This window comes from Geodermatophilus aquaeductus (genome assembly GCF_900182545.1).
Classification (GTDB): domain Bacteria; phylum Actinomycetota; class Actinomycetes; order Mycobacteriales; family Geodermatophilaceae; genus Geodermatophilus; species Geodermatophilus aquaeductus.
In genome coordinates this window covers 1-56,775 of record NZ_FXTJ01000006.1, presented here as the reverse complement: position 1 = coordinate 56,775, position 56,775 = coordinate 1, and the positions used below count along the sequence as shown (strand labels likewise).

General features: G+C 76.0%; 57 protein-coding genes (1 of these 57 only partly in view). 26 read left to right on the top strand and 31 right to left on the bottom strand.

The genetic code is table 11. From position 1 onward, the window contains the following. The 5 genes from FN207_RS15680 to FN207_RS15660 all read right to left on the bottom strand — a co-directional run. Positions 1-232 carry the 5' portion of an FUSC family protein gene (locus tag FN207_RS15680; RefSeq protein WP_185938363.1) on the bottom strand. It extends 950 nt beyond the left edge of the window, so only the first 232 of its 1,182 coding nucleotides appear in the window; it begins with the start codon at positions 230-232; its stop codon lies beyond the left edge, outside the window. 94 nt (positions 233-326) lie between these two features. Next, complete coding sequence (locus FN207_RS15675) at positions 327-824, bottom strand: PGPGW domain-containing protein (protein ID WP_185938362.1); 498 nt, start codon at positions 822-824, stop codon at positions 327-329. A 40-nt stretch (positions 825-864) separates the two neighbouring features. Continuing rightward, complete coding sequence (locus FN207_RS15670; RefSeq protein WP_110005947.1) at positions 865-1,410, bottom strand: hypothetical protein; 546 nt, start codon at positions 1,408-1,410, stop codon at positions 865-867. Between the two features lie 102 nt (positions 1,411-1,512). Beyond that, positions 1,513-1,782, bottom strand: coding sequence for a DUF2277 domain-containing protein (locus FN207_RS15665; protein WP_142459416.1), 270 nt, complete (start codon positions 1,780-1,782; stop codon positions 1,513-1,515). 65 nt (positions 1,783-1,847) lie between these two features. Continuing rightward, on the bottom strand, positions 1,848-2,474 hold the full coding sequence (locus tag FN207_RS15660; protein WP_142459415.1) for a hypothetical protein: 627 nt from the start codon (positions 2,472-2,474) through the stop codon (positions 1,848-1,850). A gap of 84 nt (positions 2,475-2,558) precedes the next feature. Here FN207_RS15660 and FN207_RS15655 point away from each other — a divergent pair, with 84 nt between their 5' ends. From FN207_RS15655 to eutC, 6 genes are all read left to right on the top strand, one after another. Beyond that, positions 2,559-2,954, top strand: coding sequence for a hypothetical protein (locus tag FN207_RS15655; RefSeq protein ID WP_142459414.1), 396 nt, complete (start codon positions 2,559-2,561; stop codon positions 2,952-2,954). A gap of 38 nt (positions 2,955-2,992) precedes the next feature. After that, positions 2,993-3,874 carry an SDR family NAD(P)-dependent oxidoreductase gene (locus tag FN207_RS15650; RefSeq protein ID WP_142459413.1) on the top strand — a complete coding sequence of 294 codons (882 nt, stop codon included), beginning with the start codon at positions 2,993-2,995 and terminating at the stop codon, positions 3,872-3,874. Positions 3,875-3,983: 109 nt separating this feature from the next. Continuing rightward, complete coding sequence (gene eat / locus FN207_RS15645; RefSeq protein WP_185938361.1) at positions 3,984-5,450, top strand: ethanolamine permease; 1,467 nt, start codon at positions 3,984-3,986, stop codon at positions 5,448-5,450. A 40-nt stretch (positions 5,451-5,490) separates the two neighbouring features. Then, on the top strand, positions 5,491-7,812 hold the full coding sequence (locus FN207_RS15640; protein WP_142459412.1) for a penicillin acylase family protein: 2,322 nt from the start codon (positions 5,491-5,493) through the stop codon (positions 7,810-7,812). Then, the gene (locus FN207_RS15635; RefSeq protein WP_142459411.1) at positions 7,809-9,224 is read left to right on the top strand and encodes an ethanolamine ammonia-lyase subunit EutB; all 1,416 of its coding nucleotides are present in this window, start codon (positions 7,809-7,811) and stop codon (positions 9,222-9,224) included. The genes FN207_RS15640 and FN207_RS15635 overlap by 4 nt, the downstream gene beginning before the upstream one ends. A 23-nt stretch (positions 9,225-9,247) precedes the next feature. Beyond that, positions 9,248-9,979 carry an ethanolamine ammonia-lyase subunit EutC gene (eutC, locus tag FN207_RS15630; RefSeq protein WP_142459410.1) on the top strand — a complete coding sequence of 244 codons (732 nt, stop codon included), beginning with the start codon at positions 9,248-9,250 and terminating at the stop codon, positions 9,977-9,979. Between the two features lie 3 nt (positions 9,980-9,982). On the opposite strand, the gene FN207_RS15625 is transcribed toward eutC, so the two are convergent. The 5 genes from FN207_RS15625 to FN207_RS15605 form a co-directional block, all read right to left on the bottom strand. Then, on the bottom strand, positions 9,983-10,381 hold the full coding sequence (locus FN207_RS15625) for a nuclear transport factor 2 family protein (RefSeq protein WP_142459409.1): 399 nt from the start codon (positions 10,379-10,381) through the stop codon (positions 9,983-9,985). A 26-nt stretch (positions 10,382-10,407) separates the two neighbouring features. Then, positions 10,408-10,800 (bottom strand): nuclear transport factor 2 family protein, encoded by a 393-nt coding sequence (locus FN207_RS15620; RefSeq protein WP_142459408.1) that lies wholly within the window; start codon positions 10,798-10,800, stop codon positions 10,408-10,410. 134 nt (positions 10,801-10,934) lie between these two features. After that, positions 10,935-12,233: a PP2C family protein-serine/threonine phosphatase gene (locus FN207_RS15615; RefSeq protein WP_142459407.1), complete on the bottom strand. Its 1,299-nt coding sequence runs from the start codon at positions 12,231-12,233 to the stop codon at positions 10,935-10,937. Between the two features lie 57 nt (positions 12,234-12,290). Beyond that, complete coding sequence (locus tag FN207_RS15610; protein WP_142459406.1) at positions 12,291-12,683, bottom strand: nuclear transport factor 2 family protein; 393 nt, start codon at positions 12,681-12,683, stop codon at positions 12,291-12,293. Between the two features lie 133 nt (positions 12,684-12,816). Continuing rightward, a complete protein-coding gene (locus FN207_RS15605) occupies positions 12,817-13,062 on the bottom strand; it encodes a hypothetical protein (protein WP_142459405.1) in 246 nt (81 codons plus the stop codon). 19 nt (positions 13,063-13,081) lie between these two features. Between FN207_RS15605 and FN207_RS15600 the strand changes: the two genes are divergently transcribed. The 5 genes from FN207_RS15600 to FN207_RS15580 all read left to right on the top strand — a co-directional run bounded on the left by FN207_RS15600 (position 13,082) and on the right by FN207_RS15580 (position 17,321). Next, entirely contained in the window at positions 13,082-13,726 is a 645-nt protein-coding gene (locus FN207_RS15600; protein WP_246066098.1) for a hypothetical protein, read from the top strand. Positions 13,727-13,798: 72 nt separating this feature from the next. Next, positions 13,799-14,122, top strand: coding sequence for a hypothetical protein (locus tag FN207_RS15595; RefSeq protein WP_142459404.1), 324 nt, complete (start codon positions 13,799-13,801; stop codon positions 14,120-14,122). 118 nt (positions 14,123-14,240) lie between these two features. Then, positions 14,241-15,410 (top strand): hypothetical protein, encoded by a 1,170-nt coding sequence (locus tag FN207_RS15590; RefSeq protein ID WP_142459403.1) that lies wholly within the window; start codon positions 14,241-14,243, stop codon positions 15,408-15,410. A gap of 43 nt (positions 15,411-15,453) precedes the next feature. Continuing rightward, the gene (locus FN207_RS15585; protein ID WP_221888229.1) at positions 15,454-16,674 is read left to right on the top strand and encodes a sensor histidine kinase; all 1,221 of its coding nucleotides are present in this window, start codon (positions 15,454-15,456) and stop codon (positions 16,672-16,674) included. Next, complete coding sequence (locus FN207_RS15580; protein WP_142459402.1) at positions 16,671-17,321, top strand: response regulator; 651 nt, start codon at positions 16,671-16,673, stop codon at positions 17,319-17,321. The genes FN207_RS15585 and FN207_RS15580 overlap by 4 nt, the downstream gene beginning before the upstream one ends. Positions 17,322-17,328: 7 nt before the next feature. Here the strand turns inward: FN207_RS15580 and cydC are convergent, their stop codons facing one another. The 3 genes from cydC to FN207_RS15565 are packed head-to-tail and all read right to left on the bottom strand — an operon-like array spanning position 17,329 to position 23,294. Continuing rightward, positions 17,329-20,706: a thiol reductant ABC exporter subunit CydC gene (gene cydC / locus FN207_RS15575; RefSeq protein WP_142459401.1), complete on the bottom strand. Its 3,378-nt coding sequence runs from the start codon at positions 20,704-20,706 to the stop codon at positions 17,329-17,331. 8 nt (positions 20,707-20,714) lie between these two features. Continuing rightward, positions 20,715-21,725, bottom strand: coding sequence for a cytochrome d ubiquinol oxidase subunit II (gene cydB, locus FN207_RS15570; RefSeq protein WP_142459400.1), 1,011 nt, complete (start codon positions 21,723-21,725; stop codon positions 20,715-20,717). Between the two features lie 12 nt (positions 21,726-21,737). After that, positions 21,738-23,294 (bottom strand): cytochrome ubiquinol oxidase subunit I, encoded by a 1,557-nt coding sequence (locus FN207_RS15565; protein ID WP_142459399.1) that lies wholly within the window; start codon positions 23,292-23,294, stop codon positions 21,738-21,740. Between the two features lie 171 nt (positions 23,295-23,465). On the opposite strand from FN207_RS15565, the gene FN207_RS15560 reads away from it, so the two are divergent. Continuing rightward, positions 23,466-23,831: a BlaI/MecI/CopY family transcriptional regulator gene (locus FN207_RS15560; RefSeq protein WP_142459398.1), complete on the top strand. Its 366-nt coding sequence runs from the start codon at positions 23,466-23,468 to the stop codon at positions 23,829-23,831. Between the two features lies 1 nt (position 23,832). After that, positions 23,833-24,762 carry a M56 family metallopeptidase gene (locus FN207_RS15555; protein WP_142459397.1) on the top strand — a complete coding sequence of 310 codons (930 nt, stop codon included), beginning with the start codon at positions 23,833-23,835 and terminating at the stop codon, positions 24,760-24,762. A gap of 45 nt (positions 24,763-24,807) precedes the next feature. Here the strand turns inward: FN207_RS15555 and FN207_RS15550 are convergent, their stop codons facing one another. The 6 genes from FN207_RS15550 to FN207_RS15525 all read right to left on the bottom strand — a co-directional run bounded on the left by FN207_RS15550 (position 24,808) and on the right by FN207_RS15525 (position 29,498). Continuing rightward, entirely contained in the window at positions 24,808-27,045 is a 2,238-nt protein-coding gene (locus tag FN207_RS15550) for a heavy metal translocating P-type ATPase (RefSeq protein WP_281282145.1), read from the bottom strand. Beyond that, entirely contained in the window at positions 27,042-27,926 is an 885-nt protein-coding gene (locus FN207_RS15545) for a hypothetical protein (RefSeq protein ID WP_142459396.1), read from the bottom strand. Before FN207_RS15545 ends, FN207_RS15550 begins: the two co-directional genes overlap by 4 nt. Positions 27,927-27,952: 26 nt before the next feature. Then, positions 27,953-28,162 carry a heavy-metal-associated domain-containing protein gene (locus tag FN207_RS15540; protein WP_142459395.1) on the bottom strand — a complete coding sequence of 70 codons (210 nt, stop codon included), beginning with the start codon at positions 28,160-28,162 and terminating at the stop codon, positions 27,953-27,955. A 25-nt stretch (positions 28,163-28,187) separates the two neighbouring features. Beyond that, positions 28,188-28,499, bottom strand: coding sequence for a metal-sensitive transcriptional regulator (locus tag FN207_RS15535; RefSeq protein ID WP_142459394.1), 312 nt, complete (start codon positions 28,497-28,499; stop codon positions 28,188-28,190). A gap of 32 nt (positions 28,500-28,531) precedes the next feature. Further along, a complete protein-coding gene (locus FN207_RS15530; RefSeq protein WP_246066097.1) occupies positions 28,532-28,903 on the bottom strand; it encodes a helix-turn-helix domain-containing protein in 372 nt (123 codons plus the stop codon). A 94-nt stretch (positions 28,904-28,997) separates the two neighbouring features. After that, the gene (locus FN207_RS15525) at positions 28,998-29,498 is read right to left on the bottom strand and encodes an Hsp20/alpha crystallin family protein (protein ID WP_142459393.1); all 501 of its coding nucleotides are present in this window, start codon (positions 29,496-29,498) and stop codon (positions 28,998-29,000) included. Between the two features lie 163 nt (positions 29,499-29,661). On the opposite strand from FN207_RS15525, the gene FN207_RS15520 reads away from it, so the two are divergent. Beyond that, entirely contained in the window at positions 29,662-30,123 is a 462-nt protein-coding gene (locus FN207_RS15520; RefSeq protein WP_142459392.1) for an STAS domain-containing protein, read from the top strand. Positions 30,124-30,126: 3 nt separating this feature from the next. Here the strand turns inward: FN207_RS15520 and FN207_RS15515 are convergent, their stop codons facing one another. Then, complete coding sequence (locus FN207_RS15515) at positions 30,127-30,921, bottom strand: class I SAM-dependent methyltransferase (protein ID WP_221888228.1); 795 nt, start codon at positions 30,919-30,921, stop codon at positions 30,127-30,129. 138 nt (positions 30,922-31,059) lie between these two features. Between FN207_RS15515 and FN207_RS15510 the strand changes: the two genes are divergently transcribed. Genes FN207_RS15510 through FN207_RS15500 form a run of 3 tightly spaced genes read left to right on the top strand, consistent with a single transcriptional unit; the run spans position 31,060 to position 33,330 of the window. Next, a complete protein-coding gene (locus FN207_RS15510) occupies positions 31,060-32,328 on the top strand; it encodes a YibE/F family protein (RefSeq protein ID WP_142459391.1) in 1,269 nt (422 codons plus the stop codon). Continuing rightward, positions 32,325-33,011 carry a class I SAM-dependent methyltransferase gene (locus tag FN207_RS15505; protein WP_246066095.1) on the top strand — a complete coding sequence of 229 codons (687 nt, stop codon included), beginning with the start codon at positions 32,325-32,327 and terminating at the stop codon, positions 33,009-33,011. Before FN207_RS15510 ends, FN207_RS15505 begins: the two co-directional genes overlap by 4 nt. Continuing rightward, positions 33,001-33,330: a TraR/DksA family transcriptional regulator gene (locus tag FN207_RS15500; protein WP_142459390.1), complete on the top strand. Its 330-nt coding sequence runs from the start codon at positions 33,001-33,003 to the stop codon at positions 33,328-33,330. Before FN207_RS15505 ends, FN207_RS15500 begins: the two co-directional genes overlap by 11 nt. Before the next feature lie 123 nt (positions 33,331-33,453). Here FN207_RS15500 and FN207_RS15495 read toward each other — a convergent pair whose 3' ends face one another. The 5 genes from FN207_RS15495 to FN207_RS15475 are packed head-to-tail and all read right to left on the bottom strand — an operon-like array spanning position 33,454 to position 38,350. Next, on the bottom strand, positions 33,454-34,389 hold the full coding sequence (locus FN207_RS15495) for a glycosyltransferase family 2 protein (RefSeq protein WP_142459389.1): 936 nt from the start codon (positions 34,387-34,389) through the stop codon (positions 33,454-33,456). Beyond that, a complete protein-coding gene (locus FN207_RS15490; protein WP_246066093.1) occupies positions 34,386-35,273 on the bottom strand; it encodes a glycosyltransferase family 2 protein in 888 nt (295 codons plus the stop codon). The genes FN207_RS15495 and FN207_RS15490 overlap by 4 nt, the downstream gene beginning before the upstream one ends. After that, the gene (locus FN207_RS15485; protein WP_246066092.1) at positions 35,270-36,304 is read right to left on the bottom strand and encodes a prenyltransferase; all 1,035 of its coding nucleotides are present in this window, start codon (positions 36,302-36,304) and stop codon (positions 35,270-35,272) included. Before FN207_RS15485 ends, FN207_RS15490 begins: the two co-directional genes overlap by 4 nt. A 37-nt stretch (positions 36,305-36,341) precedes the next feature. Beyond that, positions 36,342-37,103: a class I SAM-dependent methyltransferase gene (locus FN207_RS15480; RefSeq protein ID WP_142459387.1), complete on the bottom strand. Its 762-nt coding sequence runs from the start codon at positions 37,101-37,103 to the stop codon at positions 36,342-36,344. Then, positions 37,097-38,350: a glycosyltransferase family 4 protein gene (locus FN207_RS15475; protein ID WP_185938360.1), complete on the bottom strand. Its 1,254-nt coding sequence runs from the start codon at positions 38,348-38,350 to the stop codon at positions 37,097-37,099. Before FN207_RS15475 ends, FN207_RS15480 begins: the two co-directional genes overlap by 7 nt. 53 nt (positions 38,351-38,403) lie before the next feature. Here FN207_RS15475 and FN207_RS15470 point away from each other — a divergent pair, with 53 nt between their 5' ends. The 3 genes from FN207_RS15470 (at position 38,404) to FN207_RS15460 (ending at position 40,714) form a co-directional block, all read left to right on the top strand. Continuing rightward, a complete protein-coding gene (locus FN207_RS15470) occupies positions 38,404-38,697 on the top strand; it encodes a Dabb family protein (RefSeq protein WP_142459386.1) in 294 nt (97 codons plus the stop codon). 53 nt (positions 38,698-38,750) lie between these two features. Then, a complete protein-coding gene (locus FN207_RS15465) occupies positions 38,751-39,512 on the top strand; it encodes a hypothetical protein (protein ID WP_142459385.1) in 762 nt (253 codons plus the stop codon). Positions 39,513-39,607: 95 nt separating this feature from the next. After that, a complete protein-coding gene (locus FN207_RS15460) occupies positions 39,608-40,714 on the top strand; it encodes a DUF4192 domain-containing protein (protein ID WP_142459384.1) in 1,107 nt (368 codons plus the stop codon). A gap of 3 nt (positions 40,715-40,717) precedes the next feature. Here the strand turns inward: FN207_RS15460 and FN207_RS15455 are convergent, their stop codons facing one another. Beyond that, positions 40,718-42,811, bottom strand: a complete 2,094-nt coding sequence (locus tag FN207_RS15455) for an alpha/beta hydrolase family protein (protein ID WP_246066091.1) — start codon at positions 42,809-42,811, stop codon at positions 40,718-40,720. 169 nt (positions 42,812-42,980) lie between these two features. Beyond that, positions 42,981-43,688 (bottom strand): iron-dependent transcriptional repressor DtxR, encoded by a 708-nt coding sequence (locus tag FN207_RS15450; protein WP_142459383.1) that lies wholly within the window; start codon positions 43,686-43,688, stop codon positions 42,981-42,983. 179 nt (positions 43,689-43,867) lie between these two features. Here FN207_RS15450 and FN207_RS15445 point away from each other — a divergent pair, with 179 nt between their 5' ends. Continuing rightward, positions 43,868-45,049 (top strand): acetoin utilization protein AcuC, encoded by a 1,182-nt coding sequence (locus tag FN207_RS15445; protein WP_142459382.1) that lies wholly within the window; start codon positions 43,868-43,870, stop codon positions 45,047-45,049. Then, a complete protein-coding gene (locus tag FN207_RS15440; RefSeq protein WP_142459381.1) occupies positions 45,042-47,747 on the top strand; it encodes a bifunctional acetate--CoA ligase family protein/GNAT family N-acetyltransferase in 2,706 nt (901 codons plus the stop codon). Before FN207_RS15445 ends, FN207_RS15440 begins: the two co-directional genes overlap by 8 nt. A 9-nt stretch (positions 47,748-47,756) precedes the next feature. On the opposite strand, the gene FN207_RS15435 is transcribed toward FN207_RS15440, so the two are convergent. The 4 genes from FN207_RS15435 to dtd form a co-directional block, all read right to left on the bottom strand. Then, entirely contained in the window at positions 47,757-48,401 is a 645-nt protein-coding gene (locus FN207_RS15435; protein WP_142459380.1) for a dihydrofolate reductase family protein, read from the bottom strand. Positions 48,402-48,474: 73 nt separating this feature from the next. Beyond that, entirely contained in the window at positions 48,475-49,038 is a 564-nt protein-coding gene (locus FN207_RS15430) for a TIGR03086 family metal-binding protein (RefSeq protein ID WP_142459379.1), read from the bottom strand. Positions 49,039-49,148: 110 nt separating this feature from the next. Continuing rightward, complete coding sequence (sigB, locus tag FN207_RS15425) at positions 49,149-50,132, bottom strand: RNA polymerase sigma factor SigB (protein WP_142459378.1); 984 nt, start codon at positions 50,130-50,132, stop codon at positions 49,149-49,151. 242 nt (positions 50,133-50,374) lie between these two features. After that, complete coding sequence (dtd, locus tag FN207_RS15420; RefSeq protein ID WP_142459614.1) at positions 50,375-50,806, bottom strand: D-aminoacyl-tRNA deacylase; 432 nt, start codon at positions 50,804-50,806, stop codon at positions 50,375-50,377. Between the two features lie 165 nt (positions 50,807-50,971). Between dtd and FN207_RS15415 the strand changes: the two genes are divergently transcribed. The 4 genes from FN207_RS15415 (at position 50,972) to FN207_RS27325 (ending at position 56,619) form a co-directional block, all read left to right on the top strand. Continuing rightward, positions 50,972-51,940, top strand: coding sequence for a sensor histidine kinase (locus FN207_RS15415; protein ID WP_142459377.1), 969 nt, complete (start codon positions 50,972-50,974; stop codon positions 51,938-51,940). A 95-nt stretch (positions 51,941-52,035) separates the two neighbouring features. Next, positions 52,036-52,629 (top strand): DUF1269 domain-containing protein, encoded by a 594-nt coding sequence (locus tag FN207_RS15410; protein WP_142459376.1) that lies wholly within the window; start codon positions 52,036-52,038, stop codon positions 52,627-52,629. 83 nt (positions 52,630-52,712) lie between these two features. Then, positions 52,713-53,759: a polyphosphate kinase 2 family protein gene (locus FN207_RS15405; RefSeq protein WP_221888227.1), complete on the top strand. Its 1,047-nt coding sequence runs from the start codon at positions 52,713-52,715 to the stop codon at positions 53,757-53,759. A gap of 25 nt (positions 53,760-53,784) precedes the next feature. After that, a complete protein-coding gene (locus tag FN207_RS27325; RefSeq protein WP_221888226.1) occupies positions 53,785-56,619 on the top strand; it encodes a cation-translocating P-type ATPase in 2,835 nt (944 codons plus the stop codon). The last annotated feature ends 156 nt before the right edge of the window (positions 56,620-56,775 follow it).

Genomic DNA, 56,775 nt, shown 5'->3' with positions numbered 1-56,775 from the left:
CGCCGGAGGTGACGCTGGCAACGCGCTCCCAGCCGGTGGCCAGGGTCTCGTACAACGTGAGCTGCACGACCAGCAGCGCGGTCAGCGGGGCGAGGATCGGCGAGCTGGTGGTGTCCAGCCAGGTGGCGATCTGGAAGGCCACCACCGCGGCGAGCACCGTCTTGGCGGTGCGCAGACCGGGGGCGCGCCCGCGCCGCACCAGCCGCGCGGCCAGCGCACGCGGTCCGGCCACGGCTGCCAGTCTCCCCGGCACCCGGCCCCGGACGCGCGCCGGCCGCCGTCCGCGGGTGCGGACGGCGGCCGGGGGAGTGCCGATCTGCCGGGCCTCAGCCGAGGCCGAGTGCGGCGGTCGCGCGGTCGACCAGCTGGAAGTGGCCGACCGCCCAGAACGCCAGCCCGGCGGCCGCGAGCCCGCCCACGGTGATCGCCAGCGAGCTGACCGGGTGCTGCTTCGCGTGCCGCCAGGCGGCGACCGCCTTGCGGCGGAAGGCGGCGAAGAACCGCCGCGCCCACCCGAACTCCGTGGACCAGACCCACAGCCCGACCAGGACCGGCGGGATGGTGAGCGGCCCCGGCAGCACCGTGAGGGCCACGCCGAGCACCACGAACAGCAGTCCGACGACGAAGACGCCGACCCGGTACGCCAGGTGCAGGGGCGGGTTCTGCCGGATGCGGTCGCGCCACGAACCGGGCTCGACCGGTGCCGGCTTCCCGAGCCCGTCCGTGCAGTCGGGACACCGGGTGGCGCCTCCGGGAGCGCCGGCGTGCTGGTCGCACACCGTGTTGCCGGTGAACGTCGTACTGCGGGTGTCGGTGCGGGACACGGTTCCCCCAGGGGAGCTCGGTGCGGGCGGTGCGGGGAGCTCAGCGACGGGAGACGCCCTTGATGACCTCGCTGGCCCGCTGCTGCTCACCGGCGTAGGAGCTGACGACGACGAGCGCGCCGGTCAGGGCCGGGATGACCCACTGCAGCGAGTCGAGCTGCTCCTGGGCGGCGGCGATCTCGGCCTTGGTGCGCTTGGTGGGCTTCGTGCCCGACCGCGACGAGGGGTTGGCCGCGCCGCTGCCGGTGCCGTTGACGACCTGACCCAGCGAGCGGCTGTAGGCGGTGACGCCGAGCGCGGCGGCGGTGAGCAGCGTCTTGAGCGCGGACATGCCCGCCACGCCCTCCTGCTGGGCGACCCGGCCGCGGTTGCCGATGAGCTGGCCGACGCTGCCCACGAGGTGGGCGCCGATCGCCACGGCGTTGACCGGCGTCCACCGGTTCCAGCCGACGTTGGCGACCTTGCCGGTGTCCTTGCCGGCCTCGCCGGCGGCGGGGTTCAGGGCGACGGCGTTGGCGAGCGTGCCGCCGAACCAGGCGGACAGGCCGAGGTCGTGCAGGGCGCGGGACACGGTGTTGCGGGCCATCGGGGACTCTCCTGGGGGAAGTGGACGGGAGTCCGCCCCCTACCCGCTGGATCCCCCGCCATGCCCACCGACGGCAAGTGGATCGCGCGCAACGGGCCGCCGTCAGCGGGCGAAGCGCAGCGCCGACCGGGCCTTCGCCTTCTCCGCCTCGACGGCGCGGTCCTTCGGCGGTGCCGTCGTGACGAGCGCGTCGAGCAGCCGGGCGGAGGCGGCGGCCACCTCGGCGACGGCGCGGTCGAAGGCCTCGGCGTTGGCCCGCGACGGGTGCGTGGCGCCGCTGATCTTGCGGACGTACTGCAGCGCCGCGGCCTGGACCTCGTCCTCGGTCGCCGGCGGCTCGAAGTTCGACAGCGGGCGGATGTTCCGGCACATGGGCGGCAGCGTAGGGCCGGGGGACGACGGTGGGGCCCCGTCCGCCACGGGGCCCCACCAGGTGCTCAGACGCCGAAGCCGGCGCGGTCGACCCTGCGGTGGTACCGGGTGCCGAGCTTGCCGCCGAGCAGGGCGCCGACCAGTGTGGCCACCAGGATCGCGGCCAGCGTGATGATCCCGGCGGTGGTCGCGGTGCCCTCGTCGACCGGGATGCGCGGCAGGTCCAGCTGCCGGAGGACGTTGTACTGCGCGCCGAGCACGGTGCCCGCCAGCGCCAGCAGGACGACGACGAGCAGGCCGACCAGCCAGACCGCCAGGCCCTGCCGGACGCCGTCGAAACGCGCCATCCGCCCGGCCACGTAGCCGCCGGCGAGGTAGGCGAGGAACAGCACGACCAGCACGGCGATCGCGCCGCCGAGCCCGATGCCGGCGGCCTGGTCCGTGGCCTCCCCGACGGTGTCGACGCCCTGGGCCAGCCCGAGGCCGACCCCGGCCGCCGAGACCAGCGCGACCAGGAGGACCGCCAGCCCGTTGGCCGACAGCCACCCGAAGAACGCGGCTCCCCACTTGATCCCGCCGAAGCGGGCGCGCTGGGCCGAGACGGCGTCGCGGTCGCGGCCGCGGGTGACGTGCGAGCCCTCCGTCGTCGCGGTCACGCCGGGGTCGTGCTGGGTACGGTCGCTGCTCGCCATGGGACCTCCTCGTCGCTGGAGTGCTGGTCACGGCGGTACCCACCCGCCGCGCGACCATGGCCGGGTCACCCGGGAGGAGGACACGTGACCGTCCTGCTCGTCGACGCCGCCAACGTCGTGGGCGCCCGCCCGGACGGCTGGTGGCGCGACCGCGCCGGGGCCACCACCCGGCTGCTGCACCGCCTGGCCGCGCCGCTCGAGGGCGACGACGTGCCCGAGGTCGACGAGGTCGTGGTCGTCGTCGAGGGTGCGGCGCGCGACGTGCCGGCCCCCGACGGCGTCCGGCTGGTGCGCGCCCCTCGCAGCGGCGACGACGCCCTGGCCGCCGAGGCGGCCGCCCTCGCCGCCGCCGGCCGGGCGGTGCTCGCGGTGACCGCCGACCGCGGACTGCGCGCCCGGCTGCCCGCGGGGACCGACGTGCGCGGGCCGGGCTGGCTGCTGGGTGTCCTCGATCGCATGGCGGGCAACCGACCGGGGTAGCCGGGGAGCGACCCCCGAGACCGAGGAGACCTCCCCGCATGCCGCAGACCGTGCTCATCACCGGTGCCTCCAGCGGCATCGGCCGCGCCACCGCCCGCCTGTTCGCCCAGCGCGGGGCGGTCCTCGTGCTGCTCGCGCGCGGCCGCGAGGCCCTGGAGGCGACCGCCGCCGAGGTCCGGGCGGAGGGCGCGGCCGACGTCGTCGTCTGCCCGGCCGACGTGCTCGACGAGGACGCGCTGCGCACCGCCGTCGAGGGGACCGTGCAGCGCTTCGGCAGCCTGGACGTCGTCGTGCACGCCGCGCAGGTGGTCGCCTACGGGCGCATCGAGGAGGTGCCCAGGGAGGTGTTCGAGCGGGTGGTCGACACCGCGCTGCACGGCACGGCCAACCTCGCCCGCGTGGTCCTGCCGCAGTTCCGCCGCCAGGGCGAGGGCCACCTGGTGATCGTGAGCTCCCTGCTGGCCTCGGTGACCACCCCGCTGATGGGCAGCTACATCACCGCCAAGTGGGGCCAGCTCGGCCTGATCCGGGTGCTGCAGCAGGAGACCCGCGACGTGCCGGGCATCCACGTCTCGGCGGTCGCGCCCGGCGGCGTGAACACCCCGATCTACTCGCAGGCCGGCAGCTACATCGGCCTCAAGGGCCGCCCGCCGATCCCGATCTACTCGCCGGAGCGGGTGGCCCGCTCGGTCGTCGCGCGCCTGGACCGGCCGCGGCGGCTGGTCCAGTCCGGCTTCGCCAACCCGGTCGTCATCCTCGGCTTCCGGCTGTTCCCGGCGGTGTACGACGCCCTGGTCGGGCCGCTGCTGCGGGTGTTCGCCCTCGCCGACGACCAGCGGACGCCGCCCACCGAGGGCAACGTCTTCGAGTCGAGGCCGGCCGGGAACGCCGAGAAGGGGCGCTGGCACGGCATCCCCTGAGTCGGCGGTGTGAACGGGCCGTTGCCGCTGGTGCAGGCCGTTGACCTGCGGCGCGGCACGGGACCAGGCTGGCCCTCCCGCCGTCGGCGGGCCGACCCCGGAGGCGCCCGTGACCGCCGACCCGACCGCCCGTTCCACACCGACCCGCTCGGCCCACGCAGGCGTGGAGGCCGAGCGGGCCGCGGAGGGGTACCTCGAGAAGCGCCGGCTGCGCACCGGGACGGCGGGCTGGCTGCTGCTCGCCGGCCTCGGCGTCTCCGCGGTCATCTCCGGTGACTACGCGGGGTGGAACTTCGGCCTGGCCGAGGGGGGCTTCGGCGGCCTGCTCATCGCCACCGTCCTCATGGCGGTCATGTACACGGCGATGGTGTTCGGGCTGGCCGAGCTCGGCTCCGCGCTGCCGACCGCGGGCGGCGGCTACACCTTCGCCCGGCGCGCGCTCGGCCCGTGGGGCGGCTACGCCACCGGCGTCGCCGTCCTCATCGAGTACGCCATCGCGCCGGCCGCGATCGCCACGTTCATCGGCGCGTACGTGGAGTCCCTCGGGCTGTTCGGCATCACCGACGGCTGGTGGGTCTACCTCGCGGTGTACGCGCTGTTCATCGGCATCCACCTCATGGGCGTCGGCGAGGCGCTCAAGGCGATGTTCGCCGTCACCGTGGTCGCCGTGGCCGGCCTGGTGGTCTTCCTCGTCGGCGCCGTTCCGCAGTTCGACTCCGGGAACCTGCTCGACATCGCGCCCACCGACGCCGCCGGCGCGTCGTCGTTCCTGCCCTACGGGCTGATCGGGGTCTGGGCGGCGTTCCCGTTCGCGATCTGGTTCTTCCTCGCCGTGGAGAGCGTGCCGCTGGCCGCCGAGGAGGCCCGCGACCCGGCCCGGTCGATGCCGCGCGGGATCGTCGCGGCGATGGGCGTGCTCGTCGTCCTCGCCGTCCTCATGCTCGTGTTCACCCCCGGCGCGGCCGGGTCCGCGGCCATCGCCGAGTCGGGCAACCCCCCGGTCGACGCGCTGGCCGGCGCCGGCGTCTCCGACGGCCTGACCCGGGTGGTCAACTACGCCGGCCTGTTCGGGCTGGTGGCCAGCTTCTTCTCGATCATCTACGCCTACTCCCGGCAGACCTTCGCGCTCTCCCGCGCCGGCTACCTGCCGCGCGCCCTGTCGGTGACCAACGCCCGCAAGGCGCCGGTGCTCGCGCTGCTCGTCCCCGGCGCGATCGGCTTCGCGCTCTCGCTGACCGGCCAGGGCGCGATGCTGCTCAACATGGCCGTCTTCGGGGCGACGGTGTCCTACGTGCTGATGATGGTCAGCCACATCGTGCTGCGCCGCCGCGAGCCCGACCTGCCGCGCCCGTACCGGACCCCGGGCGGGACCGCGACCACCGGGATCGCCCTGGTCCTCGCCGCGGCCGCGGTCGTGGCCACCTTCCTCGTCGACGTCACCGCCGCGCTGTGGACGCTCGCGGCCTACGTCGTCTTCCTCGCCTGGTTCGCCCTCTACAGCCGCCACCACCTCGTGGCCTCCGCGCCGGAGGAGGAGTTCGAACTGCTCGCCGCCGCCGAGGACGACGTCCGCTGAGACGGCGCACGCGCGCCCGACCCGACGCAGAGGAGTCCCCGTGGCCGAGCAGGAGTTCGTCGTCGAGGGTCTGCGCGAGGACGTCGAGATCCTCGTCGACGTCTGGGGCGTCCCGCACCTCTACGCCGGCTCGCGCGACGACGTCCACCTCGCGCAGGGGTTCAACGCCGCCCGCGACCGGCTCTGGCAGATCGACCTGTGGCGCCGCCGGGGCAACGGGCTGCTCAGCGAGGTCCTCGGCGAGGCCTTCGTCGAGCAGGACCGGGCCAACCGGCTGCTCCGCTACCGCGGCGACATGCGCGCCGAGTGGCTGGCCTACGGCACCGCGACGCGGGCGGTGGTCGCGGCCTTCACCCGCGGGGTGAACGCCTACGTCCGCTGGGTGCTCGACCACCCCGAGCACCTGCCGCCGGAGTTCCGGGTCCACGGGTACCTCCCGGCGGAGTGGGACCCGGAGGACGTCGTCCGGTTCCGCACCCACGGCCTCTTCTACAACGTCGAGCAGGAGCTGGCCCGGGCGCTGACCCTGCGCGACGCCGGCCGGGAGGTGGAGGAGGTCCGGCACGCCCGGGAGCCCGCCGACCCGCTCGTGCTCCCCGACGGCACCGACCTCGGGGTGCTCGCGGACGAGGTGCTGCGGGTCTACCGCCTGGCCTTCTCCCCGGTCGACCTCAGCGGCCGACCGGCACCGGGGGAGTGGCAGCACGCGTCGGCCGGCAGCAACAACTGGGTGGTGTCGGGCTCCCGGACGGCGACCGGCCGGCCGCTGCTGGCCAACGACCCGCACCGCGCGGTCGGACTGCCCTCGCTGCGCTACCTCGCCCACCTCGACGCCCCGGGCATGAGCGTCATCGGCGCGGGCGAGCCGGGGCTGCCGGGCATCTCCATCGGCCACAACGGCACCGTCGCGTTCGGGCTGACGATCTGGCCGGCCGACTCCGAGGACCTCTACGTCTACGAGCTCGACCCCGCCGACCCCGGCCGGTACCGCTACGGCGACGGGTGGGAGGCGTTCACCCGCGAGACCGACCGCATCGCCGTCGCCGGTTCCGACCCGGTCGACGTCGAGCTCGTGTACACGCGGCACGGGCCGGTCGTGCACACCGACCCGGAGCGCGGCTTCGCCGTCGCGGTGCGGGCGGTGTGGCTGCAGCCGGGGATGTCGCCCTACCTCGCCAGCGTCGAGTACCAGACCGCGGCCGACGCGGACGGCTTCGTCGAGGCGCTGTCGCGCTGGGGCGCGCCGGGGGTCAACCAGGTCTACGCCACCGTCGACGGCGACATCGGCTGGCAGGCGTGCGCACTCGTGCCGCGGCGGGTCGGCTGGGACGGATCGCTGCCGGTGCCCGGCGACGGCCGCTACGAGTGGGACGGGTTCGCGCTGGCCGAGGAGCTGCCCGGCGTCCGCAACCCCGACGCCGGCTGGTTCGCCACCGCCAACCAGGAGAACCTGCCCGCCGGCCACGACCCGGCGCTGGCGATCACCCACGACTGGTACTCCCCGGCGCGCTACGAGCGGCTCGCGGAGTGGCTGGCGCGCGACGACGCGGTGAGTGTCGAGGCGAGCCTGCGCATGCAGTGGGACGCGGTCAGCGTGCACGCCCTGCGGGTCTGCGCCGCTCTCGCGCCGGTCGACGGCGGGAAGGTGCGCGACCGCGACGTGCTGGACCGGCTGCGGTCCTGGGACGGCGAGGAGTCGGCCGGCTCGTTCGAGGCGCTGGTGTTCGAGGTGTGGCTGCGCCGGCACCTGCGGCCGTGGCTGCTCGAGGAGCTGCTCGACCGCGAGGGGGTCGAGGACCGCGCGACCGCCCGGCGGACGGTGCTGCGGGACGAGTCCATGGACTCCGACCTCCGGGGTGACCTGCGGATGCTCGCCGCGTACGGGGACGACGGCGACCGGCTCACCGCGGGAGTCGACGCGACCCTGCGCCCGGCACTGGAGGAGATCGAGGGGCTGCTGGGCCCCGACCGCTCGGGATGGTCGTGGGGCCGGTTGCACCACACCCGGCTGGTGAACACCGCGCTGGCCGCGGCCGACGGCGTGCCCGCGGAGTGGGTCCAGGTGGGGCCGGTGCCGCGGGCCGGCAGCGGTGACACGGTCGGGATGACCGGCTACGGTCCGGACTTCCGGCAGACGATGGGGTCGACCTTCCGCATGGTGCTCGACGTCGGGGAGTGGGACAGCAGCCGGGCGATCAACGCGCCCGGGCAGTCCGGGGACCCACGCTCGCCCCACTACGCGGACCTGTTCGAGCCGTGGGCGGCGGGCGGGAGTTTCCCGCTCGTCTACAGCCGGGAGGCGGTGGAGGCCCACCTCGGCATCCGGATCCGTCTGCGGGCAACGCGGGAGGATGCACCATGACCGTCCGCCGCACGACGCTCGGGGGCCACACCTACGAGTTCCCGACGCTCGTGGAACTCATGGCGAGGGCGACGCCGCTGCGCTCCGGTGACGTCCTCGCCGGGTGCGCCGCGGAGTCCGCCGCCGAGCGGGTCGCCGCCCAGACGGTGCTCGCCGACCTGCCGCTGGCCACCTTCCTCGACGAGCAGGTGGTCGGCTACGACGAGGACGACGTCACCCGGCTGGTGCTCGACACCCACGACGCGGCCGCCTTCGCGCCGGTCGCCTCGCTGACGGTGGGGGAGTTCCGCGACCGGCTGCTGGCGTGGGCGGCGGCCGGCGACGAGGCGTCGATCAGCGCGCTGGCGCCGGGGCTGACGCCGGAGATGGTCGCGGCGACGTCGAAGCTCATGCGCAACGCCGACCTGGTCGCCGTCGGCCGGCGGACGCGGGTGGTGACCGGGCTGCGCAGCACGCTCGGCCTGCCCGGGACGCTGGCCTCGCGGCTGCAGCCCAACCACCCCACCGACGACCCGGTCGGCGTCACCGCCTCGATCCTCGACGGCCTGCTGCACGGGTCCGGCGACGCCGTCATCGGCATCAACCCGGCCACCGACTCCCCGGTGCGCACGGTGGCGCTGCTCGAGCTCCTCGACGCCGTCATCAGCCGGTACGAGATCCCCACGCAGTCGTGCGTGCTCGCCCACGTGACGACGACGCTGCGGGCGCTGGAGCAGGGCGCCCCGGTGGACCTCGTCTTCCAGTCGGTGGCCGGCACCCAGGAGGGCAACCGCGGCTTCGGCGTCACCCTCGACCTGCTCGCCGAGGCCCGCGCGGGGGCGCTGGCGCTGGGCCGCGGCACGGTCGGCGACAACGTGACGTACTTCGAGACCGGGCAGGGGTCGGCGCTGTCGGCCGGCGCGCACCTCGGCATCGGCGGCCGGCCGGTGGACCAGCAGACGCTCGAGGCGCGCGCCTACGGGGTGGCCCGGCACTTCGAGCCGCTGCTGGTCAACACCGTCGTCGGGTTCATCGGGCCGGAGTACCTCTACGACGGCAAGCAGGTGCTGCGCGCCGGGCTGGAGGACCACTTCTGCGGCAAGCTGCTCGGCCTGCCCATGGGCGTGGACGTCTGCTACACCAACCACGCGGAGGTCGACGGCGACGACACCGACTCGCTCATGCTGCTGCTCGGCGCGGCGGGCTGCTCGTTCGTCATCGCCGTCCCGGGGTCGGACGACGTGATGCTGCACTACCAGTCGCTGTCGTTCTCCGACGTCCTCACCACCCGCTCGGTGCTCGGCCTGCGACCGGCGCCGGAGTTCGAGGCGTGGCTGGCCCGGATGGACCTGCTCGGCGACGACGGCCGGGTGCGCGAGGTCTCCGCCGACGCGCCCGCGGCGAAGGCCCTCCTCGCGGCGGCGCGGTCGTGACCGCCCCCGACGACGCGGCAGAGATGGCCATTTCTGCCGCTGGGGACGACCCGTGGGCGGTGCTGCGGTCGGCCACGCGGGCGCGGGTGGCGCTCGGGCGGGCCGGGGACGCGCTGCCCACGGCCCGCGAGCTGGAGTTCCGCGCCGCGCACGCCGCCGCCCGCGACGCCGTCCACTCGCCGCTCGACGTCGACCGGCTGCGCGCCGACCTCGACGGCGAGGTGCTGGTCGTCGCCTCCGCCGCGCCCGACCGCGCCACCTACCTGCAGCGCCCCGACCTCGGACGGCAGCTCGCCGAGGGGACGACGCTGCCCGACACCGGCGCCGACCTCGCCGTCGTGCTGGCCGACGGGCTCTCGCCGCGGGCGGTGCACGCGCACGGTCCCGGGCTCGCGGCCGCGCTGATCGAGCGGCTGCCCGGCTGGTCGGTGGCGCCGCTGGTGGTCGCCACGCAGGCGCGGGTGGCGCTCGGCGACGCGATCGGCGCCGCCCTGGGCGTCCGCGCCGTGGTGGTGCTGATCGGCGAGCGGCCGGGCCTGTCGTCGGCGGACTCCCTCGGCGTCTACCTCACCTGGGACCCGCGGCCGGGGCGGGTGGACTCCGAGCGCAACTGCGTGTCCAACGTCCGCCCGCCGCACGGGCTGTCCTACGCGCAGGCCGCCGACACCGTCGCCACGCTGCTGGGCGCCGCCCGCGAGCTCGGCGCCTCGGGCGTGGCGCTCAAGGACGAGGGCCCGGCGCTGCCGGCCGGCTGACGCTCAGGCGAAGAGCTCGTCGATCGTGTCCTGGTCGGTGTGGGCGTTCCAGGCCTCGGCGATGCGACCGCCGGCGAAGCGCACGATCTGGGCGCTCATGACCTCCAGCGGGCGCACGCCCCGTGACCCGGAGAGCTGCACGAGCGCCATGCCGTGGGCGTCGTCGGCGAAGACCACCTGCGGGTCGGCCCGGAAGCTGCCCTCGGTGATCTCGAAGACCCGCCGGAACAGGTCGTAGACGGCCGCCCGCCCGTCGTGGGTACCCGAGATCTGGTTGTGCCCGGGCTCGTGCCAGCGGGCGTCCTCGGCGAACGCCGCGTCCAGCGCGGGGAAGTCCCCCTTGGCGAAGGCGTCGTACGCCTCGCGCAGCAGCTGGACGTGGGGGTGGCCGGTGCCGGTCATGTCCGCCTCCTTCGGGTGGACGGGGTTCAGGCGAGGAACGCCTGCAGGGCCTCGGGCTCGGTGGGTGCGTTCCAGAACTCGGCCACCCGGCCGTCCCGGAAGCGGTAGACCTGCGCGACGAGGGTGTCGAGGTGCCGGTCGCCTCGGTGGGCGGTGAACCGGACCAGGGCGGTGCCGTGCTCGTCGTCGGCGCACAGCTGGACCGGCTCGACCCGGAGGCTGTTCTCGGTCAGCTCCATGCTGCGGCCGAACATCCCGAAGACGGCCTGCGGGCCCTCGTAGGTCCCCGACAGCGGGCCGTCGCCGGGCTCGTGCCAGCGGATGTCCTCGTGCATCAACTCGGTCAGGGTGGCGAGGTCGCCCTTGCCGAAGGCGTCGTAGCCCTCGCGCATCCGGCCGAGGTTGGGGTGATCGGACACGGTGTGCTCCTCCCGGGTCGGGATCCCCGTGGACGGCGCGGCCAGTGTCGACCCGGCGGGGGAGCGGCGGCGGGAGTCCGTGCGCGGCCCGGTGTGGCGGTGGCGCTCCGTCGGCCCGGGGGACCGCGCAGTCGCTACCGGATGCCCTCCTCGGTCGGGGGGAGCGCCTCGGGGATGTCCGGGTCGAGCTCGTCCTCGCGCGGCGGGGCCTTCCACTCCAGGAGCAGCAGGGAGGCGTCGTCGCTGGTCCGTCCCGCGCGCGCGGCCATCAGCGCGTGGGAGAGCCGGCGCACCGACTCCGCCGCGGGCAGTCCCTCGCGGGTGGTCTCCTCCAGCAGTTGCCGCAACCGCCCCTCGCCGAACTGCTCGCCGCCCTCCAGCCGCTCCTCGACGACGCCGTCGGTGAAGAACAGCAGCCGGTCCCCGGGCTCGAGCCGCACCGTGTGCACGTGCGGAGCGGCGCCGCCGAAGCCGATCGGCCGGGTGACCGGACCGGTCAGCTCGCCGAGGACCCGGCCCTCGCGCACCCACAGTGCCGGCGGGTGGCCGGCGTTGACCCAGCTGAGCTCCCCGGTCTCGGTGTCGAGCCGGCCGATCTGGCCGGTGGCGAACCGGCCGGGGAAGGACCCGGCGACCACCCGGTCCATCTCGCCGTACAGGCCGGCCAGTGGACGGTTCCGGAGCCGGCCGTGCCGGTAGGCGGCGAGCACCACCGTGGACATGGTGGCCGCCTGCAGCCCGTGGCCCATGGCGTCGAACAGGGCGACCGACAGGACGTGCTCGTCGAGGGAGTAGTCGAAGACGTCGCCGCCGACCTCGTAGGCCGGCTCCAGGATTCCGGACAGGTCGACGTCGGGCGTGGTCATGGACAGGGGCCGGAGGCTCTGCCGCTGCAGCTGGGCGGCCAGGCCCAGCGGTCGCGCCGTGCGGACGCGCGCGATGGTGTCGGTGTACTCGTCCTTGGTGACCACCAGGTCGGCGACCAGGGCGGCCACCCGATGGGCCAGCCGGCGGTCGTGCTCGTCGACGCCGGAGAGCACGAACGACAGCACCCCGACGCGGTCGGAGCCGTCGAGCATGGGCACGTGCAGGCAGATCCGCCCGTCGGTCAGGAGCACCTCCTGCAGGGTGTCGGTGGCGAACGCCCGGCCCACCGCGCTGCCGGAGATCGGCACGGACCCGCCGACCAGCCCGGGGCCCTCCATCGGCCTCAGGACGACCTGGTCGAGGTCCTGCAGGTGGATCGCGACCTCGTCGGCTCCCGCCGCGCGCAGCTGCTGCGCGGCCAGCGGGCCCACCAGGCGCGGCGGGACGAGGTGCGCCCGGTCGAGCAGCGTGCCCAGCAGCCACTCACCGACGCTCTCGTCCGGCGGGCACCGTCCGGTGACGTCGTGGAAGCCGGGGCGCGCGTGGCCCCCGGGGTCGGTCGGCACGTCCGTGCCATGGGCGCGTTCCCCGCCGCTCAAACGCCCGGCGGGGAACGCGACCGGTCAGGCGTAGAACGCGTCCACCGCCGGCTGGTCGGTGTGCGCCTCCCAGAACTCGGCGACGAGGCCGTCCTCGTAGCGGAACAGGTGGGCGGCGACCACGTCGATGTCGCGGTCGCCGCGGTGGGCGGTGAGCCGGACGACCGCGACGCCGTCGGTGTCGTCGGCGAAGGTGGCCCGGACCTCTGCCCGGAAGCTGCCCTCGGTGAGCTCGAACAGGCGGCGGAAGAGGTCGAAGACCTCGTCGGTGCCGGTGTAGTGGCCGCTGAGCTGGTTGCCCCCCGGCTCGTGCCAGCGGATGTCCGGGCGCCACAGGTCCCGGAGGCGGTCGAGGTCGCCCTTGCCGAAGGCCTCGTAACCCTCGCGCATGCGCATCACGTTGGGGTGCTCGGACATCGTGCGCTCCCTCCCGAGGACGGATCCCCCGTGGACGGCGCGAGCAGTGTCGACCCGGCGTCCGCAGCGGGGGAGGACGCCGTGCGCGGCCCGGTGTGGCGGTCGCCGTCCGTCCCCGCCGAGGTGTCCCGCGTCAGCGGCGACGGCGCAGCCGCGACCGGAGGTCCCGCCGCACCGGGCCGGGCGGCTCGTCCCCGGCTGCGGGCTCCGGGACGGCGGCCGTGGCGGCGACGTGCCGCTCGTGCAGCCGGGCACGGACGTCGTCGGGCGTGTAGGCGCGCCGCTGCCGCTCGCCGCGGACCAGCACCGCCCCGGTGGCCGCGACGCCGGCCAGCCCGGCCAGGCCGAGCAGCTTCCACACCCGCTCCGGTACCCGCACGGTCGCCTACCGTAGCCGCGTGATCCCGCCGCGCACCCTCCCGCTGGACGAGGCGGTCGAGCTGACCCGCACCGGCGACGTCTGGGTGTTCCGCGGCGCCTCGCTCGCCGACCGCGCGATCCGGGCGGTGACCAACGCGCCGGTCAACCACGTGGGCATGGCCGTCGTCCTCGAGGACCTCCCGCCGCTGCTGTGGCACGCCGAGCTGGGCCGCTCGCTGCCCGACGCCTGGACCGGCGAGCACCAGCGCGGCGTCCAGCTGCACGACCTGCGCGACGCCGTCGTCACCTGGCGGCAGCGCTACGGGCAGCGCGCGTGGCTGCGCCAGCTGGTCGGCCCCGCCGACGACGGCGGGGTAACGCCGGCGATGGAGGACGCCGTCCTGCGCACCGTCGCCCGGTTCGACGGCCGGCCCTTCCCGACCACCCGCGGGCTGGTGCGCGGCTGGCTCACCGGGCGGCTGCGGCGCGGCACCGCGGCCGAGACGGTGTTCTGCGCGGAGCTGGTGGCGGCCACGTACACCGCGATGGGCCTGCTCCCGGCCGACCGGCCGCGCAACTGGTACGACCCCGGCAGCTTCTGGTCCGGCGACGACCTGCGGCTCTTGCAGGGCGCCACGCTCGGCCCGGAGGTGCCGGTCGACGTCCCCGCGGCCGGGGACTGACCCGGCCGGGACTGTCGTACCCCGGCGGTAGACAGGGCGCAGAGCACGGGGGATCCGCCCAGGAGGCCGGACATGTCCACTCTCGCGATCGACCGCACCGCCACCGCGACCACCAGCGCCGTCGCCCACCGCCCGCTGACGTCCCTCGCGAGGGACCTCCTCGCCGTCGCCTGGGAGCCCGGCGCCGCTCCGCCCCGCGAGGTCCGCGTCCGCCCGGAGCTGGCCGACCGCCTCTGCGCGCAGCTCGGCTGGGACGGGACCGCGCACCGCCTGCTCGGCGAGCCGGCCGGGGTGCCGCTGGTCGTCGACCCGCAGCTGCCGCGCAGCCCCGGCTTCGAGGTGCGCCGGGTCCCGCCCGGTGCCCGGGCCCACCCGCTCGCCGCGACGGCCGCCTGAACTCCCCCCGCGCGGCGGAGCGGGTTCCCCCGCGCGGGGGAGCTGTCCGGGCGCCCGCGCTCCCAGGCTGGACGGCGTCCGCCCGGGAGCCGCCCGGGCAGCACTCCGGAGGCCCACCGTGTCCCTCGCCGCGTCCCCACCCATCCGGACCGGACGGGCGGCGCTGCCCCGCACGGTCCTCGGGACCGCGGCCGCCTGGAGCGCCCTGCACCTCGGGCTCGCCGCGTGGTGGCTGCTCGACCCCGGTAGCCGGCCCGGCCTGGAGGGGAGCGAGGAGAACGGCGGCTCGGGACTGCTGACCGTGCTGCCGCCCACGACCACCGCCTGGCTGGTGCTGGCCCTGGCCGCCGTCGGGCTCGCGGCGACGGCGGCGGCCGCCCTCCGCCGCCCGTCCACCGGGACCGCCGTCGCGGCGTTGGTGGTGGCCGCCGGCCTCGGCGTGCTCGCCGCCGACATGCGGGCGCTGGTGCTGCTCGGCTACCTGTGCGCGGTCGTCGCGCCGGCCGCGTTCCTCGTCGTCTTCACCGTCGGGGCGGTGCGCAGCCGGAGGGCGCGGCCGTGGCTGGGCGCCGTCGCCCTCGTCGTCGGTGCGGGGCTGGTCAGCGGGGTGCTGCGGCCCGGCACGATCGCCCGCCTCGCCGGGGAGCTGCGGGAGCCGCTGGCCCGCGAGCTGCCCTCCCGCGGGCACCTCGCGCTGCTCATCGCCGGCGCCGTCCTGTTCGCCGCCCTCGGCGTGCTGGTCCTGCGGGCCGCCCGCGGTGCCTGCGCGTCCTGCGGCCGTCCCGGCGCCGCCTGGACCCGGCCCGAGGCGGCCGCCCGCTGGGGACGGGTCGCCACGCTCGTGGCCGCCGCCGGCCCGCTGCCGTATGGCCTGCTGCGCATGACGTGGCTGACGCCGTGGCCGGTGGGGCTGCCCGACGGGTCCGACCTCGCGCTGCGGCTGTTCGGGCTCTCCCTCGGCGTCGCGGCGCTCGGAGGTGCGGTGCTCACCATCGGGCTGATCCGGCCGTGGGGCGAGATCTGGCCGTCGTGGGTGCCGGTGCTGCGCGGCCGGCCGGTGCCGGTGCGGGTGCCCGTGGTCGCCGGCGGGCTGGTGGCCGTCGTCCTGCTGGCGGCCAGCCCCGGGATGGTCGCGATCGGCGTCGCGGGGCTGGCCTCCGGCGACTGGTTCGAGGCGGCGTTCCTCGTGATCTTCCCGACGCTGCCGTGGGGACTCGCGCTCGCGGCCGCGGTCACCGCCTACGCGCTGCGCCGCCGGGGTGCGTGCGCCGTGTGCGGCCGCCCGTGACCGCCATCCGCTCGTGACCGCCATGACCTGCCAGGATGGCGCCGTGGTGCGCGCCGCCTCGACGTCGCCGGTGCTCCGTCGGGAGCTGCACCGCTGGGTGTACCTGCTCCTGGGCGGCGCGTTCGCCCTCGCGGTCGGCGTCGTGCTGGCCTGGCCGGTCGAGCTGCTGCGCACCTCGGGGCTGCCGCTGGTGCTCGCGGTCCCGCTCGCCGCCGTCGTCGTGACCGCACCCCTCGCGGCCGTCGGCGCCCTCGCCGAGACGCGCTCGGTCGAGGGCGCCGCGGTCGGGGCGCTGCTCACCGGCCGCGCGGAGGAGCGGGTCGGCCCGTCGACGACGCCGGCGCAGCGGGCGCGCACCGGCCTGCTGCTCGTGCTGCACGTGCTGGCCGGGGGAGTGGCCGGCGCCCTGCTCGTCGTCGGGCTGCCCACGGCCGTGCTGCTGGCCGCGACGCCGGACGCGGGCGGGCTGTTCGGCGGTGCGACGGTCCCCGGCGGCTGGGGCGTGCGGCTGGCGCTGGGCGTCCTCCTCGCCGTCGCCGTCGTGGCGGGCGGCGACCTGCTCGGCCGCGGCCTGGCCGTCCTGGCGCCGCGGCTGCTGGCCGGGTCCACGGCCGAGCGGCTGGCCGCGGCCGAGGCGTCGGTGACGCTGCTGGCCGGGCGCGACCGGCTGGCCCGCGAGCTGCACGACAGCGTCGGCCACTCGCTGAGCCTGGTCACCGTGCAGGCCGGCGCCGCCCGCCGCCTGCTGACCCGCGACCCCGCGGCGGCGGAGACGGCCCTGCGGGCCACCGAGGACGCCGCCCGCCGCGCGCTGGTCGACCTCGACCACGTGCTCGGCCTGCTGCGGGAGGACTCCGGCGGCCCGTCCGACACCGGGCCGGCGCCGGACCTGCGCGACCTCGACGCGCTGGTCGGCGCCGCCCGCGACGCCGGCGCCCGCGTGGAGGTGTCGGTGACCGGCCGGGTCGACGCGCTGCCGGCGGTGGTGTCGCGGGAGGCCTACCGGATCGTGCAGGAGGGCCTGACCAACGCGCTGCGGCACGCCCCCGACGCGGCCTGCCGGCTGGAGCTGGCGGCCGGCGGCGACCTGCGGATCCGCCTGGCCGACGACGCTCCCGGCACCGTGCCCGGGGCCTCCGGCGGCGGTCGCGGCCTGCGCGGCCTGCGGGAGCGGGTGCGCGACCTGCGCGGGGACGTCGACGCCGGGCCGGGCGACGACGGCCGGTGGGTGCTGGCCGTGCGGCTGCCGGTGCACGCCCGGTGAGCGGGACCGTGCGCGTCGCGCTGGTCGACGACGAGCCGCTCATCCGCTCCGGCCTGGCCGCGGTCATCGGCACGGAGCCGGACCTCGAGGTGGTCGGGCAGGCCGGCGACGGGTCGGAGGTGCTCGACCTCGTCGGGCGCACCGCACCGCACGTCGTCCTCATGGACGTGCGGATGCCCGGCGTCGACGGCATCGCGGCGACCCGGGCGCTGGTGCGGGCCGGCTCCGCCGCGCGCGTGCTGGTCCTCACCACGTTCGCCAACGACGACCACGTCGTCGACGCCCTCGCCGCCGGCGCCGACGGCTTCCTGCTCAAGCGCGCGTCGCCGGAGGAGGTGCTGCACGGCATCCGGACCGTGGCCCGCGGGGAGTCGCTGCTGTTCCCCGACGCGGTGCGCGAGCTGGCCCGGCGGCACGTGCGGTCGGCCGGCCCGGCGGGGGTGCCGGAGCTGGCGCGGCTGACCGCGCGGGAGGGCGAGGTGCTGCGGCTGATGGCCGACGGGCTCAGCAACGCCGAGATCGCCGCCGCGCTGGTGCTCGGGGTCGAGACGGTGCGCAGCCACGTGGCGTCGGTGCTGGCCAAGACCGGCGTCCGCGACCGCACGCAGGCCGTGGTGCTGGCCTACCGGTCGGGCTTCGTCAGGTAGCGCTCCGTCAGGTGGTGCTCAGCGCCCCGGCCCGCGTCCCGAGCCGGACGACGGTGTCGCCGGGCTGCTCGAGGGCGTCGTCGTGGGTCACGCACACGACCACCCGGCCGGCCAGCGCGGCGCGCAGGTCGCGAACCAGCGCGGCGGCGGTCGGCGGGTCGAGGTGCGCGGTCGGCTCGTCGAGCAGGACGACGTCGCGGTCGGCCAGGAGCGCGCGGGCCGCGGCCAGCCGCCGCCGCTCACCGCCGGACAGCGCGGTGCCGCCGGCGCCGACGGGGGTGTCCAGGCCCTCGGGCAGCCCGGCCAGCAGCGGGCCGAGCCCGGCGGCGGTGAGCGCCGAGGTCATCCGCGCCTCGCCGTCGGGCCCGGCCAGCTCGCCGCGCGGCGCGGCCAGCGCCAGGTTCGCGCGGATGGTGGAGGCGAACACGTGCGCGTCCTGCGGCAGCCACGCGGTGCGCGACCGGACCGCCTCGCCGGTGGTCCGGGCGGTGTCGGTGCCGCCGAGCAGGTAGCGGCCGGCCCGCGGGCGGAGGGCGGCCAGCAGCAGGGCGAGGAACGTCGACTTGCCGGCGCCGGACGGGCCGCGCACGACCAGCCAGCCGCCGTCGGCGCCCGCCTGCGCGTCCAGGCCGCGCAGCACGTCGGGGCCGCCGGGCCAGCCGGCGGTCACGTCGGTGACGGCGAGGTCGCGGACGGCCGCCGGGGCGGGGAGCGGGTCGGCCGGGTCGGCGGGCACCGGGGCGGTGAGGACGGCGCCGAGGCGGGCGCGGGCGTCGGCCAGGGCGCCGCGGCGCTGCAGCGCGGAGACCAGGCCGCCCAGCGGCTCGGCCAGCGCGAGCGGCGCGAGGCCGAGCACCGCGACCTCCGGGCCGCCCAGGCCGGTGGCGGCGCCGACCGCGGTGGCGGCCACGGCGGCCAGGCCGGTGCCGAGCACGACGAGGCCGGTGCCGAGCGCGCCGGCCCGTGCACCGGTGGTGGCGACGGCGGAGCGGCGGTCGGCGACGTCGGCGAGGTCCGTGGCGGTGGCCGCGGCCAGGCCGTGGGCGCGCAGGTCGGCGGCGCCGTCGAGGGCCGTGGTGACGTCGCGCAGCGCGGACACCCGCAGCGACCCCTCGGCGCGCGCGGCGCCGGCGTCGACCCGGCGGTGCGCGAGCAGCACGAGCGCCACGGTGACCGCGAGGACGGCTGCGGCGGCACCGGCGGCGGCGGGGGAGAGCAGCGCCAGCGCGGCGAGGGTCAGCGCCGGGACCGTGGCCGCGACCGCGGCGGGCGGCACCACGCGCACCGAGAGGTCCTGCACCAGGCCGACGTCGCCCACCACGCGGGCCAGCGCGCCGCCCGGCGTCCGGTCGGCGGCCACGCCCTGCGCGGCCAGCGCCCGCCAGACGCGCACCCGCAGGTCGGCGGCCGTGCGCAGGGCGGCGTCGTGCGCGGCGAGCCGCTCGACCCAGCGCAGCGCCGCCCGGCCGAGGCCGAAGGCGCGCACGCCGACGATGGCGACCATCAGCGTGAGGATCGGCGGCATCTCGGCGGCCCGGACGATCAGCCAGCCGCTGACCGCGGTGAGCGCGACGCCCGCGCCGGCCGACGCGGTGCCGGCCGCGACCGGGCGGACCAGGGCGCGGCGCGGCCAGCCGAGCCCGACCGCCGTCGCGGTGGGGGTGGTCGCCGGAGGCGCGGCCGGGACGTCGAGACCTGCGATCTCGGGGCGATCGGCCGCCGATGGCCACGAGATCGCAGGAGTCGGTGCGGGAAGGGCGGGTGCGGTCAGGTCGACCGTGCGGTCGGCGAGCGCCGCCAGGGCCGGGTCGTGGGTGACCAGCAGGACCGTGACCGTGCCGCGCAGCGAGGCCAGCACGGCGGCGACCCGGGCGGCCGAGACGCCGTCGAGGTGGGCGGTCGGCTCGTCGAGCAGCAGCAGCCGGGCGCCGCGGCGCACGCGCACCAGCGCCCGCGCCACCGCAACGCGCTGCAGCTCGCCGGGGGACAGCGTGGTGCAGTCGCGCCCGGCCAGCTCCTCGGCGCCGACCCGCTGCAGCGCCTCGACGACGAACGCCTCGGCCACGACGGCGTCCACCCCGCGCGAGGCCGCGGCGTGCCGGCGCAGCTCGTCGGCCACCGTGGGCGCCGTCGTCCGCGGGTGCTGCGGCACGAGCGCGACCGCGCCGGCGGGCACGCCGGTGACGGTGCCGTCGACCTCGGCGGCCGGGCCGAGCGCGCCGGTCAAGGCCGCCAGCAGCGTCGACTTGCCCGAGCCGCTGGCACCGCGCAGCGCGACGAACTCGCCGGGGCGCAGCGCCAGGTCGGTCGGGGGCAGCGCGGGCAGCGTGCGGCCGGGGTGGCGCACGGTGAGGCCGCGGACGGCGACGTCGGCACCGCGCGGGTCGTCGTCGTCCCCGGCCGGGGCGGGGACGGGCACCGGCGCGGCGAGCACGGCGCGTGCCTCGGCGGCGGCGAGGGTGGCGGCCTCGCCGGCGTGGTGGGCGGTGCCCAGCGCGCGCAGCGGGGCGAAGGCCTCGGGCGCGAGCAGCAGCGCGGTGAGCCCGACGGCGAGGTCGAGCTCGCCGTGGACCAGCCGCAGGCCGACGGTGACCGCGACCAGCGCCACGGACAGCGTGGCGATCAGCTCGAGCACCAGCGCGGAGAGGAACGCCAGCCGCAGGGTGGCCAGCGTGCGGCGGCGGGTGGCCTCGCCGAGCTCGGCGAGCGCGGCGACCTGGTCGGCGGCGCGGCCGAGGCCGACCAGCACGGGCAGGCCGCGGACCAGCTCGGCGACGTGCGCGGCCAGCCGGTCCAGCGCGCGGGCGGCGCCGGTGGTGCCGTCGCGGGTGGCGAGGCCGACCAGCGCCAGGAAGAGCGGCACCAGCGGCAGTGTGACCGCCACGAGGCCGGTCGACAGCAGGTCGGTGGCGGCCAGCACCACGAGCAGCACCGGCGGGACGACGAGCGTCTGCGCCAGCGCCGGCAGGTAGGTGGCCAGCGCGGGCGCGAGGTCGGCCAGGCGGGTGGTGGCCAGCACCGCGGCCGGTGCCGGGCCGCCCGCCGCGGCGACGGCGGCGGGGGAGGCGGCGAGCCGGCCGAGCAGGGCGCGGCGCAGCCCGTCCTCGGCACGACGGGCGTCGCGGGCGGCGGCCCGCTCGCCGAGGGTGCCGGCGAGTGCGCGGAGCCCGGCACCGGCGGCGGCGAGCGCGAGCGGGGCCAGCACCTCGCCGTCGGCCGTGCCCGCCGCCCGCGCGACGGCGTGCGCGAGGCCGGCGGCGAGCAGCACCAGCCCCGCCGTCGACCCCAGCGCCGCGGCCGCGGCCCGGGCCAGCGCCCCGGGCACGCCCGGCACCCCGGCCAGCGGCGCCAGCGGCCCCCGGCCGGGGGCGGCAGAAATGGCCATGTCTGTCGTCACGCCGCCACTCGGGTCTCGTGCTCGGGCTCGGCGGTGAGCCGGCGGCGGAACACCCAGTAGGTCCAGGCCTGGTAGGCGAGCACGACCGGCAGGCCGACGGCGGCCACCCAGGTCATGACGGTGAGCGTGTAGTCGCTGACCGAGGCCTGCGCGATCGTGACGTCGAAGGCCGGGTCGATCGTCGAGGGGACGACCACCGGGAACGCCGAGCCGAACAGCGTGGCCGCCGAGGCGAGCAGCACGGTGGCCCAGCCGGCGAAGGCCTGGCCCTCGCGGTCCAGCCGCACCCGGGTCCAGGTGACGACGACGGCGAGCGCGGCCACCAGCCACAGCACCGCGGTGACCGCCGTGCCCGAGCGCAGCTGCACCAGGCCGGCCCACGCCAGCAGCGGCAGCGCGGCCACCGGCGACCAGCGCAGCGCGAACGCCCGCGCCCGCAGCCGCAGCGGGCCGTCGGTCTTCAGGGCCAGGAACAGCGCGCCGTGCACCAGCGAGAAGCCGAGCACCGCGGCCGCGCCGAGCACCGAGGCCCAGCCCAGGCCGGCGAACGCGCCCCCGACCCGGGTGCCGTCGCCGTCGATCGGCAGGCCGAGCGTGGTCGCGCCCAGCGCCGCGCCGACGCCGGCCGCCGCCACCAGCGAGCCGCCGGTGATGACGCGGGTCCAGGTGGCGTCCCAGCGCGGGTCGTGCGAGCTGTGCCGCCACTCGAAGGCGACCGCCCGCACGATCAGGCCGAGCAGCACCAGCACGAAGGGCAGGTACAGCGCCGGAAGCCAGGTGGCGTACCAGCCGGGGAAGGCGGCGAACACCGCGCCGGCGGCGGTGATCAGCCAGACCTCGTTGCCGTCCCACACCGGGCCGATGGTGCGGAGCATGAGGTGCCGGTCGGCCCGCTGCCGGCCGAGCACCGGCAGCAGCGCCGCGACGCCGAAGTCGAAGCCCTCCAGCAGCAGGAAGCCGGTCCACAGCACCGCGACGGCGGCGAACCACAGGGTCTGCAGGTCCATGGGGATGAGCTCCTAGTACGCGAAGGAGAGGACGTCGTCGTCGGCCCGGTCGTCGCCGGGACGCGGGTCCTCGTCGTCGTCCCGGCGCGAGCCGCCCACCGCCGGCGGGGTCGGCGAGGTGTCGCCGGTGGTGACGCCGCGGCGGACCAGCCGGACGAGCAGGAACAGCTCCACCACCGCCAGCGCGCCGTAGAGCAGGCCGAGGCTGATCAGCGAGGTCCACACCTCGGCGGCGGTGACGCCGGGGGAGACGGCCTGGGCGGTGAAGAAGTACACCTGCTCGCCGACCGGGACGTCGGGGTTGGGGTAGACGACGAAGGGCTGGCGGCCCATCTCGGTGAACACCCACCCGGTCGCGTTGGCCACGAACGGCGCGCCGACGGCGAGCAGCGACCCGTAGACGCCGATCCGCGACGTCGGCACCCGGCCCCGCCGGGTCGACCAGAGCGCGTAGGCCGCGACCCCGGCCGAGACCGCGCCCATGCCGATCATGAGCCGGAAGCTCCAGTAGGTCACCGCCAGCACCGGCGTGTAGTCGATCGGCTGGCCGGCGCGGTCGCCGAAGGACGGGTCGTCGGGGTAGGTGGCGCCGTAGACCTCGGAGTACTCCTCCTGCAGCTCGTTGACGCCGGGGACGGCGGTCGAGAAGTCGCTGTGGGCGAGGAAGGAGAGCAGGCCCGGGACGGTGTAGCTGTGCACCTCGTCGCACTCGTTGGAGCCGAGCTTGCCCCAGGCGAAGATGGAGAACGGCGCCGGCGCCTCGGTCTCGCAGAGCGCCTCGGCCGAGCTCATCTTCAGCGGCTGCTGCTGGTACATGAGCTTGCCCTGCCAGTCCCCGGTGACGGCGACGAGCACGAACGCGGCCAGCGAGACGAACCCGCCGAGCCGGACCGAGCGGCGCCACACCGTGTGGTCGACGTCGGTGTCCGGCCGCCCGGCCAGCTTCCGCTTCCGGAGCTGGTAGAGGCCGATGCCGACCAGCAGGGCGCCGGCGACCATGAGCGCCGCGACGATCGCGTGGCTGAAGGCGGCCAGGGCCGTGTTGTTGGTCAGGACGGCGAGGAAGTCGACCTGCTGCGGGCGGCCGTCGTCGCCGACGGTGACGCCGACCGGGTGCTGCATCCAGGAGTTGGCCGCGATGATGAAGTACGCGCTGACGATCGAGCCGATGACCGCGGCCCACAGCGCGGCCAGGTGCAGCTTCTTCGGGATCCGGCCCCAGCCGAAGATCCACAGGCCGAGGAAGGTCGACTCCAGGAAGAAGGCGAGCAGCGCCTCCATCGCCAGCAGCGAGCCGAAGACGTCGCCGACGAAGCGCGAGTACTCGCTCCACGCCAGGCCGAACTGGAACTCCTGTACCAGGCCGGTGGCCACGCCGAGCACGAAGTTGACCAGGTAGACCCGGCCCCAGAAGCGGGTCATCCGCAGGTACTCGGGCTTGCCGGTGCGCACCCACTGGGTGTGCATCACGGCGACCAGGATCCCCAGGCCGATGGTCAGCGGGACCATCAGGAAGTGGTAGACGGTCGTGATGCCGAACTGCCAGCGGGCGATGTCCAGGACGTCCACGGCACCTGCTCCTCACCTGCCGGCGCGACCGGCCGACGACTCCTTTCTACGCCTCGTAGAACGACTCCTCTACGTCTCGTAGAACGGGTCGGGGTGACGTGTGCGACAGGGTCCGTGCGCTCCCGGCGGTGGTCGTTCTACGCTGGGTAGAACCGATCGGCAGGAGGAACCGTGGCGTCGCTGGGAGACCTGGAGCGCACCGTCATGGACGTGCTGTGGGGAGCCGACGGGCCGGTGGCCGCCACCGAGCTGCGCGACGCCCTGGCCGACCGCGACCTCGCGCTGACCACCGTGCACACCGTGCTGTCCCGGCTGGAGGGCAAGGGCTTCGTCGAGCACGACGACGCCCGCCCGCGCCGGTTCCGCCCGCGCGCCAGCCGCGCCGAGCACGCCGCCGAGCTCATGCACGAGGTCCTCGGCCAGGCCGGCGACCGGCAGGCGGTGCTCGCCCGGTTCGTCGGCGGCGTCGACCCGGAGGAGGCCCGCCTCCTGCGGCAGCTGCTGGAGGGGAGCGCGCCGGACGCCCGCGCCCGCTGACGTGCTGCCCGCGACCGCCGCGGCGCTCGCGGTCCTCGCGGCGCTGCTCGCCTGGCCGGTGCCGGCGCTGCTCGGCCGTGCCCGCTGGCCGCGGCGCGACCCGCTCGTCGCGCTGGTCTGCTGGCAGGCCATCGGGCTGGCCGGCGGTCTGTCGATCATCGGCGCGCTGCTGGTGCACGGGCTGGCGCCGTGGGGCCACTCGCTGCCCGAGGCCGGCTGGGCGGTGCTCACCGGGCACCCGGCCCGCGATCCCGTCCGCGGCGACCACTGGGTCACGCTGACGCTGGCCGCCGTCCTCGCCGCCGAGCTGCTCGGCGTGCTGGCGCTGTCGTGGGTGCGCACCGCCCGCACCCGCCGCCGGCACCGGGAGCTGCTCGAGCTCGTCGTCCAGCCCTCGGCCGCCGCTCCGGACGCCCGCCTGCTCGAGCACCCCGCGCCGGTGGCGTTCTGCATCCCCGGCGCGCGCCCGCTGCTGGTGCTGTCCTCGGGCATGGTCGCCGAGCTCGACGACGGGCAGCTGGCCGCCGTCGTGGCGCACGAGCGGGCGCACCTGGCCGAGCACCACCACCTCTACCTGCTGCCGTTCGTGGCGTGGGAGGCGGCGCTGCCGGTGCTGCCCGCGGCCGGCCGGGCGCACGCCGCGGTGCGCGAGCTGGTGGAGATGCGCGCCGACGACCGCGCGCTGGCCTCGCTGGCCGTGCCCGACCCGCGGCGCACGCTGGCGCAGGCGATCGTCGTCGCCGCCGGGGGAGCTAGCGGTGGCGTGCCCGACGGCGCGCTGGCGGTGGGCGGCAGCGCGGTCGGCGTCCGGGTCCTCCGGCTGCTCGACCCGCCCGCGCCGCTGCCCGCGCCCGCCCGGGCCGCCGCCCTGCTCACCGCCGGGCTGCTCCTGCTGGTCCCGACCGTCCTGCTCCTGGCCCCGGCCCTCTGACGGTGCATCTCCGCGGAGGTGCGCGGTGCATCTCCGCGGAAGTGCTCAGTCGGGGACGGCGGAGGTCGCGTTGCCGGGCAGGGGCGCGAACCGGCGCAGGCGCAGGCTGTTGGTGACGACGAAGACGGAGCTGAACGCCATCGCGGCGCCGGCGATCATCGGGTTGAGCAGCCCGGCCATCGCCAGCGGCAGCGCGGCGACGTTGTAGGCGAACGCCCAGAACAGGTTGCCCTTGATGACCGCGAGCGTGCGGCGGGCCAGCCGGACGGCGTCGGCGGCCGCGCGCAGGTCGCCGCGCACGAGGGTGAGGTCGCTGGCCTGGATGGCGACGTCGGTGCCGGTGCCCATCGCCAGCCCGAGGTCGGCCTGGGCGAGCGCGGCCGCGTCGTTGACGCCGTCGCCGACCATCGCGACGGTGCGGCCCTCGGTCTGCAGCCGCCGGACGACGTCGACCTTGTCCTGCGGCAGCACCTCGGCCACGACGTCGTCGATGCCGACCTCGGCGGCCACGGCCCGGGCGGTGGCCGCGGAGTCGCCGGTGAGCAGCACCGGCCGCAGCCCCAGGTCGCGCAGCTGCCGGACGGCGTCGGCGGACGTCGGCTTGACCGTGTCGGCGACGACGAGCACGCCGCGCACCGTGCCGTCCCAGCCGACGGCGACCGCGGTGCGCCCGGCGGCGTCGGCGTCGGCCACCGCCGCGGCGAGCTCCGGGGGCAGCGTGCCCACCAGCGACGGCCGGCCGACCACGACCGGCACGCCCTCGACGGTGCCGCGCACGCCCAGCCCGGCCTCGCTGGAGAACCCGGTGACGGTGGGCAGCTGCCCGCAGCGCTCGCGGGCGGCGGCGGCCACGGCCGCGGCGATCGGGTGCTCGGAGGCGTCCTCGAGCGCGCCCGCGCGGCGCAGCACCTCGCCGGCGTCCTCGCCGTCGGCGGCGGTGACCCCGGTCAGGCCCATCCGGCCGCTGGTGACCGTGCCGGTCTTGTCGAGCACGACGGTGTCGACCCGCCGCGTGGACTCCAGCACCTCCGGGCCGCGCACGAGGATGCCGAGCTGCGCGCCGCGGCCGGTGCCGACCATGAGCGCGGTCGGCGTGGCCAGCCCGAGCGCGCACGGGCAGGCGATGATCAGCACGGCGACGGCGGCGGGGAACGCCCCGGCCACCCCGGCGCCGGTGCCGATCCAGAAGCCGAGCGTGGCCAGGGCGAGCGCGAGCACGACCGGCACGAAGACGCCCGACACCCGGTCGGCCAGCCGCTGCACCTGCGCCTTGCCGTTCTGCGCCTCCTCGACCAGCCGCGCCATCTGCGCCAGCTGGGTGTCCGCGCCCACCCGGGTGGCCCGCACGAGGAGCCGGCCGCCGGCGTTGACCGTCGCGCCGACGACGGTGTCGCCGGGGCCGACCTCCACGGGCACCGACTCGCCGGTGAGCATCGAGGCGTCGACCGCCGAGGAGCCCTCGACGACCTCGCCGTCGGTGGCCACCCGCTCGCCGGGCCGGACGACGAACACGTCGCCGACGTGCAGCTGCTCCACCGGCACGCGCACCTCGGCGCCGCCGCGCAGCACCGACACCTCGCGGGCGCCGAGCTCCAGCAGCGCCCGCAGCGCCGACCCGGCCCGCCGCTTGGCGCGCGCCTCGGCGTAGCGGCCGGCCAGCAGGAACGTGGTCACGCCGGCGGCGGCCTCGAGATAGACGTCGCCGCTGCCGTCGCCGCGGGAGACCGCCAGCGAGAAGGGGTGCGTCATGCCCGGCTCCCCGGCCGTGCCGAGGAACAGTGCGTACAGCGACCACAGGAACGCGGCCAGGGTCCCGAGCGAGACGAGGGTGTCCATCGTGGCCGCGCCGTGGCGCAGGTTGGTCCAGGCGGCGCGGTGGAACGGCGCACCGCCCCAGACGACGACCGGCGCGGCCAGGGTCAGCGACAGCCACTGCCAGTACTCGAACTGCAGCGCCGGGACCATGCCGAGCACGACCACCGGCAGGCTGAGCACGGCGGAGACCAGCAGCCGGTGCCGCAGCCCGGCGTCCGGATCGGCCTCGGGGACGGCGTCCTGCGCGGGCGGCGCGGGCAGCGCGGCGGTGTAGCCGGCCTTCTCCACGGTGGCGACGAGGTCCTCGGGGACGACGCCGTCGCCGAAGCTCACGCGCGCCTTCTCGGTCGCGTAGTTGACCGTGGCGGTGACGCCGTCGAGCCGGTTGAGCTTCTTCTCGATGCGGGCCGCGCAGGACGCGCAGGTCATGCCGCCGATCGACAGCTCGATCTGCGTGGGGGTGGTCACGGGGCGCTCCGGGCGGTCAGGGAGAAGGCGGCCGTGCGGACGACGTCGCCGTGGCGGAAGTCGAGGAACAGGCGGTGGTCACCGGCCGCGGGCACCCGCACGGCGAACCGGACCTCCGCGCCGGAGCCGCCGGTCGGGTGCACGTGCAGGTAGCCGAGGTCCCCGGCACGCAGCGCGACCAGGTGGCCGCGGGCGCCGAGGTAGGGCTGCAGGTCCGTCACCGGGACGCCGTCGCGGGTCACGGTGACGACCACTTCGGACTCCTCGCCGGCCACCAGGTCGCCGTCGAGGGCGACCGTGTAGCCGTCGACCTCGGCGCTCGCCGACGGCGCGGGCGGCGGGACCGGCTCCCACGCGCCGCCGACGGCGAGGTCGGCGCCGAGCACGAGGCCGGAGCCGAGGTCGGTGGGCGTGCTGTCGGCCAGCACCCGCCACGAGCCGGGCTCCAGCGCCACCGTCGTCGTCCAGGTGCCGTCGGGCGCGAGGGTCGGGTGCACGTGCTGGTAGCCGGTGAGGTCACGCCGGACGACGACCAGGTGCAGGTCCTGCTCGTGCACGGTGTCGTAGGCGGTCACCGGGGAGCCGTCGGGGCCCAGCACGCGGAAGGACAGCGGGACGGCGGCGCCGGCGGGCAGCGCGTCGTCGGCGAGGTCGAGGGTGTGCCCCTCGGCGGAGACGGCGAGCCCCGCGGGCAGGTCGGGGACCGCCGCCGCCTCGTGACCGCCGTCGTCGCCGTGGTCCTGCTCCTCGTCGGCGTGGTCGGCCATCGCCGGTGCCGGCGGCTCCCCGACCGGGCCGGCGAGCGCGCCGGCGCCCCAGCCCGCGCCGAGGACGGCGGCGGCGCCCACGAGCGTGGCGGCGACCCGGGTGGCGGTGCGCACGGCGTCCTCCCTCGGAACCGGCCGCGTCAGCGGCCGGCGACCTCGTAGCCGGCCTCCTCGACGGCGGCGCGCACGGCGTCGTCGTCGAGGGGGGCGTCGCTGGTGACGGTCACGCCGCCGCTGGGCAGGTCGACCCGGACGTCGGTGACGCCGGGCAGGCCGCTGACCTCCTCGGTGACCGCGGTGACGCAGTGCGAGCAGGTCATGCCGGTGACGGTGTAGGTGGCGGTGCTCATGGGGGTCCTCCGGAACGGGTGCGGGTCAGGAACGGACGAGCCGGGCGATCGCGGCGGAGGCCTCGCGGACCTTCGCGTCGGCCTCCGGGCCGCCGGTGGCGACGGCCTCGGCGACGCAGTGCGACAGGTGCTCCTCGAGCAGGCTCAGCGCGACCGACTGCAGGGCGGACGTCATCGCCGAGACCTGGGTGAGGATGTCGATGCAGTACTTCTCGTCCTCGACCATGCGCTGCAGCCCGCGGGCCTGACCCTCGATGCGGCGCAGCCGCTTGAGGTGGTCGTCCTTGCGGTGCAGATAGCCGTGGACGTGGCCGGGAGCGTTCTCGGGATCGGTCACGCAACTGACTGTACCCCTACCCCCCAGGGGTGTCACTCAGGGCCGAGGTCGCTGTCCTGCCCGGCGCGGAGCCGGTCGACGGCGTCGCGCAGCCGCGCGGTGGTGGCGCGGGCGTCGGCGAGCTCGTCCTGCAGGCCGAGGATCACCTCGGCGGAGGCGAGCGTGTGCCCCTCGTCGAGCAGGCCGCGCAGGCGGGCGGCGAGCACCAGCTGGTGACGCGAGTAGCGGCGGTGGCCGCCGGGGGAGCGGTGCGGCTGGAGGACGCCGGAGCCGTCGAGGCTGCGGAGGAAGGCGGCCTGCACGCCCAGCAGGGCGGCGGCCTGGCTCATGGTCAGCGCGGGGAAGTCCGGGTCGTCGAGTCGCCGGACGGCGTCGGCCGGCTCGTGGGCGCCGTCGGTCGTCACGGGACCTCCTCCTCGCCGGGACGGGATGCAGATGCGGCGCGGGGCCGGGCCACCCGGGCCCGGCCCCGCGCGCGGTCGCCGATCAGCTCGCCGGTCAGCTCTCGACGGCCTTCTTCCCGCCCTGGGCGGACGACGACTCGCCCTCGATGGTCCGGCTCTCCACCGCGGCCGGCACGTCGGCGCGGGTCACGGTGATCTTGCGGGCGCGGGCCTTCTCCGCCACGGGGATGCTCACGGTGAGCACGCCGTCGTGGTAGCTCGCCTCCAGCCGGTCGGTGTCGAGACTGCGACCGAGCACCAGCTGGCGGGTGTAGGCGCCGTAGGGACGCTCGGCGACGGCCCACTCCACACCCTCGAGCTGCGGGACCGAGCGCTCGGCCGTGACGGTGAGCGTCGTGCCCTCGACCGACAGGTCGATCGACCCCGGGTCGACGCCCGGCAGGTCGAAGTGGGCCACGAACTTGTCGCCGACGCGGTAGGCGTCCATCGGCATGCCCGACAGCGGGCGGGCGGTGCCGGTGCGGCCGGTGAGCTGGTCCAGCGCGCGCAAGGCGGCGGACGTGGCGGCGAACGGGTCGTAAGCGGTCAGCATCATGGCTGGTGAACCTCCTGGGAGATCCGGTGCGTGTTCGCTGCCCGAGGATGAACCTCTAGTGGCAACTGGAGATTACCTCGGTCGCGCACCGGTGTAAACATCCCTTGTGCGGAGTTGTTCCGGCTCGCGCATGGACGGGTGGCAACGCGGGCAGTCCCCGGGCATGGACGAGCACCGAGAGACCGGTGGACCGGCCGACCCCGACACCGGGCAGCACGACCACGAGCCCGAGGTGGTGGCCACCCTCGACGGCGACGTCAGCACGATCACCGTCCGCGGCGAGCTGACCGAGGCCGCGCGCCGGCCGCTCGTCCGCGCCGTCACCGACCAGATGCTCTCGGTCGCCACGCTGTCCCGGGTGGAGCTGCACCTGGGCGGGGTGTCCTACATGAACTCCGCCGGCATGGCCGTGCTGGTGCAGCTGCAGCGCATGACCTCGCCGCGGGCGGTGACCGTCGCGCTGGTCGACCCGCCGGCCGCCGTCGCGCGCCCGCTGCAGCTCACCGGACTCTGGCGACGCTTCGAGGTCGTGGAGGAGGGGGCCGGCCCGGCCGACGCCGGCGGCGCCCCGACGTCCGGCGCGCAGTCGCGGCGCCCCGACGGGCCCGACGGCCGCAGCGCCTGACCGTCAGGCGCGACCCAGGACCAGCCAGGCCCGCGCGACGAGCGGGATCGAGCCGTCGGGCCGGTGGTGCAGCCGCCGGGCCACCAGCGCGCGCAGCTCCTCGCGCGCGTCCGGCGCGAGGCCCGTGACGTAGGCCGGCGCCGGGCCGGTCCCGCCGAGGAGGGGCTGCCAGAAGTCGTCGAGGTCGCGGAAGACGGTCGGGACGTCGACGGCGCCGACGTCGACCGCCTCGAAGCCGGCGGACTCGGCCAGCCGCCGCAGCGGGCCGGGCCGGCACCACACCGACCGCCGGCCCTCGTCGAGGTCGGCGGCCGCCGGGTCGAGCTCGGCGGCCGCGTCCCAGAGGACGCGCATGAGCTGCATGCCCTCGGCGTAGTCCCACACGTAGAGCCCCAGCGCACCGCCGGGGCGCAGGACGCGGCGCCACTCGGCGAGCGCGGCCCGCGGGTCGGGCAGGAAGTTCAGCACCAGGCCGGAGACCACCGCGTCCGCCGTCGCGTCCCCGACGGGCAGCGCCGCCGCGTCGCCGGCCACGAAGGCGGCGCGGGGGTCCCGGACCCGGTCGGCCGCCGCGGCCAGGAAGGCCGCCGAGGAGTCGACGCCGACCAGCAGCCGCGGCGCGGCCTCCTCCAGCACGGCCCCCGAGACGACGCCGGTGCCGCAGCCCACGTCGACCCAGCGGCTCCCCGGGGGCACCTCGAGCGCGGGGACGGCGAGGGCGGCCACCGCGCGGCTCCACCGGCCCACGTACTCCTCGTAGGCGCGGGCGCTGGCCCAGGTCCCCGCCGGCTGCGTCACCGCCGCACCTCCGCAGCGCCGTCCCCGTGCTGTCGTCCCGTGGTGTCGTCCCGTGGTGTCGTCCCCGTCCGGGAGCGCAGCGTGGCCGCACCGCGCGCCCCGGTCAACGGGACCTGCCCGGGCTCCTAGCCTTGCCGGGTGCCGCCCCACTCCCACAGCCACGGGCCCGACCCCGACGCGCCCCCGCCGAGCCCGGAGACGCTGACCCGGCGACGCCGCGCGGTCTGGCTGATGCTCATGCTGCTGGTGCCCGTGGGCCTGGCCACGGTCGTCGGGCTCGTCGTGCTCTGGCCCGGCGACGAGCCCACCCGCGCGGAGGAGGTCGCCGCCACCTTCCTGCCGGCGGGCACCACCTACGCCGACGCCCGGGTGGTCTCGCTGCAGACGCTGCCGTGCGGCGGCGAGGGCACCGCCCAGGCAACCTGCGCGACCGCCGTCGTCGAGGTGCTCGAGGGCGAGGGCGCGGGGGAGTACCAGCAGGTGGACCTGTCGGCCGAGGTCGTGGCCAACGGCGTGGCCGACGGCGACACGATCGTGCTCACCCGCGACCCCGGCGCCGAGGGCGGCCCGAACTACCAGTTCTCCGACTTCGAGCGCACCACGCCGATGGTCGTGCTCGCGGTGGTCTTCGCCGTCGTCGTCGGGGTGGTGGCCCGGCTGCGCGGGCTCGCGGCGCTGGTCGGCCTGGCGTTCGCGTTCTTCGTCCTGCTGCAGTTCGTGCTGCCCGCGCTGCTCGCCGGGTCCTCGCCGACGCTGGTCAGCCTGGTCGGGTCGTCGGCGATCATGTTCGTCGTCCTCTACCTGGCGCACGGTCTGTCGGCCCGGACGACGACGGCGCTGGTGGGCACCCTGTTCGGCCTGGCGCTGGTGACCGTGCTCGGCTCCGTGGCGGTCGACGTCGCGAAGCTGACCGGGCTGACCAGCGAGGAGACCGTGCAGCTCGCGACCTTCGACCCGACGCTGGACTTCTCCGGCCTGGTGATCGCCGGGGTCGTCGTCGCCGGCCTCGGCGTGCTCAACGACGTCACCATCACCCAGGCCTCGGCGATCTGGCAGCTGCACGAGGTGGACACCGCGATGGGATGGCGGGAGCTCTACCGCCGCGGCATGGCCGTGGGCCGCGACCACATCGCCTCGACCGTCTACACGATCGTCTTCGCCTACGCCGGCGCCGCGCTGCCCCTGCTGCTGCTCTTCGAGGTCTACACGCGCCCGGTCGGCGTCACGCTGACCAGCGCGGTGGTGGCCGAGGAGGTCCTCCGGACCCTCGCCGGCGCGATCGCCCTCGTGCTCGCGGTCCCGGTGACGACGGCGGTCGGCGCGTTCTTCGCCACCGCGGCCGGGACGGCGGCCGGCGCCGCCCCGGAGCGGAGCCTGTCGTCCCTGCGTGCGAGATTCGCTCGATGAACACGAGCACTTCCCGGCCCCGTCCAGAGGCTCGCGCCGAGCTCGCGAGGCGGGAGGGGGACGGGGTCCTTCGACTGCTGGCCGCCGCCCGCTCCGCCCCCGGCTTCATGCCCGACGACGAGGGCCGCGCCCTGTACGAGGCCGCCCGCACGGTCGGCGTGCCCGGCCCGCTGCTGGAGATCGGCTCGTGGATGGGCAAGTCGGCGCTCTACCTCGCCGCGGCGGCGCGCGAGACCGGCCGGCGGGTGGTCACCGTCGACCACCACCGCGGCTCCGAGGAGCACCAGCCCGGCTGGGAGTACCACGACCCGTCGCTGGTCGACCCCGCCGTCGGGCTGCTCGACACCCTGCCGCGGTTCCGCCGCACGATCGCCGACGCCGGCGCCGAGGACGTCGTCGTCGCCGTCGTCACGCGCTCGGAGGTGCTCGCGCCGCTGTGGTCGACGCCGCTGGCGCTGCTGTTCCTCGACGGCAGCCACACCGAGGAGTCCGCCCGCCGCGACCAGGACGCGTGGGTGGCCAAGCTCGCCGTCGGCGGCACGCTGGCCATCCACGACGTCTTCCCCGACCCCGCCGACGGCGGCCAGGCACCCTTCGGCGTCTACCGGCGGGTGCTGGACTCCGGCGACTTCACCGAGCTGCCCGGCACCGGGTCGCTGCGGCTGCTGCGCCGTGGACGCTGACCGGCTCGGCGCCGAGCGGGCGGCCGCGCAGGCCCAGATCGAGGCGCTGACCAGCGAGTTCGACGCCATCGTCGCCGCGTCGCAGGCCTCGAACGCCGACGACGAGCACGACCCGGAGGGCGCCACGATCGCCTTCGAGCGCCAGCAGGTGGCCGCGCTGCTCGAGCAGGCGCGCCGTCGGCTGGCCGACGTCGACGCCGCGGTCACCGCCGTCGAGGCCGGCACCTACGGCCGCTGCGAGTCCTGCGGCCGGCCGATCGCCCCCGAGCGCCTCGACGCCCGCCCGACCGCCCGCACTTGCATCTCCTGCGCCACCTGACCCGGCGCGGGGCGGCAGAAATGGCCATTTCCGCCGCTCCTCCAGGGAGCGAGCGCGCCGGATGTCGACCTGGCATCGTCTCGACGACGCCGAGACCGCACCAGGTCGACAACGGGCGCGCCCTCAGCTGACGTAGCGGCGGGCTGTGGAGCGGCGCTGAACGGCGTCGAGCGCGGCGAATCGCGCCTCGGCGGAGGCGGGGAGCACCCGCCGCTCGCGCACCACCCACGGGATCCCGCGGACGGCGGCCCACAGCCCCTGCGCGGTGACCCGGTCGCGCGGCAGCGTGGTCAGCAGGTGCAGCGTGCGGCGCAGCGCGGGGCGCAGCGGCCGCCGCAGCCACGTCGTCCAGAGGGTGTTGCGGATGCCGTCGCGCCGGCGGCGGTGCGAGTCGCGGGCCTTCGACGCCTGGTGGTGCACGGTGAGCGCGGGCAGGTAGCACAGCTCCCAGCCGGCGGCGGCGAGGTCGCCGGCCATGAGCTCCTCCTCGCCGCCCAGCCACAGCCGCTCGCTGAAGCCGCCGACCTCGAGGAACGCCTCGCGGCGGACCACGCTCGCGCCGGCGAGGAACGAGCCCAGCGCCGGCCCGGGCAGCCAGTCCGCGCCGGGGACGGGGGAGTCGCGCAGCTCCGGCACGATCGGGTCCTCGCGGCCACCCGGTTCGACGAGGATCCGCGCGGTCACCACGGCCAGCCGCGGGTGCGCGTCGAGGACGTCGGCCGCGGTGCGCAGCGACCCCGGCTCCCACCACGTGTCGTCGTCGCAGAAGGCCACGTACGGCGTCGACAGCCGGCCGATCCCCACGTTGCGGCCGATCGCGCCCAGGTTCTCCGGGCTGGCCACCAGCTCCGCCGCGGGGAAGCGCTCGCGGACGGCCTCCGCGGTGCCGTCGGTGGACCCGTTGTCGACCACCACCACGTGCGGCCGCTCGGGCAGCTCCAGCAGCCGGGCGAGCGCCACCAGCACCTCGTCGCGCCGCTGGTGGGTGATGACGACGACGGCGACCCGCGGGTCCGGCCCCGTCCCGGTCGCCTGCGGGGTGGCCTCGGTCGCGGTCACCGGGCGTCCCCGGCGAGCAGCCGCAGGTCGGCCAGCACGTGCGCGGGCAGCCGCCGCCGGAGGCGCAGCGCGGCGGGCAGGTCCGGCAGTGCCCCCCACAGCCCGCGGCGCTCCGCCCCGCCCGCCCGCAGCGCCGCGGTGACCGTGCGGACGACGTCGCCCGCGGGCAGCCGCATGACCGCGGTGAGCAACCGCGACCGCCAGATCGCCGTGCGCCGGGTCGCGGGGTCGTGCCGGCGAGGGGAGGGGTGGTGGTGCACGGTCACCGAGTCGACGTAGGCGATGTCCCACCCGGTGGCGGCGAGGTCGAGGGACAGCCGCTCCTCCTCGCCGGGGAAGCGCACCACCGGGTCGAACCCGCCGACGGCGAGGAACGCCTCGGTGCGCACCATCGCCGCGCAGCCGATGAAGCCGAGCAGCCGCGGGCCGGGCAGGTGCGGCGGCGTGCCGAGCGGGCTGGTGGCCAGCTCCGCGCACAGCGGGTCGAGCCGCTCCTCGGGGCCGACGAGCACGCGCGCGTTGAGCACCGCCAGGCGCGGGTGGGCGCGCATGACCGCCGCCGCGCGGGCGAGGTCACCGGGCGCCCACCAGGAGTCGTCGTCGGCGAACGCGACGAACTCGGTGCCGGCGTGCCCGGCGCCGATCGTGCGGGCGCGGGCGCCGACGTTCTCCGCGAGCGGCAGGACCGTCACCTGCGGCAGCGCGGCCCGGACGGCCTCGACGGTGCCGTCGGTCGAGCCGTTGTCCACCAGCACGACGGGCGCCTCGTGCCGGGGCAGCGTGGCCAGCAGGTCCTGGCGCCGGTCGCGGCTCATCACCACGACGGTGACGCCGTCGGCGGTGGGTGGTCGGGAGGTCGTGGGCTGGGCGGTGGTGCTGGTCACCCCTGGACCCTGCCCGTGATCGGCGGCAGCGAACCGGTGTCGGCGGTCCCGGGTGCGGGCAGCGCCGAGGGGTCGGCGAACAGCCCGGAGGCCGGCGTCGCGCCGGAGAGGGCGTCGGCGGCGAGCACGACCGCGGCCGCCGTCCAGGTGGTCCGCTCCACCGGCCAGCGGGCGTCGTCGGGATAGACGAACCCCGTCCAGTACGAGCCGTCGTCGTGGCGCAGGTGCTGCATCGCCGCCACCTGCTCCACCGCGGCGTCGCGCTGCCCCGCCACGACGAGCGCCAGCGCCAGCTCGCAGGTCTCCGCGCCGGTCACCCAGGGGCGGTCGGCGACGCACCGCGCCCCGAGCCCGGGGACGACGAAGCGGTCCCAGTCGGCGCCGAGGCGGGCGCGGGCGGCGTCACCGGTGACCGCACCGGCGAGCACCGGGTAGTACCAGTCCATCGACCAGCGCGACCGGTCGGCGAAGGCGTCGGGATCGCTCCGCAGCGCCGTCCCGAGGCCGGTGACGGCCAGCTCCCAGTCCGGCTGCGTCTGCCCGGCCAGCCCGGCCAGCGCGATGCCGCAGCGAAGCGCCTGGAACAGGCTGGCGTTGCCGGTGAGCAGCGCGGTGTCGTCCGGCGTCCCGTCGGGCCGCAGCGCCCAGCTGACCGCACCCGAGTCCAGCTGCATGTCCACGACGAGGTCCAGGCCGCGGCGCACCGCCGGCCACAGCTCGGTGACCAGCCGCTCGTCCCCGCTGGCCAGCCAGGTGTGCCACGCGCCGACGGCGAGGTAGCCGGCGTGGTTGCTCTCGACGGCCGGCTGGGTCTCGGCGCCGTCGCGGTACTCGGCGGCCCAGGAGCCGTCGGCGCGCTGCCGGGCGGCCAGCCAGCGGTAGGCCGCCGCCGCCCGCCCGTGCTCCCCGCCGACGTCGAGGGCCATGGCCGCCTCGATCGAGTCCCACGGGTCGAGCTGCCCGCCGCGGAACCACGGCAGCGACCCGTCGGCGCCCTGCTCGGCGGCGATGGCCGCGACCGTCCGCCGCACGGCCGCCCCGTCGAGGACGCCGGGCAGCTCGGGCAGCTCAGCGCGCGGCAGCGGTCTTCTCCCGCTCCGGGGCGGCCGCCGCCTGCGGGACGGCCGGCTTGTCCGCGTAGACGACGAGGCTCTTGCCGAACAGCGGGTCCAGCACCCTCTCGGCCGCCCGCGTGAGCAGCGGCCGCTTCGTCAGGTCCCAGACCAGCAGCCGGTGGTAGGCGCGGACGACGGCGGTGTCGCGGTCCACCCCGACGGCGCACTTGAGCCACCAGAACGGCGCGTGCAGCGCGTGGGCGTGGTGCTGCCGCCCGGGCACCAGGCCGGCGACCGACAACCGGGTGCGCAGTACGTCGCCGCGGTAGATGCGGATGTGCCCGCCCTCGTTGGCGTGGTAGGCGTCCGACAGCGCCCAGCAGATCCGCTCGGGGCCGTACCGCGGCACCGTGACGACGGCCTTCCCGCCGGGCTTGAGCACCCGCGCGATCTCGGCCATCGCGGGAACGTCGTCGGGGATGTGCTCGAGCACCTCGGAGGCGATGACCCGGTCGACGCTGGCGTCGGGGAAGGGCAGGTGCCGCAGGTCGCCGCGCAGCACCTCGAAGCGGGCACCGGCCGGGGCCTCGCCGGCCTCGGCGATCGCGCCCAGCCACCGCTTCGTCGTCTCCACCTCGGACACGCCCCAGTCGACGGCGACCACGTGCGCGCCGCGGCGGTAGGCCTCGAAGGCGTGCCGGCCCTCGCCGCAGCCGAGGTCCAGCACGGTCATGCCGGGGCGCAGGTCGAGCAGGTCGTAGTCGACGGTCAGCACGCAGCGCCCTTCCGTTCCAGCACCTCGGCGTACCAGGCGGCCGTGCGCTCGGCCGTCGAGCGCCACGTGTAGGAGGCCAGCACCCGGCGGCGCCCGGCCCGGCCCAGCTGCTCCTGCAGCGAGGGCTTCTCGAGCACCAGCTTGAGCGCCGCGGTCAGCTCGTCGACGTCACCGGCCCGCACCCGCAGGCCGGCCTGGGTGCCGACCACCTCGGGCAGCGCGCCGGCGTCGGTGGTCACCAGCGGCGTCCCGCAGGCCATCGCCTCGACCGCGGGCAGCGAGAAGCCCTCGTACAGCGACGGGATGGCCGCCACGGTCGCCGTCTGCAGCAGCCGCACCAGGTCGGCCTCGGGCAGCGGGCCGGTGAAGCGGACGGCGTCGCGCAGGCCGAGGCGGTCCAGCGCCGACTCCGCCGGCCCACCGGGCCGCGCGGTGCCGACGACCGTGAGCCGCACCGGCCGCTCGGTGCGCAGCTTGGCGACCGCCTCCAGCAGGTGCACCAGGCCCTTGAGCGGGACGTCGGCGCTGGTGGTGACGACGATCGAGTCGGCGTCGCGCGGCTGTCCGGCCGGCGGCGGCGTGAAGACGCCGGGGTCGATGCCCACCGGGATGACCTCGACGCCGGAGGCGGGGACGCGCAGGTGCGTCTCGATGTCGCGCCGGGAGTTCTCCGACACGGTGGTGACGGCGTCGAGGCGGGGGGCGACCCGGGCCTGCATGGCGGTGAAGCCGTACCAGCGGTGCAGGGTCAGCCGGCGGCGCAGCGTGGGTGCCGCGGCGATCTCCAGCTGCCGGTCGATGGCGACCGGGTGGTGCACGGTGGCCACGGTCGGGACGCCGGCGCGCAGCAGCCGCAGCAGCCCGTAGCCGAGGGACTGGTTGTCGTGCACGACGTCGAACTCGGCCGCGCGGGGGAGCAGCAGGCGGGCGGCGCGCAGCGTGAAGGTGAGCGGTTCGGGGAAGCCGGCGGTGCACATCGCGGCCCACTCGGCGACGTCGATCCAGTCGCGGAACTCCGAGGGCCGCGGCGTGCGGAACGGATCGGGCTCGCGGTAGAGGTCGAGGCTGGGCACCCGGGTGAGCGGGACGCCGTCGTCGAGCTCGGGATAGGGCTGGCCGCTGAACACCTCGACGGAGTGGCCGAGCGCGGTCAGCTCCCGCGACAGCGCCCGCACGTACACGCCCTGCCCGCCGCCGTGCGGCTTGCTCCGGTACGACAGCAGTGCGATCCGCAGCCGTCGTCCCATGCGCCGGACCCTACCGACCCCGCCCGGTCCGCCCGCCTGACAGGGTGGCGGGCGTGATCCGACACGTCGTGCACTTCACCTGGTCCGACGCCGCCGACGACGCCCGCCGCGCGCAGACCGTCGCGGCGCTGCGGCGGCTGCCCGAGCAGGTGCCCGGCTCGCTGGCGTTCACCGTCGCGCCCGACGCGGGCCTGGTCGAGGGCAACGCGCACACCGTCCTGGTCGCCGACTTCCCCGACGCCGAGACCTTCCGCCGCTACGCCACCGACCCGGTGCACCTCGAGGTCATCGCCGAGCACGTCCGCCCGTTCCTGGCCGCCCGGAGTGCCGTCCAGTACGAGCTCTGACCCGATCGGGCGGCCGGCCTGCGCCCTCGTCCCGCCCTGGCTAGCGTCCGGGCGTGATCATCCGCCGTCGCCCCGTCCTCGCCGTCGCCGCGGGCCTGCTCGCCGTCCCGCTGCTCGCCGCCTGCGGTGGCGACGACGTCGAGGGCACGGCCTCGCCGGCGTCCTCGTCGTCCGAGTCGTCGTCCGAGTCGTCGTCCTCGGCCTCTCGGTCGCCGTCGTCGGGGACGGACCTGACGCCCGGCCTGCTGCCCGCGGAGGCGTTCGGGGCCGGCGCGCAGGTGACCCCGGTGACCGAGGCGCAGCTCGCGCAGGGGGCGGCGGTCGCCGGCGGTTCCGCCGCCGACCTGCAGGTCACGCCGCCGGAGTGCCAGGCGGCCGTGCAGGGCACCCAGCCGTCGTTCGACGAGTACGACGACGTCGCCGCGCAGGTCGCCGTCGCCGGGACGACGACCACGGTGCAGGCACTGGCCTCCGGCGGCCCCGCCGAGGACGCGCTCGACGGCTTCGGCGACCGGCTCGACGGCTGCTCGGAGGTGCAGGTCAGCTCCCCGCAGATCGGCACCGCGACCGTCAGCCTGGAGGAGATCGGCGTCCCCGACCTCGGCGACGGCTCGGCCGGTCTGACCTTCACGACGACGGTGACCGGCCCCGACGGCCAGCAGGTGACCGTGCCGGCGCTCATCGGGGTCGTGCAGGACGGTGAGCGGGTGGTGGTCCTGCTCCGCACCGACGCCTCCGGCGGGCAGCTGGACCCGACGGCGTTCGCCGACCTGCTCGAGCAGGCCTACGACACCCAGGCCGACGTCCTCGACTAGCGACAGTCCCGTCCGGAGCATCCACAGGAGCCGCCGGGTCCACAGGTGGCCGCGGACGCCGTGATGGAACCTCGTCCGGCCCCAGGGTCGGCCGGGTGGACGACTCCCCGATCCCCGTCATCCGGCTCGGCGACACCGGCGAGGTCGCCGCCGCCCTGCCGCTCCTGCTCGGTTTCCACCCGGCCGAGTCCGTCGTGCTGGTCAGCCTCCGCGGAACCGGCGGCAGCCGCGTCGGCCTCACGGTGCGTGCCGACCTGCCCCCGCCCGCCGCGGCGCGGTCGCTGGCGCACACGCTCGCCGCCAAGGTGGCCACCGACGAGCCCGAGGCCGTCCTGCTGGCCGTCGTCTCCGATGCACCTGACGTCATGGCCCCCGACGCGGCGGGCCTCGCGGTGCTGCCCGGCGTCGGCCCGTTCCCGCCGGCGCCCGAGCTGCCGCACCGGGACCTCGTGCACGAGGTCGTGCTCGCGCTCGACGCCCGGGACGTGCCGGTGCGCGAGGCGCTGCTCGTGCGGTCGGGCCGCTGGTGGGACTACGACTGCCCGTACCCGTGCTGCGAGCCCGGCGCGGGGACGCCGCTGCCCGGCGGGGCCAGCCCGCTGGCCGCCGCGGCCGTGGCCGGCGGGGCGGTGCTCGCCCCCGGCCGGGACGCGCTGGTCGCGCGGATCACGCCGTCCGGCGACGGCCCGGGCGCGGCGGCGATGGCGGCCGCCTGCGTGTCCGCCGGACGGGAGCACGCCGCCCGCCTCCGGTCGCTCGGGCCCGCCGCGGTCGCCGCGGAGGCCGGGGCCGCGATCGCCGCGGCCGTGGCCGACTGCCGGCCGGGTCCGGCCACCGCGGCCACCCGGCTGGCCGACGCCCGGGTGGCCCGGGTGCTGTGGGGGCTGACCCTGATCGAGGTGCGCGACCGCGCGCTCGCCCTGGCGCTGGGCGAGGACGCCGCGGCCGCCGAGGTGCTCTGGACCGAGTGCACCCGCCGCGCGCCGGTGCCCCTGGACGGTCCGCCGGCCACCCTGCTCGCGGTCAGCGCCTGGCTGCGCGGCGACGGCGCGATGGCCAACGTGGCGCTGGACCGTGCGCTGGCTGCCGACCCCGGCGCCACCCTGCCGCGGCTGCTGGCCGACGGCCTGGCCGCCTGCCTCCCGCCGTCGGCGCTGCGCGCGCTCATCGGCCGCACGCTCGAGCAGGACGCCGCCGGATGAGCTTCAGACCAGTTCGGGCCGCTGCCACTCCTCCCCGAGGACGTGCTCGGCGAGGAACGCGATCACCGTCTCGTACCAGACCGTCGCGTTGCCGGGGGTGAGCACCCAGTGGTTCTCGTCCGGGAAGTACAGGAACCTCGAGGGGACGCCGCGCTTCTGCAGGTCGTACCAGAGCCGCAGCGCCTCGCCGATCGGCACGCGGTAGTCCTTGTCGCCGTGGATCACCAGCATCGGCGTGCGGATGGCGTCGGCGAACCGGTGCGGGGAGTTCTGCTCGTAGCGCTTGGGGGTGGCCAGCGGGTCGCCCCACTCCTTCTCCCAGTAGTAGGCGGCGTCGGTGGTGCCCACGAACGAGTCGAGGTCCCACAGGCTCGCGTGCGTGACGATCGCCCGGAAGCGGTCGGTCTGGGTGGCCACCCAGTTGGCCATGTAGCCGCCGAACGAGCCGCCCATCGCCGCGGTGCGCTCCGCGTCGACGTCGGGCCGCTCGAGCGCGGCGTCGACGGCGGTCATGAGGTCGGTGTAGGGCGCGCCGCCCCACTCGCCCCAGCCCCGGCGGACGAAGTCCTGGCCGAAGCCCTGCGACAGCGCCGGGTTGGGCAGCAGGACGGCGTAGCCGCGGGCCGCCAGCACCCACGGGCACCAGCGCCACGACCAGGAGTTCCAGCTCATCAGCGGCCCGCCGTGGATCCACAGCAGCAGCGGCGCCGGCGCGTCGGCGGAGGTGCCCTCGGGGAGGACCAGCCAGGACTGCACCTCCGCGCCGTCGGCGGCGGTCGCGCGCACCTCGTGCAGCGTGCCCGGCAGCGGCCCGAGGGCGCCCGGGGACGGCAGCGGGGCGGGGTTCTGGCCGGTCGCGCGCGGGTCCAGGCGCACCGGCGCCGGTGGCTCGTCGTAGGCCGAGCGCAGGGCGAACAGGGCGCTGCCGTCGCGGGCCACCTGCAGGTCGCTGTAGGCGCCGTCGGTGGTCAGCCGGACCGGGTCGCCGCCGGAGAGCTCCACGCGGAACAGCGCGTGCCGGCCGTCCTCGTCGGCCAGGAAGTACACGGCGTCGCCCTCGGCGCTGAACTGCGGGGCGCTGGGCCAGCGGTCGAACCCGGCGGTGAGCTCGCGCGTCTCGGCGGAGGCCACGTCGACCAGCAGGAGGGTGTAGTCCGGGGGCTCGGCGTAGGTGGTGAGCGTCTCGCGCACGCACACCACCGCGGTGCCGTCGGGGGAGAAGGCGGCGGAGTGCAGCTCGGCGAGCGGGTCGTCGACCAGCACCCGGCTCTCGCCGGTCGCCGTCTCGACCAGGACGAGCCGCTCGCGGCGGCCGGCCGGGCCGTCGGGGACGGACTCCTCGCGCAGCAGCAGCCGGCCGTCGGGAGAGAGGACGGCCGACTCCCCGGCGCCGGTGGGCGGGACGGCGTCGGGCGTCAGGTCGCGCAGCTGCACCGGCTCGGGCCGCTCCCCGGCGGGGTCCTCGGCGGGCAGGGCGCCGGCCCAGAACAGGTGCGGCGCCGCGGGTCCGAGGTCGGCGTCCCAGTGGCGGACCGGATAGGCCTCGTGCAGGACCGCCGACACCCCGGCGTCACTGCGGGCCTTCCGGCGCTGCTCCTCCTCGGCGGCGTCGGCGGCGCCGGGCATGGCCGGGGCGGCGACGACCACGTCGCCGCTGTCGGCGGCCACGGCGAACCCGCCCACGCCGCCGGGGCGGGTGACCACCGGCCGCGCCTCGCCGCCGCCGGGCGGCAGTGCCCACAGCGCGGCCTTCGGGTCGTCGCCGTCCTTGCCGGCGCCCGGGTCGGGGCGGGCGGAGACGAACAGCAGCGTGCCGTCGGGGGCGAAGGCCGGCGCGGACTCGCCGGGCGCGCTGCGGGTCAGGCGGCGCGGCGGGCGCTGCCCCTCCGGGTCGACGTCCCACAGCGCCGAGACCCACTTCTTCCGGTCGGCGTCGAGGGTCTGCACCGAGACGGCGAGCCGGCCGTCGGGGGCCAGCGCGAGACCGCTCACCCGCGGGATCGCGACGAAGTCGGCCAGCCGCGCGAACGGGTGCGCCGGATCGGGGTCGGGAGCGGTCTCGGGCCGGCTGTCGGACACGGCGTCGGGCTGGCTCACCGGGGCTCCTCGCGACGGGGACGGGACGGTGCCGCCCACCGTAACGAGCAGCGCCCGGTCCTCCGCCGGAGCGGTGGACCGGGCGCCGGGCCGGGTGACGTGCTGGAACGGCCCCGCAGCAGGGTCCCGCGCCGAGCCTGCGAGGCGTGGGGGGCGGCGGGGTCCTTCGTCAGAGCTGGGCGGCGGCCTCGACCGGGGTGAGGTCCTCGTCCAGCGCCGAGACGAACAGGTGCTGGGCCACGCCCGGCGGGACCGGGTGCCCGTCGAGGGTGACGGTGCCGTTCACCGACTGCGCGACCATCGTGGCGCCGGGGCGGATCCCCTGGTCGGCGAGCGCGCGCAGCAGCGCGGCGTCCTCCTGCAGCTGCTCGCTGATCCGCCGGACGGTCACCCGCCGGCCCTCGGCGGTCGCCGTGGTGGACAGCAGGGTCAGCGCGTCGAGGACCGCCGAGGTCTCCCCGCCGAGCGCGTCGAGGCCCGGGATGGGGTTGCCGAAGGGCGAGACCGTGGGGTTGCCGAGCAGGGACAGCAGCTTGCGCTCCACCGCCTCGCTCATCACGTGCTCCCAGCGGCAGGCCTCCTCGTGGACGTCGGCGTAGTCGAGGCCGATGACGTCCACGAGCAGGCACTCGGCCAGCCGGTGCTTGCGCATGACGGCCGTGGCGAGCTCCCGCCCGGTCTCCGACAGCTGCAGGTGGCGGTCGCCCTCGACGGTCAGCAGGCCGTCGCGCTCCATGCGCGCCACGGTCTGGCTCACCGTCGGGCCGCTCTGGTGCAGCCGCTCGGCGATGCGCGCCCGCAGCGGGACGATGCCCTCCTCCTCCAGTTCGAAGATCGTGCGGAGGTACATCTCGGTCGTGTCGATGAGGTCGTTCACTGGCACTCCTCCGTGTCGCCGTCGATCCTACGGCGCGCGGGCGACCGGACCGGGTTCCGCGCAGGGGGCCCGCCGGGCAGGTGCCGGGTCCGCGGGCGCGGCGCCCGGTGGGGCGCGGCGGTAGCGTCCGGACGAGGGCGCGTCGGGGGCTCCGCGGCGACGGCGACAGGGGAGGGCTCGTGAGCGACTCGGTGGCCGTGGTCTGGGACGAGGCGCTGCTCGGCTACACGATGGGCGGCGAGCACCCGCTGCACCCGGTGCGGCTGGACCTCACCATGCGCCTGGCCGACGGCCTGGGCGTGCTCGCGCCGAGCCGGGTCGAGGTGGTCCGCCCGACACCGGCCGGTGAGGACCTGCTCACCCTCGTGCACGACCCCGCCTACCTCGAGGCGGTGCGGCGGGCGCCGACGCACCCGGACGAGGCGTACGGGCTGGGCACCGCCGACAACCCGGTGTTCGAGGGCATGTACGACGCGGCCGCGCTCATCACCGGCGGCAGCCTGCTCGCCGCCGAACTGGTGCACACCGGCCGCGCGCAGCACGCGGTCAACATCTCCGGCGGCCTGCACCACGCCATGCGCGACCGCGCCTCGGGCTTCTGCGTGTTCAACGACGCCGCGGTCGCCATCGCCTGGCTGCTGGGCCAGGGCTACGAGCGGATCGCCTACGTCGACCTCGACGTCCACCACGGCGACGGCGTCCAGGCGGCCTTCTACGACGACCCGCGGGTGCTCACCGTGAGCGTCCACCAGACCCCGCTCACGCTGTTCCCCGGCACCGGCTTCCCCGAGGAGACCGGTCACCCGGAGAAGGCGCTGGGCAGCGCGGTCAACCTCGCGCTGCCGAACGGCACCGACGACTCCGGCTGGCTGCGCGCCTTCACCGCGGTCGTCCCCAGCGTGGTGCGTGCCTTCGCCCCGCAGATCCTGGTCACCCAGTGCGGCTGCGACGCCCACCACGAGGACCCGCTCGCCGACCTCGCGCTCACCGTCGACGGGCAGCGGGCCAGCTACCGCGCGGTGCACGACCTCGCGCACGAGGTCTGCGACGGCCGGTGGATCGCCCTCGGCGGCGGCGGGTACGGGCTGGTGCGCTGCGTGCCGCGGGCCTGGACGCACCTGCTCGCCGAGGCGTCCGGCGAGCGGCTGGACCCGGTGACGGCGATCCCGCAGTCGTGGCGCGACGACGTCGTCGCCCGGGGACTGAAGGCCCGGCCGCCCACGCACATGACCGAGGGCGGCTACACCGGCTTCTCGGCGTGGGATCCCTACACCGAGTCCCGCGTGGACCGGGCGGTGTCGCGCACCCGCAAGGCGTCCTTCCCCTACTTCGGTCTGGACCCGGACGACCCCCGTGACTGAGCAGCAGACCACCGCGGCGCCCCCGGACGAGGAGGCGCCGCAGCCCCCCGCGCACTGGCAGGCCGACATCGTCGCCGCCGACGGCGGCACCGTGCACCTGCGCCCGATCTGTCCCGAGGACGCCGAGGGGCTGACCGGGCTGATGGAGCGCAGCTCCGACCAGACCCGCTACTACCGGTTCTTCGGGCCGATGAAGCGGCTCTCGGACCGGGACCTGTACCGGTTCACCCACGTCGACCACACCGACCGCGTGGCCTTCGTGCTGCTGCTCGGGGACCAGTTGATCGGCGTCGGCCGCTACGACCGCTATCCCGGCACCAGCGACGCCGAGGTCGCCTTCCTCGTCGAGGACGCCCACCAGGGGCGGGGCCTGGGCTCGGTGCTGCTCGAGCACCTGGCCGCCGCGGCCCGCGAGCGCGGGATCACCAACTTCGTCGCCGAGGTGCTCACCCAGAACGCCCGGATGGTGCGGGTCTTCCTCGACGCCGGCTACCAGGCCACGCGCTCCTACGAGGAGGGCGTGGTCCACCTGACCTTCCCGATCGCGCCCACCGAGACCTCGCTCGCGGTGGCCTACGAGCGGGAGCAGCGCAGCGAGTCCCGCTCCATCGCCCGCCTGCTCACGCCGCGGTCGGTCGCGGTGGTCGGCGCCAGCAACGACGAGACCAAGATCGGCAACCTCGTGTTGCGCAACCTGCTCGACTACGGCTTCGAGGGGCCGGTGTACCCGGTCAACCCCGGCGTCCGGCACGTCCGCGGCGTCCCCGCCTACGCCTCGATCGAGGCCATCCCCGACGACGTCGACCTGGCGGTGGTCGCGGTGCCCGCCGACGAGGTCGCGGGCGTGGTCGAGGCCTGCCGGCGCAAGCGGGTCCGCGGCCTGGTGGTCATCTCCGGCGGCTTCGGCGAGACCGGCCCGGCCGGCCGCGAGGCGGAGCGGCAGCTGGTGGCCTCCGCCCGCGCCTCGGGCATGCGGGTCGTCGGCCCCAACTGCCTGGGCATCGTCAACACCGACCCGGCCATCCGCCTGGACGCCAGCCTCGCCCCGCGGGTGCCGGCGCGCGGGCGGGTCGGCTTCTTCGCCCAGTCCGGCGCCCTCGGCGTCGCGCTGCTGGAGCGGGCGCGCAGCCGCAACATCGGCCTGTCCAGCTTCGTCTCGGCCGGCAACCGCGCCGACGTCAGCGGCAACGACCTGCTGCAGTACTGGGCCACCGACCCCGGCACCGAGGTCGTGCTGCTGCACCTGGAGAGCTTCGGCAACCCGCGCAAGTTCGCCCGGCTGGCCCGCACCGTGGCCCGCACCAAACCGGTGGTCGCGGTGAAGAGCGGCCGGCACGGCGGGCTCACCCCGGGCCTGGCCGGCACGTCGGTGGCGGTGCCCGAGCAGTCGGTGGCGGCGCTGTTCGCCTCGGCGGGGGTCATCCGCGTGGAGACCGTCGCCCAGCTCTTCGAGGTCGGCCTGCTCCTGGCCCACCAGCCGCTGCCCGCCGGCGACCGGGTCGCCGTCGTCGGCAACTCGACGGCGATGGGGGTCCTCGTCGCCGACGCCGTCCTCGACCAGGGGCTGGCCCTCGCGCACGCGGCGCCGGTCGACATCGGCACCAACGGCAGTCCGGAGGCCTTCCGCGCCGCGCTGCAGGCCGCCGTGGAGGACGACGGCGTCGACTCCGTCGTCGCGGTGTTCCTGCCGCCGCTGGTGCGCACGCCGCCGGGCGAGTTCGGGCGAGTGCTGCGCGAGGTGGCCGGCGGCTCGGCCAAGCCCGTGGTGGCGACGTTCCTCTCCGCCGAGGGCATCCCGCCGGAGCTCACGGTCCCCGACGACGCCGGCATGCCCGCCCGCGGCTCGGTGCCGTCCTACTCGTCCCCGGAGCGGGCGGTGATCGCGCTGGCGCGGGTCACCGAGTACGCCCGGTGGCGCCGGCGGCCGATGGGCACGGTGCCCGAGCTGCCCGACGTCGACGCCGCCCGCGCCCGGTCGGTGGTGCTCGGCGCGATGGCGGAGTCGCCCGGCGGCCGCCCGCTCACCGACGACGAGATCCTCGAGCTGCTGGCCGCCTACGGGGTGCCGCTGCTCGGCACGCGGACGGCGACCACCGCCGACGAGGCCGTCGCCGCGGCCGACGCGGTCGGCTACCCGGTGGTGCTGAAGTCCACGGCGCCGTGGCTGCGGCACCGCACCGACCTCGGCGGCGTGCGGCTCGACCTGCCCGACGCCGCCGCCGTCCGCGCCGCGTTCGCCGCCATCCCGGCCGGCGACCCGGTGATCGTGCAGGAGATGGCCGCGCCGGGCGTGGCCACCGTGGTGGAGGTCGTCGACGACCCCTCGTTCGGCGCGCTGGTCAGCTTCGGCGTCGGGGGAGTGGCCACCGAGCTGCTCGGCGACCGCGCCTACCGCACCCTGCCGCTCACCGACCTCGACGCCGCCGAGCTGGTGCGCGCGCCGCGGGCGTGGCCGCTGCTGGACGGGTGGCGCGGGGCCGAGCGGGTCGACGTCGCGGCGCTGGAGGACCTGCTGCTGCGCGTGGCGCGGCTGGCCGACGACCTGCCCGAGGTGCTCGGGCTGACCCTGTCGCCGGTCATCGTGGGGCCGGCCGACCCGTGGCACGGCGGGCGGTCCCTGGTCGTCGCCGGCGGCACGGTGCGGGTGGGTCCGCCCACCGCCCGCGTGGAGCCCGGCCCCCGCCGCATGCGCGACTGAGCGCCCGGCTCACCGCCGCCAGAAGAGGTGGTGGGTGACGCCGCTCGGGCTCGGGACGACGTCGCGGTGGAAGCGGTCGAGCAGCTCGTCGGGGGACGTCCACAGCCGGGAGCCGGCGCCCAGCTCGAGCGGGGCGACGGCGACGTGCAGCGTGTCGACCAGGTCGGCGTCGAGGAACTGCCGGATCACCGTGGCGCCGCCCCCGAGCCGGACGTCGGCGCCGCCGGCCGCCGCGCGGGCCCGCTCCAGCACCGTGGCGGGGTCGGCGTCGACGAAGTGGAACGTCGTGTCCGACAGCGTGAACGCGGGCCGCACGTGGTGGGTCATCACGAAGACGGGCGTGTGGAACGGCGGCTCGTCGCCCCACCAGCCCTGCCACTCGAGGTCCTCCCAGGGGCCGCGGGAGGGCGAGAACTTGTTCCGGCCCATGATCTCGGCGCCGATGCCGTGCGCGAAGTCGCGGATCAGGAGGTCGTCGAGACCGCGGCTGCCGCCCGGCTCGGTGCGGCCGGGGAAGCCCGCGGTGGCGAGGGCCCAGGACATCAGCTCCCGGGGGTCGGCGTGCCCGAACGGGCGCTCCAGGCTCTGGCCCTCGCCCGCGCCGTACCCGTCGCTGGAGACGGTGAAGTTCTGGACCCTCAGCAGCTGACCCACGGTTCCCTCCTCGGTGTCGACGACGGGGTGACCGCCGCCGGCACCGGAACTCATCGCGGGCGGGCGGTCCGGGTCAGGGACGGCGGCCGGTGAAGGCCAGCAGCCTGGTCATGCCGTCGGCGTCGTCGGGGACGGGGACCCGCGGGCCGTAGTGTCCGCTGCTGCGCAGCGCGGCGTCCCAGGGCTCGATCCCGGCGAGGAAGGCCGACGCCTCCTCGGCGTCGACGTCCTCGTCCTGGCCGGTGGCGCGGGCGAGGTCCCACGCGTGCACCAGCAGGTCCATGAGGCCGGTCATCGCGACCAGCGCCTCCAGCGTCATGTCCCCGGCGCGGGTGCTCGTGGGGCTCGCGGCGAGGACGGGGTCGTCGAGCAGAGCGGTGATCGCGGCGTCGGCGGCCCGCCAGGCACCGGCCGGGTCGTCGTCGACCGAGGGGATCTCGGGCACCTCCAGGCCGACGGCGCCCAGGTAGAGCGGGGGCATCCACTCCACGACGTGCCGGACGACATCGCGCGCCACCCAGCCCTCGCACGGTGCCGGGTCGTCCCACCGGCCGGCGGGGACGCCGTCGACCCGCCGTCCGAACTCGTCGGCCAGGTGCCGCCACCGCTGCGCCGTCGTCCGCTGGGTCGTCGTCATCGCGATCTCCTCAACCGTTTGGTTGAGTACGAGCCTGGCCCGGCCGGACGGCCCTGTCAATGCCGAGAGCCGGCTCCCCGTACGGGGAACCGGCTCTCGGGTGCTGGCTGCTAGCCCAGGTAGTCGCGCAGGGCGTCGGCGCGCTGCGGGTCGCGCAGCTTGGCCATCGTCTCGCGCTCGATCTGGCGCACCCGCTCGCGGGAGAGACCGAACTGCTTGCCGATCTGCTCGAGCGTGCGGGGCTGGCCGCCGTCGAGGCCGAAGCGGAGCACGACCACGTCGCGCTCGCGCTCCTCCAGCGTGGAGAGGACGGTGCGGACGTCGCCCTTCATCATCTGGAAGGCGACGGCGTCCTCGGCGACCGCGGCGTCGGCGTCCTCGATGAAGTCGCCGAGGCGGGACTCCTCGTCGGCGCCGACGGTCTGGTCGAGGCTGACCAGGTCGCGGCTGTACTCGAGCAGCTCGGTGACCCGCTCGGGCGTCATGTCGAGCTCGAGACCGAGCTCCTCGGCGGTGGGCTCTCGCTCGAGCTCCTGGTGCACCCGCCGGCGGGTCCGCACGACCTTGTTGACCTGCTCGGCCAGGTGCACGGGCAGCCGGATGGTGCGGCCGGAGTCGGCCATCGCGCGGGTGATCGCCTGGCGGATCCACCACGTCGCGTAGGTCGAGAACTTGAAGCCCTTGGTGTAGTCGAACTTCTCGACCGCGCGGATGAGGCCGACGTTGCCCTCCTGGATGAGGTCCAGGAACGTCATGCCGTGGCCGGTGTAGCGCTTGGCCACCGAGACGACGAGGCGCAGGTTGGCCTCGAGCAGGTGCCGCTTGGCGGCCTTGCCGTCGACGGCCAGCGCCTTGTAGTCGCGCTGCAGGGCCGGGGTGAGCTGGCGCTCGGTGAGCAGCCGCTCGGCGTAGAGACCGGCCTCGATGCGCTTGGCCAGCTCCACCTCCTGCTCGGCGGTCAGCAGGGCGGTCTTGCCGATCGTGTTGAGGTACACGCGCACCAGGTCGGTCGACACCAGGCCACTGGTGTCCGGCTCGCGTCGCGGCGAGCGGACCTCGAGAGCGTCACTGGGGGAAGACTGGAGGAGCGTCACGGGATGTCTTCGTCCTTGCCTGGAGTTCGGATGCATGCACCGGCCTCGTAGCCGGTGGGACACCCGCGTCTGGGGTGGGGCTCCGCTGTCCGGGCGGTGCCCCGCGGTTCGTCCGTTGTGGTCCGTTGTGTTACGCCCCGTACAACGGTCCCGACGGGGCCAGGTGTTCCACACGACCGGGGTTCACAGGGAACGCACAGGTGGTGTGTTCGGTCACCCCACGTACCCGGCTCGCCGTCCGCTCAGACCTCCAGCAGCAAGGTCATCGGTCCCTCGTTGACCGACGACACCAGCATGCGCGCCCCGAACACCCCCGTGGCCACCGTGCTGCCTCGCCGCCGCAGATCCTCGACGACGGCGCTGACCAGCGGTTCGGCGACCTCCCCGGGTGCGGCGGCGTCCCAGGAGGGGCGCCGGCCCTTCCGCGTGTCGGCCAGCAGTGTGAACTGGCTCACCACGAGCACCGGCAGGCCCAGGTCGCCCACCGAGCGGGCGCCGTCCTCGGTGGGGAACACCCGCAGCCCGTGGATCTTCCCCGCGAGCGCCCGGGCGCGCCCGGCGTCGTCGTCCCGGCCGACGCCGACCAGCGCGAGCAGGCCCGCGCCGATCTCCCCGACGACGGCGCCGTCCACGGTCACCGAGGCCGAGGTCACCCTGCTCACCACCGCGCGCACCGGCCCATCCTGCGGAGTGCGGCCGGGCCGCCCGGCGTCCGGGTACCGGGTGCTCATCGAGCGCTCCCGTTCCGGAGTTACCGTGGTGTCGCCGGCCGCCCGGGCGCCGGTGTACCGGTGACCATCTCGGGAGACCCCACGTTGCAGTCGGACCACGGTGCCGCGGTGGCCGCCGTCCCCGTCGTCGGCCCCGGTGCCGGTCCCGGCAGCGACACCGCGCACGACGCGCTGGTCTACGACACCCCCGAGCAGGTCGCCGAGGTCGCCGCGCCGTGGCTGCTCGAGGGCCTGGCCGCCGGGGACGCCGCGGTCATCGCCACCGGCCCCGAGACCGCCGGGCCGCTGCGCGAGGCCGTCGGCGAGGACCCGCGGGTGTTCGTGGTCGAGCGGCACGACCTCTACCGCTCCCGGACGCCCACCGCCGTCACCGCGTTCCGCCGGTTCGCCGCCGAGCACGCCGCGCCGGGTCGCCGGGTGCGCGCGGTCGGCGAGGTGGACTTCGGGGCCACCGTCGCCGACTGGCGCGAGTGGCAGGCCTACGAGTCGGTCATCAACGCCGCCTTCGCCCCCTTCCCGCTGTGGGGGCTGTGCGTGTTCAGCGCCACCCTCCCCGAGCCGCTGCTGGCCACCGCGCGGCACACCCACCCGGGCCTGGTCACCGCGGACGGGTGGACGGCCAACCGCGACTACGTCGACCCCGCCACCTACCTGCGCACCCTCCCGGTCCCCGACGAGCCGCTCGAGGCGACCCCGCCCGCGCTCGCGGATGACGCCATCGCCGACTACACCGGCCTGCGGCACGCCGTCCGTGCGCTGCTGGAGACCGTCGACGGCCCCCGCGACGTGCTGGAGGACTTCCTCATGGCCGTCGACGAGATGGCCTCCAACGCCGTCCGGCACGGGGCGCCGCCGGCCGGGCTGCGGCTGTGGACCGCGCCGGGGCGCCTGGTCTGCACCGTGCGCGACTCCGGACGGGGCTGGGACGACCCCTTCGCCGGGTACGGGCCGGCCCACGGCGCGGACCTGTCCCACGGCGGGATGGGCCTGTGGCTGGCCCGCCAGCTGTGCGACCACGTCGCCATCCGCCGCGACGAGCACGGCGTGAGCGTGCGGCTGTCCACCGCCTGGACCTGACGGCGTCGCCCGCCTTCGCCCTCCGTGGGTGAGGCGCCCGGGGGACTCCCCCTCGACAGTGGGAGCCCCGGAAGCCGAGCGCTGAGAGGTCCGCCATGGCCCAGCACGACGTGGACACCCTGTACGTGATCGCTGCCGCATACGACGACCTCGATGCCGCCGCGGCCGACTACGAGGCGATCAAGCAGCTCTACCGCGAGGTCAAGAGCTCCGACGACTTCGACGCGGCTGTCATCGCCAAGGACGAGCACGGCAAGGTCCGGATCGTGCGCAAGCACGAGCAGCCGACACGCCACGGCGCGGCCGTCGGGCTCGGCTGGGGCCTGGCCGTCGGCGTCGTCGCGACCCTGTTCCCGCCGGTCGGCATCGGGATCATCGCCGCCGGTGGCGCCGGTGCGGCCATCGGCGGGGTGACCGGGCACGTCACCGGCGGCATGTCGCGCGGGGACCTCAAGGAGCTCGGGGACACCCTCGACGCCGGCCAGGCAGGACTGATCGCGGTCTACGCCACCAACCTCGCCGACCAGGTCGTCGCCAGCGTCAAGGCCGCCGACCGGAGGATCTCCCGGGCCACCGAGATGGGTGCCGACCAGCTCGCGGCGGACCTGCGCCGGGCCGAGCAGGAGGCGGCGGTCCCGCAGCCGCGCACCGCGCCGGCCGATGCACCGGCGAGCACGACGGGAGGCTGAGGTCCGGCGCCCTCGCCTGCCACCGTCTTCACCTGCTTCGGACGAGGTCGGCGGAGCCGGGCCGGACCAGTCTCGTGGGGACCGTGCCGACGTGGCAGGAGGTGGTCGCCGTGTCCGAGGTGACCGATGAGCGCAGGCAGCGCATCCAGAGGTTCATCGAGCCGCTCCGGGTCCGGCCGGGGGCCACCGTCCACCTGGGCGAGGACTTCGACCCCGGCTACCGCTCCGACATGCTGCGGAAGAAGGACGGCCGGGAGCTCCTGCGATCCGGCATCGCCCTCCTGGCGGAGTACCAGACCCGGCTCGCCGCCGCCGGCACGCACGGTGTGCTCGTCTGCCTGCAGTCCCTGGACGCGGGTGGCAAGGACGGCACGATCCGCCACGTCATGAGCGGGGTGAACCCGCAGGGGGTGCGCGTCAGCAGCTTCAAGGTCCCGTCGGCGGGCGAGCTCGACCACGACTACCTGTGGCGCTACGCCCGCCGCCTGCCGGCGCGAGGCGAGATCGGCATCTTCAACCGGTCGCACTACGAGGAGGTCCTCGTCGTGCGGGTCCACCCCGAGGTCCTGGCGCGGCAGCGGCTGCCGGAAGCGGACGGCGGCATCTGGGACCGCCGGTACCGGGAGATCAACGACTGGGAGCGCTACCTCGTCGACAACGGGATCGTGGTGGTCAAGCTCTTCCTGAACCTGTCGAAGGAGGAGCAGCGGACCCGCTTCCTCAAGCGCATCGACGTCCCGGAGCGGAACTGGAAGTTCTCCGCCGCCGACGTGCGCGAGCGGCGACGCTGGGACGACTACCAGGACGCCTTCTCGCGGATGCTGTCGGCGACCAGCACGGAGCGCGCCCCCTGGTACGTCGTCCCGGCCGACCGCAAGTGGTTCGCCCGCATCTGCGCTGGGGCGGTGCTGGCGCACGCATTGATCGAGATCGATCCGCACTTCCCGGTCGTCGGTCCCGACGCCCGGCGCGACCTCGCCGAGGCGGGGCGCGACCTCGTGGCAGAGGCCCCGGAGGGGGCCGCTCCCGACCCCTGGGCGGCGGCGCACGACGGCCACGGGCACGACGGCCACGGGCATCGGCACGCCCGCAGCCGGGCGGCCCGCGCCACGACGAAGCCCCGGACGTAGCGCGATGGCCACGCCAGGGGGAACGGTGCACACGGGGGGCGCCCACCGTGCGGACGGAACCGGCGACGGCGCCTGGTACGCCCGGTCGCCTGCCGACGTCGCCCGGGCCCTCGGGGTCGACCCCGACGTCGGGCTCAGCGCGGCCGCGGCCGCGCAGCGGCTGGCCGCGGACGGCCCGAACGCGCTCCCCGAGGAGAAGCCGCGGCCGGGGTGGCTGCGCTTCCTCGAGCAGTACCGCAGCTACATGCAGGTCATCCTGGTGGCCGCCGCGGTGGTGTCCCTGCTCATCGCCGAGTGGGGCACCGCCGTCCTCCTCCTGGTGCTCACCGTCCTGAACGCGGTCATCGGCCTGCGCCAGGAGGGCAAGGCGGAGAGCGCGATGAACGCGCTCAGGTCGATGCTCGTGGCCACGGCGCGGGTCCGCCGCGACGGCGACACCGCCGAGATCCCCGCCGACCAGCTCGTCGTCGGCGACGTCGTGCTGCTCGCCGCCGGCGACCAGGTGCCGGCCGACGGCCGCATCGTCGCGGCCAGCTCGCTGCAGATCGACGAGTCGGCGCTCACCGGCGAGAGCGTGCCCGCCGGCAAGGACACCTCGGCCCTCGCGGGATCCGGGCTCGGCCCGGGCGACCAGAGCGACATGGCCTTCATGAACACGCCGGTGACGCACGGCAGCGGCACCGTGATCGTGACCGCCACGGGTGCCGGCACCGAGCTCGGGAAGATCTCGGCCATGCTCTCGGCCGGGGGCAGGGAGAAGACGCCGCTCACCGCCGAGCTCGACCGGCTCACCCTGTGGATCGCGGCCGCGGCCGGGCTGACGATGGTCGTGATGTTCGCCCTCGGCCGCACCCGTGGTGAGGCCTGGGACGTCCTGTTCGTCAGTGCCGTGACCCTGGCCATCGCCGCCGTCCCCGAGGCGCTGCCGACGGTGACCCAGATGATCCTGTCGCTCGGCGGGGTGGACCTGGCGAAGCGCAACGCGATCGTCAAGGAGCTGCCGTCCGTCGAGACGCTCGGCTTCACGTCCGCGATCAACTCGGACAAGACCGGCACGCTCACGATGAACCAGATGACGGTCGTCGAGGTGGTGGACGCCGGTGACCGCTACACCGTCTCCGGCAGCGGCTACGAGCTCGAGGGACACGTCCACCACGCCGCGGGGGCCTCGCCGTCGATCGAGGCGGCGATCCTGGCCTACGTCGTCGCCAACGACGCGGAGCTCGTCGACGGCCGCGTCGTCGGCGACCCCACCGAGGGCGCCCTGCTCGTGCTGGCCCACAAGGCCGGCCTCGACGTCGACGCCACCCGCGAGCGGCTGCCCCGGCTGGCCACCCTGCCGTTCGACCCGACGATCAAGCTGATGGCGACGTTCCACGCGACCACCGCACCGGACGGGCGGCCGGTCGTGCGGTGCTTCGTCAAGGGCGCGGCGCCGGCGGTCATGGCGCGCGCGGCCAGCGCACTGTCCCCGACCGGGCCGGTGCCCTGGGACCGGGCGGCGCAGGAACGGGCCGACGCGCACGTCGAGCGCATGGGGCGGGCCGGGCGGCGGGTCATGGCTGCGGCGTTCCGCGACCTCGACCCGGCCGGCTTCGACCCGGCCGGCGACCTCGCCGCGTACGTCACCGACCTCGAGCTGACCAGCCTGGTCGGGATGGTCGACCCGCCACGGGCAGAGGCCAAGCGGGCCGTCGAGCGCGCCCAGGCCGCGCACATCCGGGTGCGCATGATCACCGGTGACGACGTGGTCACCGGCGCGGCCGTCGCCGAGCAGCTGGGCATCCCGGGTGAGGCGGTCCTCGGCGAGGACTTCGCCGCCCTGCCGGAGGACGAGCGGCTGTTCCGGATCGAGCGCATCGGTGTCGTCGGCCGGGTCGCACCCGAGCACAAGGTGCTGCTGGTCGACACGCTGAAGAAGAGAGGCGACGTCGTCGCGATGACCGGCGACGGCGTCAACGACGCCCCGGCGATCAAGGCCGCCGACATCGGCATCGCGATGGGCAGCGGGACCGACGTGGCCAAGAACGCCGGCCGGATGATCCTGTCCGACGACGACTTCGCCACGATCGTGTTCGCGGTCGAGCAGGGCCGGAAGATCTACGACAACCTGACGAAGTACATCCGCTTCGTCCTCGTCCTGCTCGTCGTCTTCGTGCTCACCTTCCTCGGTGCCAGCCTGTTCAACATCGCCGCCGGGGAGCCGTTCACGCCGGCGCAGGTGCTGTGGATCCACTTCTTCGTCAACGCCGCGTTCGGGCTGGCGCTCGGCTTCGACCGCGAGACACCGGGTCTGATGGAGGCCCGTCCGCGCCCCCGGGGCGACACGCTGCTGACCCCGCGGCTGATCGCCACCGTGGCGCTCACCGGCACGGTGATCACCGTCGGGCTGCTCCTGCTCATCTGGCTCGGGACGACGCACTTCGGCGGGCTCGAGGTCGCCCGGTCGGTGGCGTTCACGTCGTTCGCGCTGTGCCTGGTCGTGGGCGCCCTGGAGTGCCGGAGCGAGACGCAGACGGTGCTGACCACCGCGACGTTCGACAGCAAGCAGCTCAACTGGACGCTGCTGGGCGAGTTCGTCCTCGCGGTGCTGGTGACCCAGATGGACGTCTTCAACCGGCTGCTGGACACGACGCCCATCACGCTGGCCCAGTTCGGGTGGGCGCTGGTGCCCGCCCTCGTGCTGCTGGTCGTCTGGGAGCTGGGCAAGCTCGTCATCCGGGAGACCGAGGCGCGTCGCCGGCGACCGACCGAGCAGCCCCCGGCGGTCCGGCGGTCGCGACCGGCGCTCCCGGTGCCGCGGCAGCCCGTGTCCTCCCGCGACGTGTCCGTCCCCGGTCCGGCGGTGGGCGAACAGTGAGCGCCGGTCGCCGTGACCCGTGGGGTGGGGACCGTGCGGGCGGTCGTGCAGGACCCGCTACGGCAGCGGGCGGACCGGTTCGGCGCCGTCCGGCACCTCGTCCCCGGCGAGGAGCACGCGGACGTCGGTGACGCCGCCGACGGTCCGGGCCAGCGC

Bases quoted from the DNA above. Each gene is read 5' to 3' on its own strand.
- FN207_RS15670 (WP_110005947.1), bottom strand. From the start codon at position 1,410: ATGGCCCGCAACACCGTGTCCCGCGCCCTGCACGACCTCGGCCTGTCC.
- FN207_RS15665 (WP_142459416.1), bottom strand. From the start codon at position 1,782: ATGTGCCGGAACATCCGCCCGCTGTCGAACTTCGAGCCGCCGGCGACC.
- FN207_RS15660 (WP_142459415.1), bottom strand. From the start codon at position 2,474: ATGGCGAGCAGCGACCGTACCCAGCACGACCCCGGCGTGACCGCGACG.
- FN207_RS15650 (WP_142459413.1), top strand. From the start codon at position 2,993: ATGCCGCAGACCGTGCTCATCACCGGTGCCTCCAGCGGCATCGGCCGC.
- FN207_RS15635 (WP_142459411.1), top strand. From the start codon at position 7,809: ATGACCGTCCGCCGCACGACGCTCGGGGGCCACACCTACGAGTTCCCG.
- eutC (WP_142459410.1), top strand. From the start codon at position 9,248: ATGGCCATTTCTGCCGCTGGGGACGACCCGTGGGCGGTGCTGCGGTCG.
- FN207_RS15625 (WP_142459409.1), bottom strand. From the start codon at position 10,381: ATGACCGGCACCGGCCACCCCCACGTCCAGCTGCTGCGCGAGGCGTAC.
- FN207_RS15610 (WP_142459406.1), bottom strand. From the start codon at position 12,683: ATGTCCGAGCACCCCAACGTGATGCGCATGCGCGAGGGTTACGAGGCC.
- FN207_RS15595 (WP_142459404.1), top strand. From the start codon at position 13,799: ATGTCCACTCTCGCGATCGACCGCACCGCCACCGCGACCACCAGCGCC.
- cydC (WP_142459401.1), bottom strand. From the start codon at position 20,706: ATGGCCATTTCTGCCGCCCCCGGCCGGGGGCCGCTGGCGCCGCTGGCC.
- cydB (WP_142459400.1), bottom strand. From the start codon at position 21,725: ATGGACCTGCAGACCCTGTGGTTCGCCGCCGTCGCGGTGCTGTGGACC.
- FN207_RS15540 (WP_142459395.1), bottom strand. From the start codon at position 28,162: ATGAGCACCGCCACCTACACCGTCACCGGCATGACCTGCTCGCACTGC.
- FN207_RS15525 (WP_142459393.1), bottom strand. From the start codon at position 29,498: ATGATGCTGACCGCTTACGACCCGTTCGCCGCCACGTCCGCCGCCTTG.
- FN207_RS15520 (WP_142459392.1), top strand. From the start codon at position 29,662: ATGGACGAGCACCGAGAGACCGGTGGACCGGCCGACCCCGACACCGGG.
- FN207_RS15505 (WP_246066095.1), top strand. From the start codon at position 32,325: ATGAACACGAGCACTTCCCGGCCCCGTCCAGAGGCTCGCGCCGAGCTC.
- FN207_RS15475 (WP_185938360.1), bottom strand. From the start codon at position 38,350: ATGGGACGACGGCTGCGGATCGCACTGCTGTCGTACCGGAGCAAGCCG.
- FN207_RS15430 (WP_142459379.1), bottom strand. From the start codon at position 49,038: ATGACGACGACCCAGCGGACGACGGCGCAGCGGTGGCGGCACCTGGCC.
- FN207_RS15410 (WP_142459376.1), top strand. From the start codon at position 52,036: ATGGCCCAGCACGACGTGGACACCCTGTACGTGATCGCTGCCGCATAC.